This window comes from Parapontixanthobacter aurantiacus (assembly GCF_009827635.1).
Lineage (GTDB): Bacteria > Pseudomonadota > Alphaproteobacteria > Sphingomonadales > Sphingomonadaceae > Parapontixanthobacter > Parapontixanthobacter aurantiacus.
In genome coordinates this window covers 114,701-170,200 of record NZ_WTYW01000002.1, presented here as the reverse complement: position 1 = coordinate 170,200, position 55,500 = coordinate 114,701, and the positions used below count along the sequence as shown (strand labels likewise).

Here is a 55,500-nt window from a genome sequence, read left to right as displayed (position 1 = left end):
GGGCCAGCCGCATCCTTCTCGCCCGCCGCGCAGACGGCTCCGGATGGCGCTCTGCCCGGCTGCTCTGGCCGCTCTTCGATGCAAAGGACTGATCGACGATGGAAAGCGAATTTCGCGGGCATCTCATGAACTGGCTGCGGGGCGATGCCTTCCTTGCCGCGACCCTCAATGCGATCGAGGAAGAAAGCCCCGTGGCCGCCGCCGCGCCGTGGCTGGGCATTGCGGCGAGCGGGGCGATCGACTGGAGCACGAAGACGCTTGGCGGGCGCGAAGTGCGTATCGCACTCGAACTGGTCGATCGCACGGGTGAAGCAGGCTCCACCGGCTTCATCGCCGACGCCATAGAACGGCGCATCGCCCTCTTGCCCGACGACGAGACCTCCCTCGCGATCGTGGCGACGCATTTCCTGAGAAGTCGCGCCGAGCGCAGGCCACGCGGTTTGCGCGCGGTCCTGCTCGAATACCGCTTCAGGCTGCTCGCGAGAGCCGCGGTCTGATCGCAACCCATCCAGCAACGGAGACATCATCCATGTCAGCACAAAAAGGCTCTGCCTTCCTATTGAAGATCGGCGACGCCGCCGATCCCGCTTCCTACGAAACAATTGCCGGGCTGCGCACGACGCAGATGTCGATCAACGGCGATACGGTGGTCGTCACGCACAAGGGTTCGGGCGGATGGCGCGATCTGTTGTCCGGTGCGGGCACCCGCTCGGTATCGGTGAGCGCAAGCGGCATCTTCCTCGGCAGTACCGCGGAAACGGCGATGCGCGGCCATGCCCTCGCCGGAACGCTCGCCGCTTACGAATTGTCGTTCGAGGGTGGCGAGAAGATGCGCGGCCAGTTCCTCGTCCAGCGGCTCGACTATGCGGGCGACTACAATGGCGAGCGCAATTATTCGCTCAGCCTCGAAAGCTCCGGGCCGGTCGTTTCCGCATGACCGATGCGAGCGACAAACCGGCAACCGCTCTTCGCGGTGAGGCGAGCCTTTGCATCGCGGGCAGGGAGCGCCTTTTGCGCCCCAGCTTCGATGCACTGGTTCGCGCCGAGGAAGAACTGGGACCGCTCTTCGCACTGGTTGAGCGGGCTGGCGAAGGTCGGCTGCAACTGACGGAGATGACCGCGCTTTTCTGGCACTGCCTAACGGACCGGTCGGCGCTGGCGCGCGAGGATGTCGGGCGGGCCGTGGTGGGAATGGGCCTTGCAAGAGCGACGAAGCCGCTGCGGGTCGTGCTCGGACAGATCCTGCAAGGCTCGGGATGAGCGAGCGATTCAGCGTCGGGGCCGGGCGCGCGGCAATCGCGGCGATGCAGCATCTCGGCTGGTCGCCCGAGCAATTCTGGACGGCCACGCCCGCTGAATTGCGGTTGGCTTTGGGACCAGCAGACGACAGCGGAACTGCGCCAAGCCGCGCTGAAATCGAAAAGATGATCGAAAGGGACCGTGATGGACGATGAGATCGACAGCCTGCTGGTCGAGGTGCGCGCTGATACGCGCAAGTTCTCCGGCGATATTGCCGAGATGCGCGGGGCGTTCGACAGGACGGTAATCGACGGGTTTGCCTCTGCCGGAAACGTGCTCGAGAAAAGCCTGCTGGCGGAAGTTCGCAAGGGTTCGCTGTCCTTCGGCGACCTCAAGCAGGCGGCTTTCGCGGCAATCGACCAGATCGCGAACCAGGCCCTGAAGCTGGGCTTCGACGCACTGCTCGGTGGCGGCGGCAAGGGTTCGGATGGCGGCCTCGGCGCGCTCCTCGGCGGCGGGATCGGAGCGCTCTTCGGCCTGCCGGGACGCGCGCTCGGCGGCGACGTATCGCCCGGACGCCCCTTCCTCGTCGGAGAACGCGGACCCGAACTTTTTGTACCGACGAGCGCTGGCCGCGTCGAACCGGGCATTCCCACCAACGGCGAACGCCGCGACGTGCGGGTGGCGATCAATCTGTCGGCGCCCCGCGGAACCGACACGCCCACCGCCCTGCAACGCAGTTCGCGCCAGGTCGCGAGCGCGATCACGCGCGCGCTGCGCTAATTCTTTCCGGAGCACCATCATGGCATACTGGCTCGCGGACGAACGCAACGGGCAGCATTTCGACTGGCTGCAACGGTTCGACCCTCGCTTCTGGACCGTCAATTTCCCCCGACCGATGATGGCGAGCCTCGTAGACACCGCGGCAGACGCATTGCGAGTAGATTGCGAGTTTCATCATCGCGGCGAACTGGCCGGCGTCATCTGGGAAAGCGAGGATACGCTAGACCATCCGCTGCTCGCTTACGAGACAAAGCGCGACTATTCGCGCACAACCCTGCGGTTTCGCTGGCGATCGGACGGGATATTGCCCCTCGACGCGCTGAACGGACCAACGCTTACCATCGAGGGACGCGATGCCTCGGGCACCACGCGCAGCTGGTATGTAAGACTGTGGAACTACGCGGAAGGCTCGCCCAGCGATGCGCGGATAGTCCTCCCGTTCTCCGATCTGCAATCCGGCTTCTCCCTGCCGGGCGAGACGGTCCATCCGTCGGACATCGACCGGATGTTCATATCTCTCGCACCAGCTGGTTATGTCGAGGGCAGCACGGCGCGCCTCGATAGCCGCGTCGATGGCTGGGCGGAACTGAGTGAGATCGTTTGCGAGGGCCACAACGCGGTTCTCAAGATTGGCGACATCCTGCTCCCCGATCACGGCGAGCAACTCGCGACTGCCTATGACGATGCATTCAACCAGTCGCCCGCCCGCCTGGTGCGTGCTGCGCGTGGTCTCGGCTATCGTGGTCGCCTGCTGCATTATATCGGGATGAGCCACTTCTTTCGGCTCGTAGCTGACAGCGAAGGGCTGTCGGTCGACAGGGAGGGAACCCTGTGCGAGCCAGCCCGGCGCTGGCATCGCCGGTATTTCGAGGAATGCGCAGCACGCGGTTACGAAGCAATCGTATCGCTTTCCTACGAACTGTTCGCCGCGCGCTGTCCGGCCGCATGGCAGCAGCGCGCTTTCGACGGGACACCGGGGAGGACCGGGTGGGAGCCGCCGAGCGCCTTGCTGTCACCGGCCAATGATGAAGCGATGGAATGGCTGCGTGGATTGGCCCGGCAATTCGTCAGACTGATGGAGGATGCCGGCCTGCCGGTCCTGTTTCAGATCGGCGAGCCGTGGTGGTGGCTCATGCCGGATCGCCGTCCATGCCTATACGATGCCGCCGCACGCGATTATTTCGAAAACGCGCCGGAGATTGCCGACCTCGCACAACCGCTTAACGCCGAACAAACCGATCTGCTGGATCGCGCGGGCGAGTTGCTCGCGCGATCCACGCTCGATCTCGCAGCGGCGGTTCGCGAAGAAGCCGAAGGTGCAGCGGAAATTCTCCTGCTGGCGTTCACTCCGACAATTTTCGGCGCAAACATGCCCGAACTCGCGCGTGCGAATTTGCCCCTCGGCTGGGCTTTCCCCGCTTTCGACCGGTTGCAGCTGGAAGATTATGACTGGCTGACCAGCGGCGCAGGAGCGGAACGCAGGGCCGCCTATCGCGCCGTCGACGAGCGGCTCGCCTATCCCGTGGACCGCCAGGATTATCTATCGGGCTTCGTACTCGATCCCGCAGATGCCGAAGCATTCTGGCAGCGCATCGACGACGGTCTCGATGAGGCGGCGGAGCGCGGCATCGCGCAGCGCTTTGTATGGGCAATGCCGCAGGTCGCTCGCGACGGTTACACGCGGTTGCCGCGAACGAAGGAGGACAATGTGCAGGCTTTCGACGACATTCTCTATCCGCTGGCTCTCGGGCGTGACGTCTCGGTCAGTCCGCAGTTTTCGACCTCCGTCGCCGTGACCGCCTCCGGGCATGAACGGCGCAACGCGCTGTGGTCGGATGCGCGGCTTGCCTACGATGTCGGACCGGGTATCCGCTCGGAAGAGGAGCTGGGCATCCTCCTGCGCTTCTTCAGGGCACGCCATGGACCGGCCAGCGGGTTTCGTCTCCGCGACCCGTTCGACTTTTCTTCGAACGGTCTTATCGATCCGCTTACGGCTTTCGACCAGATCATCGGGACCGGTGACGGAACGGCATCAGTCTTTCGCCTGACGAAAGATTATGACGGGCAGGTTCGCAATATAACGCGGCCCGATGTCGCCAGCATTCGCGTGAGTATCGACGGCATCGAAACCTCCGAATGGACCTATGCGGAGGGCGGACGAATTCTGCTCGACAGTGCCCCTTCCGCCGGTGCAATCGTTCGTGCGGGCTTTCTGTTCGACGTTCCGGTCCGCTTTGCCGAAGATCGGCTCGATCTCAGCAGTGTCGCGTTCAAGGCGGGCGAAGCGCCCTCCGTTCCGCTCGTCGAGATACGGGAGGATGCATGAGCCGTGTCTTCTTCCGCCGGGAGCTCGAGAACGTCGCAACTTTCTGGCAGATCTATCGACGCGACGGCGTTGCCCTCGGGTTCACGACGCATGATCGCAACCTGCGCTTCGACGGTCTTTTGCATCGTTCGGCCCCTGGATTGCTTCCCTCTGCCATCCGGCGGACGGCTGATCTCGCCGATGACGGAGCCGATATTTCCGGTGCGATCTCGCATGATACGATTTCGGACGAGGACCTCGCCGACGGACGTTTCGATCAGGCGAAGGTCGTCATCGGCGCGGTCGACTGGGAGAATCTGGAACGAATTGTCCTTTATGTCGGCGCGATCGATTCCGTGACGCGAGAAACGGGCCGCTTCACCACGCGGCTGCGCTCGGCAAAGGCGATGCTGGATGTCGATCCGGTTCCGCGCAGCAGCCCGTCCTGCCGCGCCGTCTTCTGCGATACCGCCTGCACCCTGTCGGCAGCGCGATTCACGACCGAGCGACAGGTCGTTTCGACAAACCTCGATCGCTACAGCGTTGCAATCGAGGGGATCGTGGCGGCCGACTACCGGTTCGGCACGCTGCGTTGGATCGACGGACCGCTCGCTGGTCTCACCGCAATGATCAGGGCGACATCATCCGGAGAACTCGTGCTCGATCGATCAATCGATCCGCAAATCCGAACCGGGTGCCGCGTCGTCCTGCGCGAAGGATGCGATCACCGTCTGTCGACCTGTGCGGGAAGGTTCGGCAATGCAGCCAATTTCCAGGGCGAACCCTTTCTGCCCGGGAACGACCTGCTTGCCCAATATCCGACGAGTCGATGATGGTCTGCGCAGCTGCTTCCTTCGCGAAGGAAGCTGAAAAGCTGGTCGGCGCGCCTTTCCGCCTTCGCGGGCGCGACCCGGCGACCGGACTCGATTGCGTAGGGCTGGTTCTGACTGCTCTCGAAAGAGCAGGCTTGGGAGCTGTCGAACCGCCATTTTACGGTCTTCGCAATCGCAGTTGCGAAGCGCAGTTCGCGAGCCTTCCCGCCAGCGGCTTCATCCGGGCGAACGGTTGTCGAGGGGCGGTCGGAGACCTGCTGATCGTCGAACCGGGACCAGCGCAATGGCACGTCGTCATTCGCGTTGCATCCGAGGCATTCGTCCATGCGCATGCGGGCCGCCGCCAAGTCGTCCGACATCGGGGACGCTTGCCGTGGCTCGTCTCCCAATGCTGGCGACTGGCCTGAAATAACAATCATTTTCTGAAGGACACGAAACGATGGCTACTCTGGTCCTCGGTACTGTCGGGAGCCTGCTCGGCGGACCGCTTGGCGGCGCGCTTGGCGCTTTTGCCGGCAGCAAGATCGATGGTGAACTGTTCGGCGGCTCGTCGGGCGAAGGCCCGCGCTTGCGTGACCTTGCGCTAACAACGTCGGCCTACGGTCAGCCGATCGCCCGGCATTTCGGTAAGATACGCGTACCCGGAACGATCATCTGGGCGAGCGATCTTAAGGAAAACAGTGAAGAACAAGGAGGCGGGAAGGGCCAGCCCGCGGCGACGACTTACAGCTACAGCGCTTCATTCGCGGTCGCCCTGTCGAGCCGACCGGTCGCAGCTATCGGCAGGATATGGGCTGATGGCAACCTGCTGAGGGGTGCGGCCGGCGACCTGAAGGCACCGGGCGCCATGCGGTTTTATTCGGGCTGGGGTGACCAATCAGTCGATCCTCTGCTTGACGCCGCAATTGAAAATGGGTCACCTGCGTATCGTCACCGCGCCTACGTCGTCTTCGAGGATCTCGATCTCTCGCAGTTCGGCAACCGTATTCCGACCTTGTCATTCGAGATCGACGGCGAAGATGCGCGTCATGTTGTGAAAGGACTGCTCGATCCTGCAGAAAGCTTTGCAGCAGGCAATGCGACGTTCGCAAATCTCGGCGGCTATAGTCATGAAAGCGGCACGATCGCGCAGAACCTTTCTGCGATCGATACGGTCTTGCCTCTTATTCCTGAGATCGACGGGAAAGGCATGGCGCTGAGAACACTCGGTAACGGCGCCTTCGCTACATCGCTCGCCGAACCCGCAGCATGGGACGGTGGCGACTTCGGAACACAGGACGGCCAGTCGCGTGGTCGAAACGACGGACAAAAGACCGCATTCCACGGCCTTCGTTACTACGATACGGGGCGCGACTATCAACCGGGTTTGCAGCGGGTCGAAGGTCGGGCCGATACGACGATCGGTCGCATAATCGAATTTCCGGGCGCATTGAGTTCGAACGACGCGCGTTCGCTCGCTGAAGCGGCGGCCGAACGGGCATCGCGCCAGGCGGACACCCTGACATGGCGCTGCGCCGAGATTGACCCAGCCATCGTGCCGGGCGCAATCGTGCGGGCACCGGGGCAACCGGGGCTTTGGCTCGTGCGAAGCTGGGAATGGCGTGAAGGCGGCGTCGAACTGGAAATGACACGGTATTTTCCGGAAGAATCCGAGATATTCGAAGCCGATAGCGGAACGGTCTGGCAAGCTCCCGACCTTGCTGCGCAGCAGACTGTCCTGCGCGTCTTCGAACTGCCGCCCCAAGGACCATCCGAAACCGCTGGAGCGAACATTTACGCCGCCGTTGGCGCCCCGGCGGGAGCGTGGTCCGGCGCAGCCCTCTATGCCGTTCAGTCCGGTCAGCTCGTACATGTCGGAGCAAGCCAGCCCCGTCGAGCAGGCCTCGGCGAACTTGTCACGCCGCTTTCCGGATCGCCTGCCTTACTCTTCGAAGCAGAAGCAACCTGCGTAATCGAAATGATCGATCGGCGCATGGAGCTTCCTTCGACCGATGTCAGTGGTCTGGTATCCGGCGCGAACCGCATTCTCGTGGGAGGCGAAATCATTCAATACGCGACGGCAAAGCCGCTTGGCGAGGGCCGCTGGGAACTGAAGGGACTGTTGCGGGGGCGCGGAGGGACTGAGGTTGCCGCCGCCGCCGGGCACGCATCGTCGGCCGCTGTGACCACCATCGACGAACGGCTGACGAAACTCGAGCAGTCATTGGTTCCGGTCGTCTCGACCGAAACCTATGCCGCGATCGGCAGGGCAGACGAGCAACCGGTGTTCGCGGCAGTAGAGACTGCCGGATCAAGTCTGAAGCCGCCAAGCCCCGTCCATGCGCGCAAAGCGGTATCGGTCGAAGGCAACTGGCGGCTCGAATGGACCAGACGAGCGCGCGGAGCGTGGCGATGGACGGATGCAGCAGATGTTCCGCTGATCGAGGAAACCGAAATCTACCTCGTCGGCATCGGTGCGATCGGCTCGCCCGTTGCCTTGCTGACGACAAAGACTCCATTGCTGGAGCTCGCGGCGAAGACCGTTGCGCAGTATCAGTCCGAGTCTCCTGGCGCTTCAATCTGGGTTCGGCTAATCGGGTCGCATGGTCAGTCCGACCCGCTCTTGCTTGACCACCTTCCCCAGTGAGAACGAAAGACAAGCCATGACAGAACCGATTTCGCTCAACTCGTCCTCAGCCAGGTTCGAGCTTCCTTTTCTTTACCCCGCGCAAGCTCAGAAAGAGCTTTTCGTGAACGAAGCGTTTTCACGGATCGATGCGCTGCTTCACCCCGTTGTCGAGGGAAGCATCGCTTCTCCCCCGCCTTCGCCCGCTGATGGCGAAAGTTGGATCGTTGCGAGCGGGGCGGTTGCCGAATGGTCAGGCCGCGATGGTTCGATAGCTCATAGCGCGGCGGGCAGTTGGCTGTTCTTCCAGCCGCGCGACGGAATGATTGCCTTCGATCGATCGCTCGATCAATTCGTCCATTACCGAAGCGGCTGGATCGTTGCGGAAAAGCCGCAAGCGCCGGATGGAGGCACGACTGTGGATCTTGAGGCACGTGCGGCGATCGCCGAGCTTCTTGAGCAGCTTTCTTCGATTGGATTATTTTCTCGGGTCTGAACGGAACTGGCCCAAATAATCGACGTTGTGGGGTGCAGAGCTTGGTAGGAGAAGGAACACGCTATGCCGTTATCATTGCGGCATAAAAGCAACAGTTCCCGCTTTTGCCAGCTTGCCACCAAGGGTCCGAAAGGATAGATAGCGGCCTCTCGGTGGTAGATATTCATAATAAGGGGATTAATAGAATGCGGAATCTCGTCATAGGATTGGCGATGGCCTCTACGGCCCTTGCATCGCCAGCCCTCGCTCGCGACGGCCAATGGTACGTCGAAGTCGAAGGCGGCGTCATGCTCGTCGAAGATGTCGATTTCGACGCTGGCGGTGTTGATGCCTACAGCCTCGACCACGATTACGGCTACGATTTCGGTGGCCTCGTCGGCTACGACTTCGGCGCTTTCCGTCTGGAAGCCGAAGCAAGCTATCGCGCTGCTGATGTCGACACCATTACGTCGCCTCAGGTCGGCATTCCGACCGGTGTTGGCCGGACGGTAACGGGTAGCTATCCTGCTAACGGCACGACGGATGCATTGAGCTTCATGCTGAACGGCCTCCTCGACTTCGGTGACGACGACGGCATTCAGGGCTTCGTCGGCGGTGGTGTCGGCGTTGCGCGTGTCGGTTTCGACGGTACGATCGATCAGACGGCAACTGCCATCGACGATTCCGACACCGGCTTTGCATGGCAGGTTCTTGCCGGCGTTCGCGCTCCTCTGACCGACAGCATCGACGTCGGTCTGCGGTATCGGCTGTTCACTGCAGAAGACGTAGGCGTGGTAAACGGCCTCGGTGCAGACATCGAAGACTCGCTGCGTACACACTCCATTCTGGGTACGCTGACGTTCAACTTCGGTGGCGAGGCACCTCCGCCCCCGCCGCCCCCGCCGCCGCCTCCGCCGCCCCCGCCGCCGCCTCCGCCGCCGCCGGCACCTCCGGCCCCGCCGGCTCAGGTCTGCGAGCAGGGTCCGTACATCGTCTTCTTCAACTGGGACGAATCCGAAATAACCTCGGACGCAGCGACCATTCTCGACAGCGCGGTTTCGGCTTACGCTGATTGCGGTATGGCTTCGGTCATGCTTGCCGGTCACACCGATACGTCGGGTACGGCAGCTTACAACCAGGGTCTTGCTGAGCGTCGTAACGCGTCGGTTCGTGACTATCTCACGTCCCGCGGCGTCCCGACCGGTCGGATTACCAGCGAAGCATTTGGTGAAAACCAGCTTCGTGTACCGACGGCCGACGGTGTTCGCGAACTTCAGAACCGCCGGGTGGAAGTCACCTACGGTCCGGGTTCGGGCAACTAAGTCAGTTTACTTTCAAAGTAATCGGAAAGGGGTCGGAGCAATCCGGCCCCTTTTTCGTTGTTTTGCGCATGGACAGAAAAATCAGACAGAAAGAGAGAACCATGCGTATTGCAAAGCTCCTCCCTATTGCCGCCGGAACCTTCGCGCTCGCAGCCTGCGCCACGACCTACGGCGGAGAACGCGAAATGATCTCGAGCGCTCCGCTGATCTCGGCAGACGGAACGGCTGCCGGAACGGCCACGCTTTTATCTGAGGGTTCTTCGATCTACGTATCGATCGAGGCCACTGGGCTATCAGAAGGGCAGCACGGCTTTCATTTGCACCAGTCGGGCCAATGCACGCGCCCCGATTTCACGAGCGCCGGCGGGCATCTTAACCCGACGGATAAGTCGCATGGTATCTATTCGCCGGACGGACCCCATTTGGGGGATCTGCCCAACCTGAACGTAGGCGCTGACGGGCGAGCTAACGCAGAAGCGGTTCTCGTCGGTTCACGCGACGGCATACTAGCCGACATATTTGATGCAGACGGAACGGCGGTCATCGTACATGCCGGCGCGGACGATTATCGCACCGACCCAGCAGGCGATGCAGGATCCCGCGTACTTTGCGGGGTGTTCGGCCCGCTCAACTGAAGCTGTGCCTGGCCTCGCTGTTCAGGAAGCGCGCTCACCCGCCTCGGCTGCGCGCGCTTCCACAGTCCGCAAAGCTTCCGGAACGGACTTGATCGCGTAGAGCAACGCGATCAGCCCGATTGGAATAATCACGAAGGTTGCGAGGACGCCGGTCCCGAGGTCGTCCCCGGTCTGTGACGATACGTATCCCGCGAGATACGGACCGAGCGCCAATCCAATCAACGTCGTACCGAGGAAGAAGGTCGCAGTCGCCGTTGCGCGCATTCGGGGCAGGACGAGCGTTTGGGTAATCGCTCCAGCGCCGCCGAGCGCGGACGAACCGCAAAATTGCGCGACAAACGCGAAGATGTAGAAAACTGCCGAGCTTTCCGCAGTGAACGCAAGGATCATCGGAACGACCGGTGCAAGCAGCCCGAACAGGACGATCCAGACCCGCCCGCTTTCGAACCGTTCCTGCAAGTAGTCCGCAACACGGCCTCCCAGAATGACACCCAGGAAGCCTGCTACAGCTGCCGGTGCTCCGATCAAGAACCCGAGCTCGCTCTTGGGCACTTCGAAGACACGCTCGGCAAATGGTGCCGCCCAGTAGGATGTGGCATACGACATGAAGGCCACGGCCGAATAGCCGACCACCGTGGCCAGAAACGCAGGAGAACCCCAGATCAGTTTGAACGCCGGAAGATCGCGATGACGAAGCGAGGCAGCCCAGCAGAAAACTGCGTAATATCCCACCGCCAGAAACAGCCATTCATTAGAGATGGTGGAGATGACCCCTGATCCCGTTCCAAGAACGATGGTCAGGACATACGCCACGAACAACGAAACGGCGGCAACGGCCAGATTTATCAAAAGTGCAGCGCTGCCGCGTTTCGCCGCGCCGATGAGCGTGAATGGCGGTATGACCGTAAGCATTTCCGCAAAGAAACCCTTGAACGGTGCCGGGTCAGGCGGCGTCGGCTTGCCTTCAAGAGCGCCCCGTACCGGCTCGCGCAAACTGACGACCCAAATTGCCAAGAGTATGCCGGGGATACCGACGACGAGAAACGCTGCTTGCCAACCCACGAGATTGAGCGGCCCGCCGCCCGGATAGGCAGCGTTCCATTGCTCGACCACGAGCGCGCCGATCAGAAGCGATAGGCCGCCCCCGATGTACAGACCGGAGGAGTAAATCGCGAGTGCAGTAGCTCGGAGCCGGGCAGGAAAATAGTCCGATATGAGCGAGTAGGCTGACGGACTCGCAGTCGCTTCACCGACGCCGACGCCGATCCGCGCAATGGTCAAGGTCGCACCATTACGTGCGAAGCCCGACAGAGCCGTCATGGCCGACCACAGCGTCAACCCGATCGTCATAAGCCTTACTCGATGCCAGCTATCCGCCAATCGCCCTAGGGGGATACCGAAAAGTGCATAGAATACGGCAAAGGCGGTCCCGTAAAGAAAGCCGAGATCGGCATCTGTGAGACCGAGATCGGCCTTGATGTCGTTCGCCAAGATCGACAGGATCTGTCGATCGATGAAATTCAGCATGTAAACGAGGACCAGGACGCCAAGAGCGTACCAGCTGTAGGTCGGGACCGCGTCCTGACCCGTCGCTCTTTGGACCTTCTCGTTCTCTACCAAAGTACCCTCCCCGTCGCAGTCGTTCAGCCGACTTCGTATTCGGTCGTATCGACAAGGCCAGCATCGGAAAAGCCCTTTCGGCGCAAGCGGCAGGAATCGCATGTTCCGCACGCTTTTCCGCTTGCTGTCGGGTCGTAGCAGGACCAACTCCACGCAGGGTCGAGCGCCAATCGATCCGCCTCGCGCGCGATGTCCGCCTTGCTCTTATCTTGTAGTGGCGCATGGACATGGAAATGATTTCCCTCACTGCCCGCTTTTGTCGCGAGCCTGGCGGTCTCCACGAAGCTATCGATGAACTCAGGGCGGCAATCGGGATAGCCCGAATAATCCAGCGCATTCACCCCGATGAAGATATCGTTCGCTTCGCTTGCTTCGGCAAACGCCGTCGTAAGGGACAGAAAAACGAGATTTCGAGCAGGTACGTAAGTCGTCGGGATGGCCTCGCCCACGCCGTCCTTCGAAACGGGCATGTCGGATGTAAGGGAAGACCCGCCAAACTGCCGGAGATCAAGCTCCAGGACGACATGGCGCTCGACCGCAAGCCGTTCTGCCAAAGCCTTTGCGTAATCCAACTCTCGGGAATGCCGCTGCCCGTAATTGATCGTAAGCGCGAGAACTTCGAAACCCCGTTCCTTCGCGATCGCCGCCGTTACCATCGAATCGAGCCCGCCCGAAAGAAGGACGACCGCTCGCTTGCGCATCGAAGGGTTCTGTTCGCTGTCCATTACCAAAGGGCTGCTAAGCGCTCCCGCAGCGATGGGCAATACAGCGGTTGTCGATTAGCGGCAGCTACCGGTCCGGCGTGCTTCCGCCGAGAATTCGAACGGCTGGCCGTCGGCTATTCCCTGACTTTCGATCTGGACCAGTTCGCCCGTTTCGCGTCGAACATGCGTCCGTCCATATCCGTTTCCACGGCAGGTGTACTGGATCGTCACCTCGTTCGTGCCGTTCTCCACCACATGGCGCGAGCATTGAGCCCCGCGATGGCGAAGCTGGATGAGTTCGTATCCGCTCCGAACGCAAATCTGGCGTTTGGTTCCGCTACCGCGTTCCCGCACTTCCCACTGACCGGTTGTGAGCCGATCCAGCACAGCGAGGCTACTGGCCGATTGTGCGACAGCAGGAAAGGCCGCAACAGCGCCGCCACCCATGGCCACCACACCGGCAAGAACGCAGAGCTTTCCTGAATTCTTCATAAGTTTGTCCTTACACGACCATGCGCATGAAAGCGTAAAATAATTCGATGAACGACGTCTTAGCTCGTCAGGCGATAGCAAACTGTTTCGAACAGAATGCGCAATCGACGAGTATGTTGCCATTTTCGTCCCGCATTTCCTGTCGATCCGTTTCGGAAAACTTCGATAGAATGCGCTCGTAATGTTCTATCGAGCACCTGCAGCCTTGAAGGACTTGAGCGCCGGGCAGGACGCGAACCTCTTCCTCTTCATGGAACAGGCGCCACACAATCGCCTCCAGCGACAGCGAGCCGTCGAGCAATTCTTCATGCCTCGTCGAACCGGCCATCACCGCGATATGCTCCCATTGCGGATGGTCGTGTCGGACATGAAGCCGTTCCCGCCCGACTTCGCCGTCGGGCAGATGCTGCACCAGCAACCCTGCGGCGCGGTACCCCGTGCCGCCGCCTGAAATCGCGACGCGCATCAGCGTCGGGACTTGCTCCGACTGCGCGAAGTAAGCCTGACAAGCATCGGTCAGGCTGTCGCCTTCGAGGGGCACAATCCCTTGATAGCGATTGCTGCCGTCGGTTCCGATGCCCTGTTGCCGGACTTCCTCGGCGACATCGAAAGTCAGCGCCAGAAACCCTTCCCCGAACAATGCGCCGAGTGCCGGACTGGAGCCTAGTTTGGCCACCGCTTCCCTATCGAAATCGACATATCCGCGGATCGCGCCGTCCTTGTAATCGCACACGAGCAGGCTGATTGGGCCGCTCTTGGTTTGCGCCTGCATCGTCAGTTGCGAACCTTCGCCTTTCAGCAAGGCCCCCATGAGCGAGACGAGCACCAATGCCTCGGCGAGAAGATGCGCGACAGATGGCGGATAATCATGTGCGCTCAGGATTTCGTTCACTACGCGGTCCAGGCGAACGAGACGCCCGCGGGCATCACGAGACGGCACCGAAAAGCCGAGGAGCTTGTCGGAGAAGGTTTCCGGTTCTTTCTTCATCGCTCGCGATATGGGAACGAGCGACGGCATTGTAAGATGGCGGCACGTCCGCCCTGTCGCCTAGGTTGCGTCAATTAGCCCGAAGCACCAGAGCAGAATCGACTTCTGCGCGTGGATGCGATTTTCCGCCTGTTGGAACACCCGTGATCGGGGACCTTCGAACACGCTGTCGCTAACTTCATCTCCGACATGAGCCGGCAGGCAATGAAGGAAGATCGCATCGTCCTTCGCCTCGCCCATGATCCGGTCATCCACCCGAAAGGGCTCCATGGCCTTGCGCTTTTCATCCGCGTCCGACTGGCCCATCGAGATCCAGGTGTCGGTCACAATGACGTCTGCTCCGCGCGATGCTTCCGCAACATCCTGCGTTATCGTTATCTGGGCGCCACTTGTCCGCGCCGCGGAAACGAACCCTTCTTCCGGCTCGTAACCCTCGGGCACAGCGACGCGAACGTTGAACTTCATCAACCCCGCTGCCTCGATGATGGAATGAAGGACGTTGTTGCCGTCTCCGAACCAGGCAACTTCGAGACCGGGTAAGGCCTTCCCCTCTTCGATGATCGTGAGCAGATCGGCTACGATCTGGCACGGATGCGACCGATCCGTCAGGCCGTTCACGACCGGAATCGACGAGTGTTCCGCAAGTCCGACAGCCTTGTCATGGGCGTCGGTCCGGATCATGATCGCATCTACCATGCGAGACAGGACACGCGCGGTATCGGCGATGCTCTCCCCCCGCCCGAGCTGCATCGTGCCGCCATCCATGACCATGGCCGAGCCGCCGAGCTGGCGCATGGCAATGTCGAAGCTGACGCGGGTACGGGTCGAACTCTTCTCAAAGATTGCCCCGAGAACATGCCCGGCAAGCGGCACATCATCATCGGAGGCCCCCCTCGGTCGCCCGGTACGCGCCGCTTTTCGATCCAGCGCGTCGGCGAGCATTGCCGCAATTGCGTTGCCCCCTGCGTCCGACAGGTCGAGAAAATGGCGCGCCTTCACCGCTCAGTTCTCCGGAATGTCGTAGCTTGCAGCACCGGCTGAAAGCTTGTCGAAGAATTCGTCGATTTCGGCATCGCCAATGACGAGCGGCGGCAGAATGCGAATTGTCTGATCCCCTGCGGCCACGGTCAGCAATTGGTGGTTGTCACGCAGATGCACGAAGAACGGACGGCTTTCGACCTTCATCCGCAGGCCGAGCATCAATCCGGACCCTCGCACGAAGTCGAACAGGTCGGGGTAATTGCCGATGAACTGTTCGAGCCGCGATCTGATCCGCTCGCCCTTCTCCCGGACGGATGCGAGAAACTCGTCATTCGCGACCGTTTCCATCACCGCCATTCCCGCCGCCATTGCGAGCGGATTGCCGCCATAGGTCGAGCCATGGGTGCCGAACGTCATACCCCGCGCGGCCTTTTCGGTTGCGAGGCATGCTCCGAGCGGGAATCCGCCGCCGATACCCTTGGCCGAGGCCATGATGTCCGGTTCGATCCCGTATAGTTCGTGCGCATAGAGCTTGCCCGTTCGGGCTACCCCGCACTGAACTTCGTCGAGGATCAGCATCAACCCATGCTGGTCGGCAAGCGCGCGAAGCCCGCTCATGAACTCCTGGCTTGCAGGGCGGATACCTCCTTCGCCCTGGATCGGCTCGACGAGGAACCCTGCGGTCGTCGGTCCGATCAGCTTTTCCGCCGCCTCCAGATCGTCGAATTCACAATACTGGAAGCCTTCGAGCAGGGGCAGAAAACCCTGGTGCATCTTCGCCTGATTAGACGCACTGATTGTCGCCATCGTGCGCCCGTGAAAGGCATTCGTGAACGTTATGATGTCGTGACGGTTCTTGTCGCCGTCTTCGTGGTTCTGGTGATAGGCGCGCGCTGTCTTGATAGCGGTCTCGACGGCTTCCGCACCGGAATTGGAGAAGAAGACCGTGTCGGCGAACGTGTTGTCGACCAGCTTTTGCGCCAGCGCTTCGCCCTGCGGACTACCGTAAAGGTTCGAGACGTGCATCAGCGTTTCCGCCTGCCGCTGGATCGCGCCGATGAGAGCGGGGTGCGAGTGACCGAGCAGGTTCACCGCGATGCCGCTGGCGAAATCCAGATAGCGCGTGCCGTTCTCGTCGATCAGATGGCAGTTGTCGCCTCGTACCGGGCGCACGTCGCACCGCGGATAGACGGGCATGAGCGGCGTGATCGACATAATGCTTCCTCGAAATTGTAGTGCGCCTACGCTGACGGACCAATCGCGAAAGGCTGCATGGCAGGTTGCTGAAACGACAAATGGCGACCCGTCAAGGCCGCCATTTGCGTGTCTTATTGAATTTCGGTCTTCAAGGCAATGGAAGGCTCGAGGGCCTGCCGTTGCCTAACGGTTCAGCTTTGCGCTGGCACCAGATTGACGGCCGAATGCTTGCCGCGACGATCGGCTTCGATGTCGAACTCGTAACGTTCGCCTTCGTTCAGACCGGAAAGGCCGGAACGTTCCACCGCGCTGATATGCACGAAAGCATCGGGCTGCCCGTCGTCGCGGACGAGGAAGCCGAAACCCTTCATCGAATTGAAGAACTTCACGGTACCCGTCGCGCGTTCGCCGGTCAGCTCGCGTTGCGGCGCACCACCGCCGCCACCAGCGCCGCCGCCACGGGCCGGAGCCTCGATGACGTCGCCGACGATCTGAAGATCCTGCGCGGACGTCTTGCCGCCACGATCGACGAGATTGAACTCGAGTTCCTGGCCTTCAGCAAGCCCTTCGAGGCCAGCACGCTCGACAGCGGAGATATGGACGAAGACGTCCTCGCCACCACCATCTTGCTGGATGAAGCCAAAACCCTTCTGGGCGTTGAAGAACTTGACGGTTCCCTTGCCGGTTCCGACGACCTGTGCAGGCATGCGATTACCGCCGCCACCGCCGCCGCCGCCGCGGAAACCACCGCCACCACCGCCGCCGCGGAAGCCACCGCCGCCGCCGCGATCACCGCCGCCGAAACGATCGCCACCGCCGAAACGATCGCCACCGCCGAAGCGATCGCCGCCCCGGTCGTTTCCGTAATCGCGCGGCGGGGAAAAGCCTTGGCCTCCACCGAAGGGATCGAAACCCTCTTCACCGATATTGTCGCGCTTGTCCCGACCCCGACGACGTCCTTTGTCGTAACCCATAATAAAATTCGTACCTTGTCGCGCCGCTCGTAACAACGTCATGCGAACAGGCCAGCGGCCAACCTGTCAGCATACGGCGACCTCGGAAAATTCCACATGTCGCCGACTTACGCATATCTATAACCCAGAACGAAGCCTAGCGCGAATATTTTAACAAATATTCCTTTCCATGGTCGTGGGACGGACAAGAGCGGACAGAACAGACGACGTCGCGTATATTGCGATACGAGCGGAGAATGCGCATACGGGTCGCGGAAAACCTAGCTACGCCGCTTTCGGCGAAATGGCTGACATTAAAGCGCAAAGAGGAACGCGACGAATGACTTCTTTCAGGAGACTGACGGACGACGTACTCGTCAGTCCGCAGATCGAACCGGACGATCTGGCCGAAGCACGCGATCGCGGCGTCACCCTCATCGTCAATAATCGTCCGGACGGCGAATCGCCGGATCAGGTGCCGGGCGACGAGATTGCAGCAAAAGCGAGCGAGCTCGGCCTCAACTACGTTGCCATTCCGATCGGACATGCAGGCTTCTCGGCGAACGATATCGACGCCATGCGAGTCGCGCTCGATCAGGCGGACGGAACCGTCCTCGCCTATTGTCGATCCGGTACGCGTTCGACTCTCCTTTGGGCTCTGGCAGAGGCGGCGAACGGGCGCGATGTCGAGGAAATAGCCGCCGCTGCCCGTCAGGCTGGCTACGACGTCGGACCGATCCGCAGCACCCTCGAAGCCTTGCACGAACGCGCGAGCCGCTGACGAGCACCCGACCATGCAGCAAGCGATACAGGTCGGACTTTCGCTTGCTGCGATCCTCGCACTGTTCGCTTTCGCCCGTTATCTGCGTTTGGGCGGCGAGGATCGATTAGAAAGCGAAGAGGAGGCGCGCCGGCTTGCTGAGGAAGCCATCGGTGGTTTCCAGGCAAAGAATGTCGTGCTCGACCGTGGCGGAATGGCAGCCTTGCTCGAAGACGACGATGGCCGGATCATGCTCCTGCGAAAGCACGGGACGCACCACGCCGCCCGGGTGCTCGACAAAGCGGCAAATGCCCGTTGCGAAGGCGGTCACCTGACCGTCTCAGTTTCAGATAGGCGGTTCGGAGCGACCACCCTCGACATCGGCGCGGCGGCGGACGCTTGGGCGCAGCGGATCGAGCAGCTATAAGGCAGGCGTCATGCCCGACTTCTCGCCCGTCCAATACGCCATTCCGGTGTTCGTCCTGCTGATCGTAGCAGAAATGATGTGGGCCTATCGGCGCAACCGCCACGCCTACGAACCCCGCGATACCTTTACAAGCCTTGCGCTGGGTCTCGGCAGCACGGTGGCCGGCCTCGTCTTCGGCGGCGCGATTCTCGCCCTGTTTCTTGCGGCATGGGAGTACCGGTTGTTCGATATTCCCTTCGCTCTTCCGCAATATTGGTGGATCTGGGTAGCGTGTTTCGTCCTCGACGACCTCGCTTATTATTGGTTTCACCGGACGGCCCACAGGGTGCGCTGGTTCTGGGCGTCCCACGTCAACCATCATTCGAGCCAGCACTACAACCTGTCGACCGCGCTTCGTCAGACCTGGACGGGCTTCTTCGCAATCAGTTTCGCGTTCCGCCTCCCCCTCGTCCTACTCGGTTTTCACCCTCTGATGATTCTCTTCGTCGGCGGGCTCAACCTCATCTACCAGTTCTGGATCCACACCGAAGCGGTGCGCCGGATGCCGCGCTGGTTCGAGGCGGTCATGAATACGCCGAGCCATCACCGCGTCCATCACGCGACCAATCCGCGCTATCTCGACCGCAACTATGCCGGCGTTTTCATCGTTTGGGACAAGCTGTTCGGCACGTTCGAAGCGGAGCGCGACGACGAACGCATCCGCTATGGCATCGTCACGCAACTCGGCACCTTCAATCTCCTCTGGTCCGTCTTCCACGAATGGATCGGCATCGCGCGCGACGTGCGGCGCGCGCCGTGGCGGCATAAACTCTCCTATATGTTCCGGGAGCCCGGCTGGAGCCATGACGGAAGCCGGTCGACGAGTGCGACGATCCGCGCCGCATGGGAAGAGCGTCGCAAGGAAACAGAAAAGCCGGAAACCGTTTCATCGGACAACTTAATTGCGGGAAGGACCGAACGCGCATAGGGTGACCGAAAAAGGCATCCGGGAGAGACAGATGAGCGAGCAGTTCGACTATATCGTGATTGGCGGCGGAAGCGGTGGCAGCGCCGTCGCCGGGCGACTTGCCGAGGACGGAAAGCGAACGGTCTGCGTCCTCGAGGCCGGCGGGCGCAACGACAATCTCTTCGTCAAGACGCCGGGCCTTATGCCCTTCATCACCGGCGCATCGAACTATCGCTACGAGACAGTCCCGCAAAAGGGGCTGAACGGCAGGACCGGCTATCAACCGCGCGGCCGGGGCCTCGGCGGCTCCTCCGCAATCAATGCAATGATCTACATTCGCGGCAACCGGTGGGATTACGACAATTGGGCGGCGATGGGCTGTACCGGCTGGTCCTATCACGACGTGCTTCCCTATTTCAAAAAATCCGAAGGCAATGAGCGCGGTGCCAGCGAATATCACGGCGCGAACGGGCCCCTGTTCGTGTCCGATCAGCATCATGTGAACGAGGCCTCGCGCGCCTTCGTCGAAAGCGCCTCGCAGCTTCAGCTTCCCGTGCGCGATGATTTCAATGCCGAGGAGCAGGCCGGCTTCGGCTTTTATCAGGTGACGCAGCACAATGGCGAGCGCTGGTCCGCCGCGCGTGCCTATGTCGAGCCGATGCGCGGGGCGGACAATTTCCACATCAAGACCAAGACGCTGGTCGAACGCATCATCCTTGAAAACGGGCGCGCGACGGGCGTCGCCGTGCGCGAAGGCCGCAAGCGCAAGACCATCGTCGCACGGCACGGCGTCATCCTGGCCGCGGGTGCCTTCAACTCTCCGCAAATCCTGATGCTGTCGGGGATCGGCCCCGCCGAGCATCTGCGCGCACACGGCATCGAGGTCCGGCTCGATCGCAAGGAAGTCGGTCAGAACCTGCACGATCACATCGACTACGTGTCGAGTTGGGAAACGCAGTCCAACGTGCCCTTCGGCGACAGCAGGGAAGGTACGCTGCGCTCGCTCAAGGCCGTGATCGAACACCGGCGCAAGCGCACCGGCATGATGACGACGCCCTATGCGGAGGCTGGCGGTTTCTGGAAAGTGATGGACGACGCGCCCGCACCGGATGTCCAATGGCACTGGGTTCCTGCCATGCTGGAAGATCACGGACGGGAAAAGGTGAAGGGACACGGCTTCTCGCTTCATGCCTGCGTCCTGCGCCCGGAAAGCCGCGGCACCGTGACGCTCAACAGTGGCGAGGCGATCGATGCACCGCGCATCGATCCCAATTTCCTCGATGACGAGCGCGACATGGCGGTGTTGCGGGCAGGTGTGCGTCTGTCGCACCGGATCGTCCAAGCGCCGGCTCTGTCCGCTTACGGCCCGACCGATCGCTATCCTGTCGACCTCGATGACGATGCGGCGCTCGACGATCTCATTCGCTCGCGCGCCGACACGGTCTATCACCCGGTCGGATCGTGCCGCATGGGCGCGGACGAGGACAGCGTGGTCGATCCGCAATTGAAGGTGCGCGGTGTCGAAGGCCTGTGGATCGCCGATGCGAGCATCATGCCGCAGGTCGTGAGCGGCAATACGAATGCGCCGAGCATCATGATCGGCGAACGCTGCGCCGATTTCATCAAGGCGCGCTGACCCCGCTTCCTGCCTTACATAGCGAAGACAAAAAAGGGGCCGGAGCTGGTTAGGCTCCGACCCGTCTCAAGTCATGTTCGCAGGAGGAACATCGGTTGGCGGGGCCGATCGCGGTGTTTGGGAGAGGATGCTATCCACCCCGCCAATTCGGGTAATCAGGTTGTCCGGGTGAACTCCGGATAGGCTTCGATGCCGGTTTCGCTGATGTCGAGGCCGGCAAGCTCTTCCTCTGCGGAAGGACGCAGGCCCATTACCGCTTTCAGGATGAACCAGACGATACCACTAAGGATGCTGACGACGACGCCGGTCGCGATGACACCCGTGATCTGGGCGCCGAACGGTACTTCGCCATTGGTCAGCGGAACGGCAAGCGTACCCCAGATACCGGCGAACAGGTGCACCGGAATGGCGCCAACCACGTCATCGATCTTCAGCTTGTCGAGTAGCGGAACTGCGAAGACTACGATCGCACCGCCAATTCCCCCGATGATGATCGCCATACCGACATTCGGGGTTAGCGGTTCTGCCGTGATCGAGACGAGGCCGGCAAGCGCGCCGTTCAGCGCCATCGTCGTGTCGGCTTTTTTGTAGCGCAGCTGCGTCAGGATGATGGCAACGACCACGCCGGCGCAGGCTGCCATATTAGTGTTGACGAAGATCTTCGAGACGTCGCTGACGTCGCCAACCGTTCCCATGGCGAGCTGCGATGCGCCGTTGAAGCCGAACCAGCCGAGCCACAGGATGAACGTACCCAGCGTCGCGAGCGGGATGCTCGATCCCGGGAAAACAGTCATCTTGCCGTCTTTACCGTAGCGACCCAAGCGCGGTCCGATGATGAGCGCGCCCATCAATGCCGCCCAGCCGCCGGTAGAGTGAACCAGAGTCGAACCTGCAAAGTCAGAAAAGCCCATGGCGTCGAGCCAGCCTGCGCCCCACTCCCAGCTGACGATAATCGGATAGATCAGGCCGGTGAGTATTGCGGTAAAGATGAAGAACGGAACGATCTTCGTGCGCTCTGCGATGGTGCCCGACACGATCGAAGCGGTCGTGGCGCAGAACACCATCTGGAAGAACCAGTCGGATGCGACCGAATAGCCCGTATCGAGATCGGCTCCGCCGACCTCCTGCATCGGATACATGATCCCGGCCGACCCGAAATACCCGTTGAAATCACCTGGATACGCGATCTGATAACCAACGAACCAGAACATCAGGCCGGCAATTGAATAGAGCCCGACATTCTTGAGGCTCTGCACGCTGACATTCTTGGATCGGACGAGACCCGCCTCAAGCATCGCGAAGCCGGCGGCCATCCACATCACGAGGAAACCGCCGATGAGGAACAGCAGCGTGTTGAGAATGTAGCCCGTGCCGCCCCCGACGGCATCGGCCGCCGCTTCTGCAGCGTTGGGATTGACCGCCGCCACTTCGGTCGCGACTTCGGCAAGCTCGGTGGCTTCCTGAGCCAGCCCGGCGGAGGAGAAGCAGAATGCAAGGCCCGCGGTCAGGGCTGCGGTGCAAAGCGTGCGTGTGGTCATGAATTTGCCCTCGGTCATAGTGCCGTCTCCCCGGTTTCGCCGGTGCGGATGCGCGTTGCGGAAGCGAGGTCGAGGACGAAGATTTTTCCGTCGCCGATCGTGTCGGTGCTCGCGATTTCCTGAATCGATTCGATGATCTTCGGAGCGAGATCGTCGGTGGCGGCGATTTCCAGCTTCACCTTAGGCAGCATGTTGGTGCTGTATTCCGCCCCGCGATAGATTTCCGTCTGCCCCTTCTGGCGACCGAACCCCTTCACTTCCGAGACCGTCATGCCGGCCACGCCCAGCGGACCGAGCGCTTCACGCACTTCGTCCAGCTTGAACGGTTTGATGATGGCGATGATATATTTCAAAGACCTGCCCCTTCTCTTCCTTGACCGCCTTGCCGTCGCAAGACCCCGTCCCGAGCAGGAGCAACAAGCGTGCCAGTTCGCAGGAGCAGCAGAAAGCGCGCCATTGCGTTAAACAAATAGCAAGAACTTTGGACGAGTTGCCTAATTTTTAGACGACTGCCTTCAACTTAGGCACGAGTACTGACCGACAACTCTGCTTTGAGTGGCAAATGGTCGGACGCCATTGCGGCGAGCGAACTGTGGTGCACCTTCGAAGCATCGACGGTCCACTCGCTGCTCGCCACGATCCGGTCGAGCCGCGCGATGGCGCGATTGCTCGGAAAGGTCGGCCCCGGGGCGATCATCTGCCAGTCGCGACCCCACGCCTCGCGAAACACCCTCATCGCGCCGCTGCGCAAGCCCCACTGGTTGAAGTCGCCGGTCAGCAGCGCGGGCATTTCGTGTCCGCCGCAGTCATGCTCGATATGGCCGAGCAACGCCTTGATCTGAGCGCGCCGCCGCAACCCGGACAGGCACAGATGCGCTCCGGCGATTGCGAAGCGTTGCCCTTCGCGCTCTAGCACCGCGACCACCGCGCCGCGTGGCTCCAGCGTCGGCAGATCGAGCGGCCGCGAGGACACGACCGTTACGTCCTTGCGCGCAAGGATCGTATTGCCATGCCACCCGATACTTTGCGGTCGTTTCGCGACCGGGACGACGCGCCACTGCGTATCGTCGAGCAAGGCCCGCGGCAGGATGCCCGTGCGGCTGCCGAACCGCTCGTCTGCTTCCTGCAAGGCAATGACGTCGGCATTGACTTCGCGCAGGACCGCGATGATCCGGTCAGGGTCGCAACGACCATCGCGCCCGACCCCCTTGTGGATGTTGTAGGTCGCGACGCTCAACTGCATCGGTTCGCCGCCCGATCGAGGTGCGAATTAGCCGGCGATATAACGATCGGTCGGACGCGCAGGCAGGCCGTCGATGCTGCTTGTTCGCTTGGCCATCTTGGCGGCCCATTGGTCAGGATCGGCTTGAGCATGATACTTGATTAAAGTCGCGCGTTCGCGATCGAGTTCCATGACCGGCACGCCCCAGCCGCAACTGGTCTGCACGCTTTCGACCCTTATATCGAAAATCTGCCGCGTGCCGGGTAGCAGCTTAAAGTGCGCTGCCAGTTCGTGCCAGTCGCTGTCCTGCGGCAAGACGGGGCGTCCCCTGCCATAGATTCTGAGGATCAGGGCCGGCTGCTGGAAATTGCAGAACATGACGGTAATGCGCCCGTCGGCGAGCAGGTGGGCATTGGTCTCGTTACCCGAGCCGCCGAGATCGAGATAGGCGACCCTTTCGGGCGAAAGCACCTTGAACGTGTTCTCCAGCCCCTTCGGCGAAAGATTGATCCGTGCATCGGGTGCTGCCGTCGCGACGAAAAAGATCGGCTGCTTCTCGATCATCGCGACATGATCTTCGCCGAGCGTATCCGAAAAATCCGCCATATCGCCCTCCTTCCAATATTGGACGGCCGGCGTTTACAGGAAATCGTGCAAGGTCGCCATGAAACGATCGAATTGATCGTGATGAAGCCAGTGACCCGCATTCTCGAACTCGATGACCCGTGCGGTCCTGAAATGGTCCAGCCGCCCGTCTCCCTCGGGATTGCTCGCCCAGCTCTCCGCGCCATAGAGCAACAGGGTGGGGCAGCTTATCGCGTTCCAAGTCTGCTGGATGAACTCGTCGGCGACGTCCTCGACATGCCAGACATTGAGGTGCGGGTCGAACTTCCAGCTATAGGTGCCGTCCTCGTTCTTGTTGACCCCGTGGATGGTCAGGTGGCGCGCCTGCCGTTCGGTCAGATAGCTGTTCTCTTCGATCATGCGGGCATAGGCATCCTCGATCGAGGCGTATTTGCGCGGCGTGCGCCCGGAGGCCGCGCGCTTCTTCTCGATCCACTCCGCCATCCGTTCGGGATAGGGCGTGGCGCGCATCTCCTCGTGCCGCTTCGGCGACGGTCCCAGTCCTTCGATCGCCACCAGCTTTTCCACCATGTCCGGGAAAGTCCCGGCATAGCGCAAGGCGACGTTTCCACCCATCGAATGGGCGACGATGGTGACCGGCCCGACGTCGAGCTGATGGACGAATTGCGCGAGATCGTAGACCATGTCGCCGCTCGAGTAATTGCCGTCGCTGACCCATTCGCTGTCGCCGTGACCGCGGTGATCCATCGCCACGACATGCCAGTCGTCGCGCAATTGCTCGGCTACCCAGTCCCAGCTGCGCGCGTGATCGCGCCCGCCGTGAACGAGCACGAGGGGCGGCTTCGCCTTGCCGTTCTCGTCATACTTGCCCCAGTCGACATAGTGCAGGCGCAGGCGCTGCGATATGAAACTCTGCGATGTGGGTCCGGGAAACTGGCTGCTCATGGGCGCCTGATGCCTCCTCGTGCGACAGGGTGCAAGATCAGCGTTCCTTCGTCGCGCTAAACTGGATTTCCGGGTTCTTTTCCTGCTGGTAGTTCACATCCCAGCCGCTCTTCGCCATGAAGACGAGGTTGCCGTCGCGGTCCCGCGCGAGATTGGCCCGGTTGAAGTTCTCGAACTCGTCGAGCTTCGCCGCCGGTCCAGCCAGCCAGCGCGCCGTCGCGAACGGCGCGGGTTCGAGCCGGGCCTCCACCTTGTATTCGGCAGAGAGCCGGGAAATCAGCACTTCGAGCTGAAGTTGTCCGACCACGCCGACGATCCACTGCCCGCCGATCTCGGGGTAGAAGACCTGGATGACCCCCTCTTCGGACAGGTCGTCGAGCGCCTTCCTCAGCTGCTTCGTCTTGGTCGGATCGACGAGCTGGACGCGGCGCAGGATTTCCGGCGCGAAGTCTGGCAGGCCGGTAAAGCGCACCTCGTTCTTTTCGCTCAGCGTATCGCCGACGCGCAGGGTGCCGTGGTTGGGGATGCCGATGATATCGCCCGGCTCTGCCGTGTCCGCGATCTCGCGGTCCTGCGCGAAGAAGAGGATGGGGGAGTGGACGGCGATCGGCTTGCCCAGCCCCGACGGGGTCAGCTTCATGCCGCGTTTGAACGTGCCCGACACCTGCCGCATGAAGGCGATGCGGTCGCGGTGATTGGGGTCCATGTTCGCCTGAACCTTGAAGATGAAGCCGGTCACCTCGTCGCGTTCCGGCGCGATGCTATCCTCTCCGGCAGGCTGCGGGCGGGGCGGGGGCGCGTGGCGGGCGATGGCGTCGATCAGTTCGGTCACTCCGAAATTCTTCAACGCGCTGCCGAAATAGACCGGCGTCAGATCGCCATTGCGATAAGCCTCCAGGTCGAATTCGGGATAGCCGATCTGCGCGAGTTCCGCTTCCTCGGCAAAGGCTTCGGGCAACTCCGCATCCGCGTCCCGCTTGCCGAGAAACTCCTTCGAGGGGCCTTCGGGCCGGGCGATCGCGCCGGTCGCGAAATCGAGCACCCCTTCGAACTGGCCGCCCATGCCGACAGGATACATTTGCGGGCTGACGTCGAGTGCCAGCATGTCCGCAATCTCGTCGAGCAGTTCGAAGACGGGGCGCCCCTCCCGGTCCACCTTGTTGACGAAGGTGATAATCGGAACCGAGCGCAGCCGGCATACCTCGAACAGTTTGCGCGTCTGCGGCTCGATACCCTTGGCCGCATCGATCACCATGATCGCCGAATCGACCGCCGTCAGTGTGCGATAGGTGTCCTCGGAAAAATCCTCGTGCCCCGGCGTGTCGAGCAGGTTGAAGGTGATCGTCTCGCCGTCATACGTCTTCTCGAAGGTCATCACCGAGGACGTGACCGAAATGCCGCGCTGCTGCTCGATCTTCATCCAGTCGCTGCGCGTCCGCCGCGCCGCCCCGCGCGCCTTGACCTCGCCCGCGAGATGGATCGCCCCGCCTTGCAGCAGAAGCTTTTCCGTTAGCGTGGTCTTGCCCGCGTCGGGGTGGGAGATGATCGCGAAGGTACGACGCGAATTGGCGGAACTGGATGTCATGAAGGGACCGAATTACTGCTCGCCGCGCGCGATGGCGAAACCGGCGAAGTCCTGGTTGACCGGCATCAGTTCGAGCCGGTTGATGTTGAGGTGCGGCGGCAGCTCGGCCACCCACAGGATGGCGTTCGCAATGTCCTCGCCCGTCATCGGATTGACGCCAGCATAAAGCTTGTCCGAGGCTTCCTTGCTGCCGGTGCGGACCACCGTGAACTCGGTTTCGACCATGCCCGGCTCGATGCTGGTGACGCGCACGCCCGTCCCGTGGAGGTCGGCGCGCAGGGCCAGCGTGAAGTGATTGGCGAAGGCCTTGGACCCGGCATAGACGTTGCCGCCCGGATAGACGTAGTTGCCCGCGACCGAACCGATCGCGATGATCGCTCCCTTGCGCTCGATGAGGCCGGGCAGCAGCTTGCGCGTCATCTTCACCATGGCGGTGATGTTGGTGTCGATCATCGTTTGCCAGTCGGCGAGATCGGCCTTCTGCGCGGGCGAAAGCCCTTGGGCGAGCCCCGCATTGTTCACCAGCAGGTCGACATTCGCAAAGTCGCCGGGCAGCGAAGCGATCGCCTCGTCCATCGCCGCCTCGTCGCGCACGTCGAACACCGCCGGATGGACCTTGTCCGCGCCCAGTTCCGAAACCAGCGCATCGAGCCGTTCCTTGCGCCTGCCGGTCGCGACACAGCGCCAGCCGCTCTTAACGAGGGCCCTTACCGTGGCTTCGCCAATCCCCGCCGTCGCGCCTGTTACAAATGCCGTCTTCATCCGCGCAGCTCCGCTCCCTGTTTGGCCGCAGCCGCGACCACCTTGTCCGAAATCGCCTTCAGTTGCTCGTCCGTGTAGCTTTTCTCGCCCGGCTGCAGCACGACTTCCAGCGCCACGGACTTCCTGCCTTCGGGCACGCCTTGCCCGGCGAATACGTCGAAGATCCGCGCATCGACGATATTGGACTTGTCGGCCCCGCGTACGGCGCGCAAGAGGTCCGCCGCCGCCATCGTGTCATCGACGAGAAACGCGAAATCGCGCGTTACCGCCTGCAAGGCGGGCGGCGCATAGTCCGGCTTGGCGAAGGATTTCGAAGCTTTTGCGCCCGGTATCGCGTCGAGGAATATCTCTGCCGCGACGACCGGACCGTCGATGTCGAACGCCTTCAACGTCGCAGGGTGCAGCGCGCCGAAGCGAGCCAGAACGTTTTTCGGGCCGAGCCGCAGCGTCGCGGCCTGTCCGGGTTGGAACTGGCCGCCTGCCCCGTCCATGACCATCAGCTTGTCGACGGGTGCGCCTGCTTCTGCCAGTAGCGTCTCTGCCAGACCCTTGGCATCATAGGCATCGAAGCCCTGCGCCTTGCCGCTGTTCCAGCCGCGCGCCTGCCGGTGGCCTGCCAGCACGAGGCCGAGCGTCGGACGCTCGTCGCTCGAACCGTCTTCGGCCTTTGCATAACGCCGCCCGATCTCGAACAGGCGGGAGGTCGCCGCGCCGCGATCCGCATTGCGCTTGGCCGCTGCAATGAGGCCGGGCAGGAGCGAGGGGCGCATGACCTTCATGTCCTCGCTGATCGGATTGTCGAGCGTCCACAGGCTCTCGCCGTCATTCGCGAAATGCTCGGCCGCATCTTCTGCGATGAAGCTCCAGGTAATCGCCTCGTCGAGACCGCTTGCAGCGGCTGCCCGGCGCAGCCTGCGCTCGCGCAGCTGTTCGCTCGTCGCAGTCGGTCGGGCTACGCCCTCCGCGCGCGGCAGCGCGACGCTCTCGACCTTGTCGAGCCCGTGGATACGAACGACTTCCTCGACCAGATCGGCCGGTCCCTCGACATCGTGGCGGCGCAGCGGAACCGTGACGGTCCAGTCCTGCGCCACGGAGAAATCGAGCGCTTCGAGAATGCGGCGCTGCTCGTCTTCCGGCACGTCAATGCCGCCGAGATTGCGGGTCAATGCCGGATCGAATCGAAGGATCTTCGGCTCGCTCGGCGGAGAGCCTGCGCGAACGACGTCGCTCGGCGTGCCGCCGCAGGTCTTCATGATCAGGCTGGTCAGGATCGCCAGCCCGTCATCGAGAAATGCCGGGTCGACCCCGCGCTCGAACCGGGTGCGCGCGTCAGAAGCGAGGCCAAGCTTGCGGCCCGTTACGCCGATGCGTTCCGGATCGAAATAGGCAATTTCGAGGAACACGTCGGTCGTGTCGTCGGCTGCGCCGGATTCCTCGCTGCCCATGATGCCCGCGATGTCGTGCACGCCATTGTCGTCGGCGATGACGGTCATCGTCTCGTCGAGCGTGTAGGTCTTCTCGTTCAGCGCCTCGACCTTCTCGCCATCGCGTGCGCGCCGCGCGACCACCGGCCCCGACAGTTTCGCAAGGTCATAGACATGGGCGGGACGACCGAAAGCGAGCATCAGGTAATTGGTGCAATCGACCAGCGCCGAAATCGGACGCTGCCCTGCGGCAATCATGCGACGCTGCATCCAGTCGGGGCTGGAGCCGTTCTTCACGCCCCTGATGACGCGGCCATAGAATGCGGGGCAGCCCTCCGCGTCTTCTATGCGGACATCGACCGGACAGGGGCCTTCGCCGTCGATCTCTCGGATCTCGAACGGCTTCAACGTCCCGAGACCGTAAGCGGCGAGGTCGCGGGCGATCGGATACACTCCCATGCAATCCGGGCGGTTGGGCGTGATCGCCACATCGAACACGGGACTGGTTCCGCGGTAGTCCGCGAACGCCCCTCCCACCGGTGCATCCTCGGGCAATTCGATGATGCCGTCATGCTCTTCCCCCAGTTCGAGCTCGCGCACGCTGCACATCATGCCATTGGACTCGACGCCGCGGATGGCGCTTTTCTTCAGCTCCATGCCGTTCGCCGGAACGACGGCCCCCGGCAAGCCGAGCACTCCCTTCATTCCCGCGCGGGCGTTGGGCGCGCCGCAGACCACCGTCAGCGGATCGCCTTCTCCCGTATCGACGCTCAGTACCTGCAACTTGTCGGCGTCGGGGTGCTTATCGGCCGTCAGCACCTTCGCCACGCGAAAGCCGGCGAGGCGGTCGGCCGGGTTCTCGATCCCCTCGACCTCGTGACCGATGGCGTTCAATGCAGCCGCGACTTCCTCGACCGAGGCATCGGTTTCAAGGAAGTATTTCAGCCATTCCAGCGTGAATTTCATGCTCGCGCTCCCACGCCTGCGGAAAGGGTCGGCTGGTCGAAGGGCGAGAAGCCATAATGCGCCAGCCAGCGATTGTCGCCGTCGAAGAAAGCGCGCAGATCGTCCATTCCGTATTTCAGCATGGCGAGCCGGTCGACCCCGACGCCGAAAGCAAAACCCTGATATTCGGCGGGATCGACGCCCGCGAATTCGAGGACGCGCGGATTGACCATGCCGCTGCCCAGAAGCTCCATCCAGCCGTGACCCGGTTCGTCGCCGCTGCCGCCGAGGACACGCTTGCCCTGGCTCACCGCGAAGCCGACATCGACTTCGACGGACGGCTCGGTGAAGGGAAAGTAGGACGGGCGCAACCGCAGGACGATGTCGTCCGTTTCGAAAAACGCCTTGAGGAAAGTTTCGAGCGTCCATTTCAGATGACCGAGATGGATGCCCTTGTCGATGACCAGCCCCTCGATCTGATGGAACATCGGCGTATGCGTCGCATCGCTGTCCGAGCGATAGACCCGACCCGGAGCGATGATCCGGATGGGCGCTCCTTCGTCCATCATGCTGCGGATCTGGACAGGCGAAGTATGGGTGCGAAGAAGCATCCGCGCACCCTCTTCGCTCGCCTGCGCGCTATCGGTTGTCGCCGACGACGAACCACCCCTTGGTGCAGTTGACCCCCCTTTAGGTGTCACTGTGGACAGCCGGCCGGGGAAGTAGAAAGTGTCGTGCATCGCGCGCGCTGGGTGGGTCTCCGCCATGTTGAGAGCGGTGAAATTGTGCCAATCGTCTTCGATTTCCGGCCCGGACTTCACCGCGAAGCCGAGATCGGCGAAGATTTCCGCCAGTTCGTCCATAACCTGGCTTACGGGGTGGACAGAGCCACGCGGCGCAGAGGGCGCCGGCAGGGTGAGGTCCAAGCGCTCAGAAGCCAGCTTTTCCGCCAGCTGCGCCGCTTCCAGCGCAGCCTTACGGTCGGCGATCGCATCCGTCACACGCGTCCTGATCCCCTGGATCCGCGGTCCCTCGACCTGCCTCTCTTCGGGCGTCATCTTGCCGAGCGTCTTCATCAGCTGGCTGATCCAGCCCTGCTTGCCCAGCGCCTCGATCCGCACGGTTTCGAGGGCATCGATGCTGTCGGTCGAGGCAATGGCCTGAACCGTTTCGTTCACGCGGGTTTCGAGATCGTTCGTCATGACGGGGCCCTGCTAAACAAATATCGCACAAAGAAAAAGCGCCACCGGCTAGGATGGCGCTTCTCTTTGATCCGAAAGGAAAATCGCTCAGGCGGGAAGCGCTTGTTTTGCCTGTTCGATGATCGACTTAAAGGCTGCGCCCTCGTTCATGGCGAGATCGGCCATGACCTTCCGGTCGAGTTCGATGCCGGCCAGCTTCGCGCCGTGCATGAACTGCGAATAGGTCAGCCCTTCGGCGCGAACCGCTGCGTTGATCCGCTGGATCCACAGGGCGCGGAAGTTGCGCTTTTTGACCTTGCGGTCGCGATAGGCGTACTGCCCGGCCTTCTCGACGCCCTGACGGGCAACGCGAATGGTGTTCTTGCGGCGACCGCGATAGCCCTTGGCCTGGTCCAGCAACCGCTTGTGCTTCTGGCGCGTGGTGACGCCTCTCTTGATGCGTGGCATAGCTCAAATACTCCTTGGAAAACTGTGTGCGAGGCGCAGGCTCAATCGAGCCCGTAGGGCGCCCATTTCTTCACCGTTTTCGTGTCCGCTTCGGACAACACGGTGGTTCCACGGTTCTGACGGATGTACTTGGCATTGTGATGCGTGAGGCGGTGGCGCTTGCCCGCAACCCCGTGCTTTACCTTGCCGGTCGCGGTGATCTTGAAGCGTTTCTTCACACCGCTCTTGGTCTTCAGTTTGGGCATTTTCATCTCCTACTCGGAAAAGTTCAAGCGAGAGACACGTTCGACCGGCCCTGGCAGCCCTTACTGGCCAGACCGGCGATGATTCACGTGTCGGTGAAGGGCGCGCCAATACGCTCCCTCTACCTGAAACGCAAGGGCGAAGTGCCCTTTGACGCGATGCGTCAGAAGCGAGCGCCGAGCGCTGCACCGATATAGCCGCGCTGGAAATCGAAACCGTAGATGTCGTAGCTTTCGCTTACGCCCAGTTCGGCGCGACCGTAGAGAACATCGCCGAAGCCATGCTCGTAACCGAAGGCGAAATTATATCCGCCGCCGCTTTCCTCTTCATCGAAGACGAACGTCTCGTTCGTTTCGGGATCGGTGTAGGGACCTTGGAGCGTTACCGTCTGGTTGCCATAGCCGATCTTGCCGTAAACGAGGCCCTCCGCACCGGTTTCGAAACCGACATGCAGACCGAAGGCGTAATAGTCGCCGGATGCGACGCACAAATTGTCCTCGCATTCCTCGACATTCGAGAAATCGTAGGTCGCATACGGTCCGACCACGATGTTGTCGCTGACACGCATGTCGTAGCCGATTTCTGCGCCATAACCGAGGGCGCTACCGAGTTCGTAGTTGATCCCGATGTCTTCTTCCGGGTCGTTGAGACGCTCCCAGAACAGGCGACCTTCGGCGCGAAGACCGGACTTGTCGGCGTTCTCGACGATTTCGAAATCGCGCGGGCCGGTGTCCTGCGCCAGTGCGGGCGAAGCCCAGAGTACCGCAACGGCTGCGGCACCAATCAGTTTCTTCATTATTCCCCCCAAAAGGATAAACGCTCTAAGCGAGCGCCGCTCCTCTACCCCACGTCGAATAATGGATGCTTAACGCGGTCCTAAATGAAGAAACAAAGCGCGATTACTTGGGAAGAACGTCTCCAAGACCAGAGCCGATGACATCTCCGATACCCATGGCGGAAAGAATATCCTCGAGCCGGGCCTGATCGCCCATCGCGATGATCTCTCCGGTGCTATCCTGATGCAGGGGCTCTCCAGCCCAGTCGCACATGGTTCCGCCTGCACCCTCGACGATCGGTACGAGGGCTGCGAAATCGTACAGTTTCAGGCCCGCCTCGCAGACGAGATCGACATGACCGCTCGCAAGCAATCCGTAATTGTAGCAGTCTCCGCCATAGACGAGCTTCGCCCCGTCCACCTTCTGCGCGAGTTGCATGTAGTGATCGGCCTGGTGTTCGGAGAAAAGATGCGGGCTCGTCGTCGCAAGCGTCGCCTGCGACAAATCACGACAGGGGCGAGTCCGCGCCGGCTTCCCGTTGAACGTGGTGCCTTGCCCGACTACGCCCAGCCAGCGTTCGCGTGATATCGGCTGGTCGATCACGCCGATGACGGGGAACCCGTCCTGCAATAGCGAGATCAGTGTTCCAAAGATGGGACGCCCCGCGGCGAAGCTGATAGTGCCGTCAATGGGATCGAGCACCCACTGCCGGTTTGACCCCTCGTTTCTCGTTCCGTATTCCTCGCCGATGATACCGTCGCCGGATCGCCGCTCCTCGAGGATTGCGCGCATGGCGCCTTCCGCGGCGCGGTCCGCTTCCGTGACGAGCGACGTATCACCCTTGCGATCTTCAGCCCATTCACCGCGGAAAAGCGGACGTATGGCTTCGCCCGCCGCGTCGGCCAGTTGTCCGGCAAAAGCGATATCTTCGGTAATTCCCATAAGCTGAGCGCCTTTCACGAAGCGAATAGGAAGCGTCAATCCCTATGCACTTGTAATATTGCATTAAATTCGGGCCGCGTTATGAGCAGCAACAGTCTTCTCGTCTGAAAAGCATGACGGATAGTGCAAAAATGCGCGCCGGCATCATGGCGAGCCACATGATCTGGGTCGCAATCATGCATTTCCGGAAGGTTACGCATTGCCCGATCGCGCCTCGAATACAAGAAGCATCGTCACGACCGACGATGCCGAAACATCTCGACCGCAATTCTTGAACAGAACGCCGTCGGACAATCTCAAACCGTGGCTAAGTCGCCTCGTGTTCTTCGTCGCGGGCGAGCTTGCGGACAAGCAGCATAGCGGGTTGCTGTTCAACGACGCAGCAAATCTGCGGACCGCAGTGGCGTATAGCTGGCGCATCGAAACGAAGTCGGGCGTGGTGAATATTCGCGACGAGACGGTCATTTGCGGTCAGCACTCCTGCGCCATGCCGACCGGGTTCGATGGCAGTGCAATCACGCTCGGCGCGATGTTGAAGCCCGGCGCAATTCGCAAGCTTGGAAACAAGCCGGACGAAACGTTCCTCGACCGAGTTGCACCGGCCAGCGAAATGGGTCTCGACGGTCGGGAGATTACTGACCTCTACACGCCCGGAATAGCGCCCGAGCAATGGATCGAACGGCTGGAAGATTGGCTCCGTCACCATATTTCCTCGCGCGGTATCGAACGGCCCGACGCCCTGTCCCAGCGCTTCGAGGAAGCCGCTTTCATCGACCCTAACGAATCCATAGCCGATTTCGCGGAACGTCACGGAGTCTCGATGCGCACGTTGCAGCGGGTAGTAAAACGGGATTTTGGTCTCACCCCAAAACAGGTCATGAGACGCGCTCGCGCGATGGATTTTGCCGCCCGGTTATGCGGTGTCGGCGACGGGGAAGGCGAGGAAAGCGTCCAGCTCCGCTATTTCGACCAGTCTCATCTCATCCGGGAATTTGCCTCGTTCTTCCGCATGACGCCGCGGCGCTTCGTGCAGGAAAGGCATGACCTTCTTTCGGCGAGCCTGCAAATCCGTCAGGACCGACGGCTTGAGTTGCTCGAGGAAATAGCGCCCGGCAAGATCGAAACCTGGATGCGCAATCCTATCAGGAGCAGGCGCGCCGCCTCGTCGGCAGCCTAATCGAACAAGCTCGATACGCTTGATTCGTCGGCAATGCGGCGGACGGCCTCGCCGATCAGCGGGGCGATCGTCAGGATGCGGATCTGGTTCGAATCGATTGCCGCATCGGTGGGCCGGATCGTGTCCGTTATGACCAGTTCCTTCAGCGCCGACTTGTCGACGCGCGCAACAGCTCCGCCAGACAGGACGCCGTGGGTGATATAAGCGGCGACGCTGGCCGCTCCATCGTCGAGCAGTGCCTGAGCCGCATTACAGAGCGTGCCGCCAGAATCGACGATGTCGTCGATCAGGATGCAGTGACGCCCCGATACGTCTCCGATGATGTTCATGACCTCCGATTCGCCCGGCCGGTCACGCCTCTTGTCGACGATCGCGAGAGGCGCGTTATCAAGGCGCTTCGCCAGTGCGCGGGCGCGCACCACGCCGCCGACGTCGGGCGAGACGACCATGAGGTCCTGGTCGCCGTAGCGCGCCTGAATATCCGCCGCCATGACCGGCGCGGCATAGAGGTTGTCGGTCGGTATGTCGAAGAAACCCTGGATCTGTCCGGCATGAAGGTCGACCGACAGCACGCGATCGGCGCCGGCTTGCGTGACGAGATTGGCGACGAGCTTGGCCGAGATCGGCGTGCGCGGTCCGGGCTTCCGATCCTGCCGGGCATATCCGAAGTAAGGCACGACGGCCGTAATCCTGCGCGCAGACGCGCGCCGGAGCGCATCGATGCAGATGAGCAGTTCCATCAGGTTGTCGTTCGCAGGATAGCTTGTCGACTGGACGACGAACACGTCTTCGCCGCGCACGTTCTCGTGGATCTCGACGAAGATTTCCTCGTCGGCGAAACGGCGAACGCTCGCATCGCAAAGCGGCATTTCCAGATAGCCTGCAATGGCTCGTGCCAGTGGCAGGTTGGAATTGGCAGCCATGATCTTCATGCAGTCAGTCCTTCGGAAGAATAGCAGTAGCGAATCGCGGCGGCAGGACTAATGCGCGCGCCATCGATTGCAACGGCAGCGTCCCAGCGTGCCGTGCAAAAAAGCGCGATTTTCGGAACGATCCCCGGCGATCAGCCGAGCGTCGAATCGCGATGTTCGCCCTTGATCCAGCGAACGGTTCCCGACGAGGCCCGCATCACCACGCTTTCGGTCGTCATCCGGCCTCCGCGCAGATGCTTCACCCCTTGCAGCAGCGAGCCGTCCGTCACGCCGGTCGCCGCGAAGATGCAGTCCCCTTTCGCCAAATCGTCGCGCTTGTAGATGCGGTCGAAATCGTCGATGCCCCATTTGCGAGCACGCGCCTTTTCGTCCTCGTTGCGGAAGACAAGGCGACCGTTGAACTGTCCTCCGACACAGCGAAGCGCGGCCGCGGCGAGAACGCCCTCGGGTGCGCCGCCCTGGCCCATATACATGTCGATCGTCGTGTCCTCGTCGGTCACTGCGATGACGCCGGCGACATCGCCATCGCCGATCAACACGACGCCGCAACCGATACCGCGCAGCTCGGCAATCAGATCGGCATGACGCGGGCGATCGAGCACGCATACGATGATTTCGGACGGCTTCACGCCCTTCGCCTTCGCCACCGCCTCGACATTTTCGGTTGGCGTCTTGGACAGGCTGATGACATCCTCGGGATAGCCCGGTCCCACGGCGAGCTTGTCCATGTAAACGTCCGGGGCATTGAGCAGGCAGCCTTTCTCCGCCGCGGCCAGCACCGCGAGTGCATTCGGGCCTGCCTTTGCCGTAATGGTCGTGCCTTCGAGCGGGTCCAGCGCAATGTCGATCTGCGGCCCCTTGCCGGGCGCGCCGCCGACCTTTTCCCCGATATAGAGCATGGGTGCCTCGTCGCGTTCGCCTTCGCCGATGACCACCGTTCCGTCGATTTCGAGCGTGTCGAACGCCTTGCGCATCGCCTCGACGGCAGCCGCATCGGCGGCTTTCTCGTCGCCCCGGCCGACCAGGGTAGAAGCGGCGACAGCGGCGGCTTCGGTGACGCGGACCATTTCGAGAACCAGCACCCGATCGAGTGCGCTGACATTGGAATTGCTCGTATCGTTCATAATGAATTCAGTCCTGAAATAGCGATGGTGCCGTCGGGCGAGGCGTTAAACGGGGGAACTGGTCTTGTCGAGCAAACTGCCGATGCGAATTGTTCGGACCGTCCCATTGTCGCTCGCCATGACGATTTCCGTGCCGGCGAGCGCTCAGGATGCTTCTGCCGATCCCGGTGAAACATTGCCGCCAGCATCCGCCACTGCGGAGGAAGCTCTTGCCGCGGCGGAAGAGGCTTACGGACCCCCGCCCCCAACCGAGGCTTGCGAGGAGGTCGAGGACGCTGCGGCAATTTCCGGGACGATCATCGTCTGTCGTCGCCTTGTCGATCAGGGCAAGTTTCGAACCTTATCGCCCAGCGACGCCCGCAAGCGATATGCCGAGAAAACGAAATTCGAGGGCGACCCTCAGGCTCCGAATGTCGATGGGCCGGGTATCTTCCAAGGTAAGGCGACGGTCGGAGGGATGTGCATCCCCGGATTGCAGAAGTGCCCGCCGCCACCTGCGATGATTATCGATTTCGACGCGCTGCCCGAAGCACCGCCGGGCTCCGATGCGGACCGCATGGCGCGCGGACTGCCGCCGCTCGGAGAGGATAATCCCGTCGGTGATGCTCCGGTCGCTACGTCCGCCGAAAAAAGTGACTCTGACCGCGAGGCCGACGCCGAAAGGGATGCGGAATTGCTGCCGAGCGAGACGATCGTCAGTCCTGAAGAATCGGCATCACCAACGGCGGAGCGGTAAGGCTTTCCGAGCCCGATAGAAGCCGCAAAGCCTGTTCCACGCTGCGTTCGGGACCTTCATGCGTCACCATAGCGACGAGAACGTCGCGTCCCTCTCGCGAGCGACCTTCCTGGATGAGGCTTTCGATCGAAACGTCGGCGTCACGCATCGCCGCCGTAATTTCCGCCATGACACCCGGCCTGTCCGTTACGGTAAACCTCAGATAGGTGCGGCCTAGTCGATCGCCTGTATCGGCAGGGGGCATTTCGACGAGCTCTTCGACCGGGACCGAGAACGGAGCGCTGCGTTCGCCTCTCGCCAGATCGATGATGTCTGCGACGACTGCGCTCGCCGTCGGACCGTCGCCCGCTCCCGCACCCTGAAACAGGAGGCGGCCCGAGAAGTTGCCCTCGGTGACAACGGCATTCGTCGCCCCCGATACCGCTGCGAGCGGGTGGGACTTCGCCACGAGGCACGGCCGTACTTCCTGAAACAGCTTGCAGGTATCGTCCTGCATCTCCGTGTCGGCCATGCCGATGAGCCGGACGACATAGCCTAGCGCCGCAGCCTGCCGGATGTCGGCGGCACGAACATCCGAAATTCCCTGCGTTTTTACGGCATCGAAATCGATCCGGCAGCCGAATGCAATGGCCGCGAGTATGGCGAGCTTGTGCGCCGCATCGACGCCCTCGATGTCGAAGGTCGGGTCCGCTTCCGCATAACCCAGTTCCTGAGCATCGGAGAGCATCTGCGCGAAGTCCGCACCCGTCTCCTCCATTGCCGAAAGGATATAATTGCTGGTCCCGTTGAGGATGCCGTAAATACGCTCGATTGCGTTGGCGGCAGCGCCTTCGCGAAGTCCCTTGACCACCGGAATACCGCCCGCGACTGCAGCCTCGAACTTAAGAGAAGTGCCATTCGCCGCTGCCGTTTTGGCGAGCGAGAGACCGTGATGCGCGATCATTGCCTTGTTGGCGGTGACGAGCGCCTTGCCTGCTTCGAGAGTCTTGCGCGCTAGGGCGAGGGCGGGGCCGTCCGATCCGCCGACAAGTTCGACGACGGCATCGACCTGAGGGAGAGCTGCCATCTCGCCCATGTCGTCGTACCAGTCATAGGCGGACAGTTCGACGCCGCGATCCCTGCCGCGATCGCGGGCCGATACGGCGACGATCTTAAGCGGTCGTCCGGCACGAGCCTCTATCATCTGGCGATTGGCTTCGAACAGGCGGATTACGCCTGTGCCCACCGTACCCAGTCCAGCCAACGCTATCCGCAGCGGTTCTTTCATCCTGCCGCCCCCTTTCCACCGCAGCGCCTAGCCGAAAGCTTGGCTTGACGGCACGTAAAATGCCTTTGGCGGGCGTAAGCTACGATTGACGGCCGATAAGCGCAGCCAGCCAGATGCTAGCGCGTACGTGGGCAGGGTCCGAGCTGCTCCATGACAAAGCGATAGTCCTGTGTGGCGCGGGCGCGGGTCCGACCATCGCTCGACAGGATGGCGTCAGCCGGTAGCGTCGCTGGCAGGAAACAAGCGAGGCGATACCATTCCAGCGTATTGCGCGCGATCGGAGCGGCGGATTGATCGACGATCTCCGTCCAGGAAACGCCCCACTCCGGCGGCTGTCCCGGACGGCGCAATACAGTGATGGAGGCTGGCTGGTCACCTTCTGTCTCGAGGAACAATTGCGTTTCCGATTCGCCGACCAGATTGCCTTCGACGGAAAGGGCATCCTGGATACCGGTCACGACCGGCGGCTTGTCGGCAGCGACTGTCTCGGCAAGAACCGGTCGGAGACGATCCTCGAAACCTTGGCTCCAACGGAATTGAGCGCGCGGATCGACCAGTTGTATTTCCGAGAGGCGGCCCGGCACCGTGCGCGCGAACAGGATGACGTCCTGTTTCTTCAGCTTCGGCGGCTTGCCGTTTTCCTGCAGCGGCACGTCGACGAGATATTTGAGGTTCTCCCCGATCGGCACGTTGCCCGAGATGAGGCTGTTCGTGCGCGCTTCGACATAGAGGCGGGCATGGCCGGGAGCGACATTGCCAGCGCGTTCCGGCTTCAGCGCTACCTGGTTGCGGACGGTCGCCCGGATGACCATCGGCGCGGCCTCTGCAAGATCGACCAGATCTGCATAAGTCGGACCATTGTCGCGCAGTGGCGCAGCCTCTTGCGCAAAAGCGCCGCCCGACGCCAGCGCGCAGGCAGCAAGAGTGCAAAGGAAAGCTTTCGATCGTTTCAGCGCCACGTGTGCTGGCCTTTCTTCAAAAACAGGAACAGGGCTTGCAATACCCAATCTTCGGTTTGTCGCACCGTTCCAGCCCGAATGCACTGAATTGGGGCTGAATTGACAAAGGGTTTGCGCGGTTCAAACAAGCTGGCTAGAAACCCGTCCGACCGAGGGCGTGAGACAGCGTAACCTCGGCAAATGCCATGGAAAAGGGCAGGCTTGGGAACCATTGCGGGTATGGTCCGTCAAATCCGTGAAAATCCATCAAGTCATGTCTCATACATGGTTCAAAAGAAGTTAACGTAGGCAAATCCACGAGGATTTGATACGTTCGACCGACCGCTGGCCCAACCGGCGGTTTGAGATCAAATGGAGTGATGCGACCGAATGGCCTATGCAGACCAACAGATGAGCAGCAATCGCATTATTGCGCTCATACTCGTTGCACTCATTCACATTGTCATAGGTTACACGCTCGTCACCGGCCTCGCTTTCGAAGCGGCGAAGAAGGTGGTTGAGCGCGTTACGACCGTCGATGTGGACGAGCCCCCGCCGCCCGAGCCCGAAGAGGAGCCCCCGCCCCCCGAACCGCAGCCGCAGGATACGGCTCCGCCTCCGCCGGTCGCTCCGCCGCCGCCGATCAACGTATCGACGACGCCGCCTCCGATCCGGACGCAGACGAACATTCCGCCGCGGGCACCGGTCTCTCCGATCGCCTTGCCGCCGGCACCGGCTGGGCCGCCCCCTGCGCCGCCGCCACCCCCACCCCCGCCGTCTCAGGCGCGCGGAGTCCGCCCTGACAACCAGGCTCGCTGGACGCGACAGATCATCGAAAATTATCCGTCTCGCGCCATTCGCGAGGAAGCGGAAGGAACGGTCGGACTGCGCGTATCCGTGGGCCCGAATGGCCGAGTAGCGAGCTGCAGCGTGACGAGTTCGAGCGGTTCGAGCATTCTCGACGATGCCGCCTGCCGCGACATCACTCGTTACGCCAGGTTCGAGCCGGCTCTGAATGATGCGGGCAATCCGATCACCGGAAGCTGGGCGACGAGAATCGTTTATCAGTTGAATTAACGGACATATATCCGGTTGGGTGCGCCCCCGGACAGCAACGAATATCTGAAGAGGACAACTGCCAATGTTACTACACCTTATTGCATCAGCCGATGCGCCCGAGAATGCCTTCGGCTTCGTACAGGCGATGGAAGAAGGCGGCCCGATCGCCTGGTCCATTCTCGCCGTTCTCGTCATCATGTCGGTGGGATCGTTCTACATCCTGATCACGAAATATTTCGAGCAGCGTAAGGTTTTCAACCAGTACAAAGCCGTGCGCACCAGCTTCTGGAGAGCGAATTCCATCAAGGAAGGCGCCACCAAGCTCGAGAAGGACAGCGCTTGGCGCCAACTCGTCGACGATGCCGTCGCAGCCGAAGACCAGCACGGCAAGATGACCGACAGCATGGAAGCGCATGACTGGCTGCACGGATCGCTCGCTCGCTCCGAAGCCTCGATCAACTCGAAGCTGGCAGGCGGCCTTCCGTTCCTCGCATCGGTTGGCGCAACGGCCCCGTTCGTTGGCCTCCTCGGTACGGTTATCGGTATTTACCGGGCACTCATCAAGATCGGCATCGCCGGGTCGGCATCGATCGACAAGGTTGCCGGTCCGGTCGGCGAAGCGCTCATCATGACCGCTATCGGCCTGCTCGTCGCGGTTCCGGCCGTGCTGGCGTATAACTGGCTGCAGGCTCGCAACAAGCGCATCGCCGAACTGATGAGCGGTTTCTCGACCGACATCCTTGCGAACATCAACTCCAAGGGCGCGGTTCGTCCGAACACGATGGCTCCGGCATCGACGCAGCAGTCCGGGAAGGCTGCGCGTACGGCACCGGCCACCGGCTCCACGACCGCCAAGCCGGTAAGCGCTACCGCGACGACTTCGACGGCGACGAAGCCGACGACGCCGCCAAAGCGGTAATAACAGCGATTGGCAGGCTCCCGTCCGGTCGGTGACGACCGGACGGGAGGTCCGACTTTCGCTCAGACATTCAAGACTAGGAACACGAAATGGCAATATCCTCAGGAGGCGGCGGCGCAGAAACGCCGATGTCGGACATCAATACGACACCGCTGGTGGACGTGATGCTCGTGCTGCTGATCATCTTCCTGATCGCGGTCCCCGTCGCGATCCAGCAGATCGACGAACTCGAACTGCCGGTCCTCGAAACGGTGGAGTCGAAGGACAAGGTCGAAAACCTTCTTCTGACAGTCAGCACCACGGATGAAGCCGGACGCAGCGCTGGCGAACCCGGATATACCGGAGCTTCGCGGACCGGCGAATGCCGCGTCTATTTCAACAATATTTCGCCGGTGACTTCGGAAGAGCTTTACGATCGTGCGTTCAACCGCCTCGAAACGATTGTCGAGCGTGCCGGCGGTGTCGACGCAATTCGCGCAGAACCCGAACTCATCCCACAAGTTCACATTCGTGCCGACGTCGATGCGCCTTGGCAGTGCGTGGCCGGTACGATCTTCAACGTGCAAACCGCAGGTTATCCGACAGTCGGCTTCATTTCGAACCCGGTCGATCCGAACGGTTAAGCGCCGTCTAGAGTTCAAGCAGGAGTACCCAAAATGGCAATGTCAGGCGGCAAGGACGATGGTTCGCCGATGATGGAAATGAACACGACGCCGCTCATCGACGTCATGCTCGTTCTCCTCATCATGTTCATCATCACCATCCCGGTAGCCACCAACTCAGTCGATATCGATCTGCCGGTTCCCAATCCCAACCCTCCTGAACAGGAGATCGATCCGATTCAGAACAAGGTCGTCCTTACGCCGGACGATCAGATTCTCTGGAACGGAGAGACGGTCAATGAAGGCGAGCTGCTGCGAAATCTCCAGCTTACTCTCAACATCGAACCGCAGCCCGAACTTCAGTTCGAACCGGAGGCGCTGGCTAGTTACGACAAGTCCATCCGGGTGCTGAACATCATCAAGGGTTCCGGGGTGACCGCATTCGGCTTCGTCGGGAACGAGAAGTATCGTTCGTTCGGTACGGGCGGTCCGGCTAACCCGATCGGCGGATAGTCAAACCATCGTTTGAACAATCAAAAGGGGGCGGAGCGATCCACCCCCTTTTTCATGCCCAACGCTTTGGCATTATTGCAATTAGCAGGAAGACAGCGTCATGCATTCTGGCATGGGCCTCCTGATGCGGCTTAGTTTGCGAAAACCACAGAACTAGTCCGCCTCTTCCTCCCGCTCGTCCAGTCGCATGGCAGCCGAAGCCATGCTCTCCGCTTCGATCAGAAGGTCGTCGTCAACCGAGCCTTCCGGTGTCCGTTCCCGCCCGATCATGACGAGCACCGGGACTGCCAGCGGGCTAACCCGCTCGAGTTGCACGTGAACGAGTTCGCGTTCGGCCCGCTCCAGCACGTTTGCCAAACGGCCGACATCCGTCATGCTCGTGCGTGCATCAGCCCATGCGGCTTCCAGCAACACATGATCGGGCTCGTACTTGCGCAACACATCGTAGATCAGATCTGTCGAGAAAGTGACCTGTTTCCCGGTCTTGCGCCGACCCGGCTGCTGGCGCTCGACCAGTCCGCCGATGACGGCGACCTCGCGGAAAGCTCGCCGGAGAAGGTGCGAGCTCTGAACCCATTCGATGAACTCGTCCTGCAGAATTTCCGGTGAGAGCAGGGGCGCTGGATCGGTGACCGGTCGCAGACCCCAGACGCCAAGAGCGTAGTCGTTGGCGACGAAGCCGCCAGGTCTGAGATCCATATCTTCCATTCGCCGGGTAATCAGCATCCCAAGCGACTGGTTCGCGTTCCACCCCTCGAAAGTGTAGTAAACCGAGTAGTGCCGCTCGTGATGCGGGAAGCTTTCGACGAGCAGTTGCCCCGGTCCCGGCATCTGGCTGCGATAGTCCTGCACTTCGAGCCATTCTCTCACATCGTCCGGGAAACGAGCCCATCCCGCCCGATCCACCAGCATTTCGCGAACGCGGTCCGCAAGGTGAGCCGTAATGGGCATACGCGCACCCCCATAAGAAGGGATCATGGCCGCCTTGCTCGAAGCGCGCACAACCACGTCCATGTCCTTGAGCTGTTCGACCTCGAGGCTCATTCCGGCGAAGCTGAACGTGTCGCCCGGCGCCAGAGACGCCGCAAACCGCTCCTCTATCTTGCCGAGCGAGCGCCCGTTCCGGAAGCGCACCTGCAACATCTCGCTATCGATGATGATACCGGCATTGAGCCGATGTCTCACTGCCTGTTCGGGATGCGACAGGCGCCAGCGTGCGACACCGTCCTTGCCGACCTCCCGCACGATGCGGCGGAACCGGTCATAGGCCTTAAGCGCATATCCCCCGTTCGACACATAGGCGAGGACGCGTTTCCACGCAGTTTCGTCCACCCACGCATAGGCCAGACTGGAACGAACTTCCTGCAACAGTTCTTCCTCGGCAAACGCAGCGGCGCAGGCGCAGGCCATTACGTGTTGCGCCAGAACGTCGAGTCCGCCGGGACGAAAGCTCTCGCCGTCGCGTTGCCCCTCGTTCACTGCGTCCTGTGCGGCCATCGCTTCGAGAAATTCGAAACGGTTGCCCGGCACGATCAGCGCATGGCTGGGCTGGTCGAGCCGGTGGTTCGCACGGCCAATTCGCTGGAGCAGGCGCGAAGAGCCCTTGGGTGCTCCCATTTGAATGACGAGATCGATATCGCCCCAGTCCACCCCCAAATCGAGGCTCGCAGTGGCGACGAGCGCGCGCAGTTCTCCGCGCGCCATTGCCCCCTCGACCTTTCGGCGGGCCTCCTTCGACAGCGAACCGTGATGAACCCCGATCGGAAGGTTGTCCTCATTGGCGTTCCACAAGTGCTGAAAAATGTATTCGGCAAGGAACCGCGTATTGGTGAAGACCAGGGTCGTGCGGTTCGCCTTTATCTGCTCGTAAATTTGCGGAATGGCCCAGGTCGCGGCGTGACCGCCCCACGGAACGCGCTCTTCGATGGGAAGCAGGATCTCGACCGAAGGGTCGGCCCCTTTCTCGCCATCGATCAACGCGACGTCATCGATGTCGCCCCACGGGGCAAGCCACTCGCGAAAACCCTGCGGATTGGCGACGGTCGCCGACAGGGCCGAGCGCCGCAGGTCAGGCGCAATCGCTTGCAGACGCGACAGGGCCAGCGCGAGCAGGTCCCCGCGCTTTCCGGTGGCAAAAGCATGCACCTCGTCGATGACGATGCGCTTCAGTCCTCCGAACACGCTGAAACTGTCGGGATAGGCCAGCATGAGCGACAGGGATTCCGGCGTTGTCATAAGAACATGTGGCGGCCGGTCGCGCTGCCGCCTCTTGCGATCGGACGGGGTGTCGCCGCTGCGCGTCTCGATCCGCATGGGCAGCCCCATCTCTTCCACGGGCACGACCAGGTTGCGATGGACATCGTGAGCCAGCGCCTTGAGCGGCGATACATACAACGTATGAAGCCCCTCGGGCGGCGGTTCGTCCGCGAGCCGCGAAGGAGTGAACGCTGCTAGGGTCGGAAGAAAGCCCGCAAGTGTTTTGCCTGCACCGGTATCGGCAACAAGCAGAGCATGCCTGCCCGCATCATCGGCGGCCAGCATCTCACTCTGATGGCGCCTCACGCGCCAGCCTCGTCCGGCGAACCAGCTCTCTATCTCGGGTGGGACGCCGCGTTTCTCCATCTCAACCTGTCAAATAGGATCGGGACCGAAAAATGAAACAGTCCGGCCGAACGAAGAACAGCGTCGTTTAAATTGCATCAGCCTGCGAAGCTTGATGATCTAAACCGCTTAAACTTATAATTTATTTATGTTCGGACGGACCCGAAGGCGGACTTTGCGTCAAGTCGCGTCACAAGTGCGCCTACCTGTGCAACCATCACCGCTGACTGCTCGTTAATTAACTACTCAAGTAATTGAGGGGCGCCTTTCCGGATACGTCGCTGCCTGCCGGGGATGCGTATGTCCCCTTCTGGCGGCGGTGGAGAAAGATTATGGCAAACCGAAACCGACAATCGCAATACGATAGAAACGACCGTTATGATCGCGAATATCGTGGCGGCGGTCGTCAGGAAGAGCAGTTCCGCGACAGTAATTACTCGCAATACGGCGACGATAATTACGGTAGCGGCTCCTACGGCTCGCAAATGAACGACCGCGACGACGATTATGGTCGTTCGAATTATGGTCGCTCGGATTACGGTCGCAGCAGCAACCGCGGATATGGCGACAATATGAGTGGCGGCTATCAACGTTCGCAAAACCGTTATGGCAACGAGCGCGACTACAACCCGTTCGACGACTACGACAGCGATAATCAGCGCTATGGCTCGTCGAGAGGTTCGCGCTTTGACAATCGCTCGCATTCCTATTTCCGGGGCGACGATTATGGCGGTCCGAACATGGGCAGCACCCGCAGCGACTACGGCTATTATGGCGGCGCAGGAATGGGCAGTTACGGTCGAGATTACGATAACGATCGATATTCGAACCGTTCGCGCAACGATGATCGGGGCTTCTTCGAGAAAGCCGGCGATGAAGTTGCAAGCTGGTTCGGAGATGAAGACGCGGAACGTCGCCGTCGCCGCGACCATCGTGGACGCGGACCGAGCAACTATACCCGGTCGGATGAACGTATCTTGGAAGACGCGTGTGACCGTCTGACCGATGAGCGTTCGCTCGATGCCCGGAACATCGAGGTGACAGTCGCAAATCAGGAAGTGACGCTTGATGGAACGGTCGAAAGCCGTTGGGACAAGCGGCGCGCCGAAGATTGCGTACATGACCTGTCAGGCGTGAACCATGTGCAGAACAATCTGCGCATCGAAGAGAACGACTCCGACGACCAGTCGTGGAACGACAGCAATACGCGTAGCAATACGCGGACGACGGACACTACGAATACGTCCAGCGATCTTTCCTGATCGCCAAGTCGTTACAATACGAAAAGGGCTCCTTCACCGGAGCCCTTTTTTGTTCAGTCGTCTTCGTTCGCTTCCTGCGCAGCGGCGGCGGCTTCCATCCTCTCGCGCAGCTCGGCCTCCGACAGGTTGAGGAGGGAGGCAAGGCGCTGCCTTTCGGACCCGCTGAGATCCTCATAGGATCGTTCAGGCGGCAAGTTTGCCATCGCCGATTCCATTTGCGCGGTCATTTCGGGCAAGCTTTCCATCATCATCGGGACGGATTGCATCATCGCCGACATAACTTGCGGGTCAGCGAATATGGCCATCGATTCGCTCGCATATTTCCCGCCCGTCGGCGTCGCGAAGAACTGCTGTATTTGCGCCAGTTCCCCTTCGTCGAACCGGACAGCGTACGCGCGTGACAGACCGTCACGCATGGGCTCTTCGAGCTTCGTGAAAAAACCGCTCATCCACGTCGTCATGCGGTTCCTCAGCACGTCCGCCCGCTCCGAAGCGGCAGGGTCGAGCAGAGCTACGACCTGCGTGCTTTCCTCGTCGCTCAACTGCGGAAACTCGTCGCCACCCAGTCCGACCTTTCGCTCGATCAAGGCTTGCGCGCCGAGCGGTCCATTCATCATCGCGAGCAGTGGGGACATGATGCTGTCCATCATGTCGCTCATCATTTTACCGTAGAATCCTGCAGGCAAGACGTCTGCCGCAACCGCACTTGCCGCGGGCAGCCGCTGTTCCTGCTGCGGAGTAAGCGGCTCGGCAGCGAACAGGTCGCCCATCACGCTCAGCAGCTTCGTTTGATCACCCGCCGACAACTCACCCTCATCTTCCGGTTCGGCCTTGGAGAACGTTACGGAAGTCGGCAGACCTTCATCCTGCGCGTGAAGTGGCACCGAAAGCCATAGATTGGCCAGAACCAGCGGAACGAGTGCGTATTTCATATGATCTTTCCCCCCTCTCGATCGAGTGGAAGAAAGGCTATCGGCTCGCCGGGGACTTCGCAAGAACAAGCCTTCCGCAGGAGCAAAAGGGCCGCTTAATGGCCGGCTTGCGGTCCCCGCTCCAATCCCGAAGCTGCCAGTTGCTCGTCGATCTGCGCCATCAATCGATCGAGGCCTTCCTGCGTATCGCTTTCGGCGCGGGCGACCAGCACATCCTGGGTGTTCGACGCACGTAGCAGCCACCAACCATCGGCATTCGTCACGCGTACCCCGTCGGTGTCGTTGACGTCGTCGTCGCTATCGGCAAGCCGCGCCTTCACCTCTTCGATCGCCGCGAACTTGCGGCTTTCATCAACCTGGAACCGCATTTCGGGCGTATTGAGCATGGCGGGCATCTCGCCGCGCAATTGCGTCACGGACTTACCCAAACGCGCACTTGCCGCCAACAGCCGGAGCCCAGCATAAAGGGCATCGTCGTAGCCGTAATACGTATCGGCGAAAAAGACGTGTCCGCTCATTTCTCCCGCAAGCGGAGAACCCGTCTCCTTCATCTTCGACTTGATGAGGGAATGGCCGGTATTCCACATAAGCGGCTTTCCCCCATGCTTTGCGACATGATCGAACAAGGCGCGAGAGGCCTTCACATCGGCAATGATCGTAACACCCTGCTGCCGCGAGAGCAGATCCTCTGCATAGATCATCAGCAGCTGATCGCCCCAGATCACGCGCCCTTCGCCATCGATAGCGCCGATGCGGTCTCCGTCCCCGTCAAAGGCGATGCCGAAATCGAGGTTCTTGTCGTCGACGATGGCCTTAAGGTCGGCAAGGTTCTCCTCAACCGTAGGGTCCGGGTGATGGTTCGGAAAATTTCCGTCCACTTCCGGAAAAAGGACGTGGTGCTCGCCCGGTAGCCGCGCCGTCAATTTTTCGAGCACTGCGCCCGCTGCGCCGTTCCCCGCATCCCATGCGACCTTTACGCGGGCGAGGTAATCTCGATCGATGCCGTCGAGGGCGGTCAGCAGCTTGTCGAGATAGTCGTCGGTTACGTCGCGGTTCGACACGCTACCGTTGCCGTCGGTCCACTTACCTTCGGCCGCGCGGCGTCCCAGCTCGGCGATGTCCTTCCCGAAGAAGGGTCGCCCCTGGAACACCATCTTGAAGCCGTTGTAGTTCGCCGGATTGTGACTTCCGGTAATCATGATGCCGCCGTCGATATTCTCGTCCGACGCTTCGGCAAAATAGAGCATCGGCGTCGGCCCCATGCCGATCCGCACCACGTCGCAGCCGCTTGCCGTCAGCCCTTCGACCAAGGCGTGATCGAGCATGGGGGAGGAAACGCGCCCGTCGAACCCGACCGCGACGGTATTCCCGCCTTCCTCGCGCAACATCGACCCGAATGTCCGACCGATCGCACGAGCATCCTCCGCTCCAAGCGTATCACCGATGATCCCGCGAATGTCGTATTCGCGAAGAACGGTCGGATCGAATTGATGGCTCATGAAAACTTCCCCGAATTGCTGATAAGATTGTGAAGTCTGAAACGCCCGTCCTGCGCTCTGGTGCCATGCTTCGCGGTATTGAAATATCAACGCGCGTTCAGACTTCGCGATCCTTGGGCGGCCTTCCGATAAGCAGATCGCGGGCCGCATTGGCACGGGCGGTTTCGACGGCATCCCCGCCCTTGTCGGGATGAATTCGAGCGATGAGGGCCCTGTGCGCCGCCGCGATCTCCACCTTCGACGCTTTCGGCCCTACCCCCAGAATGCGCCGGGCTTCGGTTTCCGTTTCCACCCGGATGTGCGGCACCTTTCGCGAAGTACTCGCCATCGCCCAGGGCCAGCTTCCGAATGCAAAGCGCCAGACGATGATCGCGATCGCGAGGAAGATGGCGACCTTGAGCATGTCAGGCCGCTTCGCTGCGCGCCGGTGCGAGGTCGGTATTGGCAGGCGCAGCCGCGTCGACGCCCGGAAGGTTGAGGTTCGCGACGAGACCGCGCAACTCTTGCCGTGCGACGAGATGGCTCGTTCCCAGTTCGCCGAGCTGCCCCTTGTCGAGCAGAGTCAGGCCGGACGGAAAAAGCTCGCGGTAGATAACGCGCTCGGACAGGCCCTTGGCAACGCGAAAGCCGACGCGTTTGGACAGTTCGGTTAGCGCTTTCTCGATGCGCGCCATGTTGCGCGCTTCGGTGTGACCGGTACGATTGCGGACTACTACCCAGTCCATTTCACGGCGCTGCTGTTCGATGGTGGCGCGGCTGCGCTTCAGTCTCGCCTCCCAGATCAGCTCGGCATAGAAACTGAGTTTCTTCACCTTGAAACTCTCACCTTCGACCTGACCGATAAGGTCGAAATCGACGAAACTGTCGTTCATCGGCGTGACGAGCGTGTCTGCTTCCGTGGCGACGTGGCGCGCGAGAGGATCGTCGCGGCCCGGCGTATCGAAGATGATGAAATCCATTCCCGCGCCCGCTTCGCCGATGCGCTCTTCCAGTTCCTCCGGCGTAAGGTTCTCGACCACTTCGGATTTCGCCGTCGGAAGGGCGATCCCGCGCTTCGCCGCTGTTTCCGCCCGGTTCTCGAAATAGCGGTCCATCGTTCGCTGCCGATGATCGAGATCGAACGCAGCGACTTTCAGGCCGCGCGCGGCAAGTGCGACCGCGACGTGAACGGCGGTCGTCGATTTCCCGGTGCCCCCTTTTTCGTTGGCGAAAGTGATGCGATAGGGACGATTGTCTGACACTCGAAATTCCTGGACTTGCATGATCGCCCGAAAGCCGGGCGTGGTTTCCACGGGGTTCCTTGCCAGTCTTACCCAAGGGGAGAAGTGCGTGCAAACCGTCACCGAGCTTGTCATGTTGAGAAAAGCGGTCGCGACATTGCGCGCCGACGGCTCGACCGTAGCTTTGGTTCCGACCATGGGCGCTCTTCACGAAGGACACCTAACTTTGATGCGTGAAGCGGCGAGACAAGCCGATCGCGTCGTCGCATCGATCTTCGTCAATCCAAAGCAATTCGGCGAGAACGAGGACCTCGATGCCTATCCGCGGCAACTCGCAAGAGATAGCGCCTTGCTCGAAGAGGAAGGCGTCGCGTTGCTATGGGCGCCACTGGTCGACGAAGTCTATCCGGAAGGGTTCGCAACGAACGTCTCGGTTGGGAAGTTCAGCGAGCATCTGTGCGGGGCGGATCGACCGGGCCATTTCGACGGCGTTGCGACGGTCGTCTGCAAATTGTTCAATCAGGTTGCCCCCGACATGGCCTTTTTCGGAGAAAAGGATTGGCAGCAACTGGCCGTCATACGCCGCATGGCGCGCGACCTCGACCTGATGCTTCCGCGCGCCGGGGCAATTTACGGCGTGCCGATCGTGCGCGAGCCGGACGGATTGGCCATGAGTTCGCGCAACGCCTATCTTTCGGCAGAGCAAAGGGCAGATGCAGCAGCCCTTCCCGCGACCTTGCGCAAGGCCGCAGAACTCGTGGCGGAAGGCCACCCGTGGAGTGCCATTGCTTCGGCCGCCAGAGAGGATCTGCTCGAAAGCGGGTTCGAAAGGGTCGACTATCTCGACCTGCGCGATAGCGACAGCCTGAAAGCGCTCGACAGCGACAACGGCAACGCACGGCTCTTCGTCGCCGCTCGCATCGGGGGAACACGCCTGATCGACAATTTGCCGATCCGCGCCGCAAACTGACCCACGATTGCTTGCGGCGGAGCGAAGGATTGGCCAAGAGCCTTCGCAGAACATCAAGGAATAGCTCATGAAAACTCGCGCCGCCGTCGCTTTCGAAGCCAAACAGCCGCTGGAGATCGTCGAAGTCGATCTGGAAGGACCCAAGGCAGGCGAGGTTCTCGTAGAGATCATGGCGACCGGCATCTGCCACACCGATGCCTATACGCTCGACGGTCTGGACAGCGAAGGCATCTTCCCGAGCATTCTAGGCCACGAGGGATGCGGTATCGTGCGCGAAGTCGGCGCTGGCGTGACGAGCGTCGGGCCAGGCGATCACGTAATCCCGCTTTACACGCCGGAATGTCGCCAGTGCAAAATGTGCCTCAGCGGCAAGACCAACTTGTGCTCGGCCATTCGGGAAACGCAGGGTAAGGGTCTGATGCCCGACGGCACCAGTCGCTTTTCGTACAAGGGCGAGACAATCTACCATTACATGGGCTGCTCGACCTTCTCGAACTTCACCGTCCTGCCGGAAATCGCGGTCGCGAAGATCCGCGACGACGCGCCATTCGACACCACCTGCTATGTCGGTTGCGGTGTGACCACCGGCGTTGGCGCCGTTACGAATACGGCGAAGGTGCGGCCCGGCGACAATGTCGTCGTATTCGGCCTCGGCGGAATCGGACTGAACGTCATCCAGGGTGCGAAGCTGGCGGGGGCGGACCGCATCGTCGGCGTCGACATCAACCCCTCCAAGAAGGAATGGGGCGAAAGGTTCGGCATGACCGACTTCGTCAATCCGAAGGAAACGAAGGACGTCGTCGCTCATCTCGTCGAACTGCTCGATGGCGGAGCCGATTACAGCTTCGATTGCACGGGCAATACAGAGGTCATGCGCCAGGCTCTCGAATGCTGCCACAAGGGCTGGGGAACGAGTATCATCATCGGGGTCGCAGAAGCCGGCAAGACCATAGAGACGCGGCCGTTTCAGCTCGTTACTGGGCGCAACTGGAGGGGAACCGCTTTCGGCGGAGCGAAGGGCCGGACCGACGTGCCGAAGATCGTGGACTGGTATATGAACGGGAAGATCGCGATCGATCCGATGATCACGCACCGCCTGTCGCTCGAAGAGATCAACAAGGGCTTCGACCTGATGCATGCCGGCGAAAGCATCCGGGCGGTGGTCGTCTACTGATGGGTCGCAAAATCATCCTCGCCGACAAGTTCGCGACGTTCGACGAATGCTGGGCACCCCGGATCGTCGCGCGCTACGAAGGTCACGAAGTCCGCATTGCAAAGCTCGAAGGTGCGTTTGACTGGCATAGCCACGATCACGACGAATTGTTTCTTGTGACTAAGGGCAGGCTCGAGATCGAGTTCGCCGATCGCACCGAGACACTCGAAGCGGGCGAAATGCTCGTCGTGCCAGCCGGCATTGAGCATCGCCCCGTGGCCCGGCAGGGACTGGTCGAGGCAGTGCTGCTCGATCCCGCCGAGAGCCCCAATACCGGAAATAAAGAGACGGCGACCATCGCCGTCGAAGTCTGAACAGTAACAAGGAGAGGAAGCAGATGTTCAATCACATCATGATCGGAACGAACGACATTGACAAGGCGAAGGCCTTTTACGAGGCCGTTCTCAAGGTGATCGGTGGCGGCAAGGCGATCGACAATACGACGGCAGACGGCACGAAGCGTGTATTCTTCATGCATGGCGGTAACACGCTTGCATTGAGCCAGCCGATCGATGGTCAGGCAGCGACTTGCGCCAACGGCATGACGATCGGCTTCAAATGCGATTCCCCCGAACAGGTCAAGGAATTGCATGACGTGGCGGTTGCCAATGGCGGAACGAGTATCGAAGACCCGCCCGGCCTCCGCGAAACGACCATGGGGCCGATCCATCTCAGCTATTTCCGCGATCTGGACGGTCACAAAATCTGCGGCATTCACAGGCCCGGATAAGTCCGAAACATCATGGAACTGATCAGTTCGAACAAGTCGCATGGCGGCACGCAGGGCGTTTATTCTCACCTGTCGGAGGCAACGGGGACGGAGATGACGTTTTCCGTCTTCGTGCCCCCGCATGAGGACGGGCAGGTCCTGCCGGTGCTCTGGTATCTTTCCGGTCTGACCTGCACCCATGCCAACGTGACCGAGAAGGGCGAATATCGCGCCGCCTGCGCAGAGCACGGAATTGTCTTCGTCGCGCCCGATACTTCGCCTCGCGGAGCGGACGTGCCGGACGCGGATGACGAGTACGATTTCGGGAAAGGTGCAGGCTTCTATCTCGATGCGACCAAAGAACCGTGGTCGACGCATTACCGGATGCGGAGCTATGTCGAGGATGAACTGCCGGCGCTCATCGCTCGATCCTTTCCAGTCGACATGGAACGGCAAGCGATTACCGGTCATTCGATGGGCGGTCACGGCGCCCTCACCATCGGCCTGCGAAATCCCGAAAGGTTTCGCTCGATCAGCGCATTCTCTCCGATCGTCGCACCCATCCAGTCCCCGTGGGGCGAGAAGGCTTTCTCACGCTATCTCGGAGACGATCAAAGCACGTGGGCGCAATACGATGCCGTATCATTGATCGAAGGGGGCGCGCGCCCTGCCGCGCTGCTGGTTGATCAGGGAACCGCCGACGATTTCCTGTCCGAACAGCTCAAGACCGGGCTTCTGGCGTTGGCCTGCCGCAAAGCGGGGATCGACGCCGCTATCCGGATGCAGGAAGGTTACGATCATTCCTACTTCTTCATCTCGACCTTCATGGCCGAACATGTCGCCTGGCACGCGCGGCATTTGAAAGGCTGACGAGCCTTGCGAAAAAAGGCCAGCCGGGTCGCTCTTCCCGGCTGGCCTCCTATTAGCTCAAAAGGGGTATCGATCAGAAGGCGTAACGGACGCGGACTTCCTGCGGTCCCTTGCGACCGCGGCGCATCATTGCGCCCACGATGCCGAAGCCAAGTAGCAGCATCAGCCACGTTCCCGGCTCGGGCACGGCAGCTTCGACGGCGATATTGTCGATCTCGAAAGCCTCTTGCGTCGAGGATAGCCGCATTCCGGCCACGTTGGGCGCGTCGGACCCGGTAAAGCCGAAGAAGACGACCGGGTTGCTGCCCGGCAGCACCTGGTTGCCGAAATCGGAGCTGATTATGTCGCTGCCGGTGAAGGAGGCGAGAACGCCGCCCATCGAATCGAGAAACGACAAGGTGTTGTAGGTATCGACCGATCCCCAGATGAAGGAAATTTGCCCGATAGGTCCCGCAAAGCCCGACAGGTCCACTTCGCCCGGCGAGTTCGTGCTTGGCCCGACGGAATAGTAATTGCCCGTACTGCCGAGAGGTTGCGCGCCATTGGCACTCGAACCGGTCTTGACGACGCCGTCGGTGGTCGGCGGCGTATTGACGTCGAAGTCGTAGATCGGAACCGGCCCTTCATAGACCGCACTTCCCGGTTCGACATCGACAAGTGAAATGGCCGCATGCGCCGTCCCGCTCATCGCGGTCAGTGCGACTGCTGCCAATATGCAGTGCTTCGTCATGTTCATGGTGTTTACTCCCTCAAAGAACGAGCCCGGATGACGAACATCCGAACTTCGGCCTGACAAGAGCGACCCCAGAAGCGGCTTTTATCCCTGTTGAGCCAGTCGATGCGACGGTATCGCTATCGGCGACTCGCTTTGCTGCTTCCGCGATGAAGTAGATACCCTTAAGGCGATCTTTACCAGCGGCTTTCGCGAAAAACCGCCAATTTGAGCCAGATCGTTCCACATTGAAACGATTGTCGACCTCACTGCGAACGCATGTTCCGAACGTGTGAAACAAATTTGCGCTGCATCGCAACATGGCGTTTTTACCATTCGATGGGTTCGATCCCATGCTCTTCCAAAAAGGCATTCGCCCTGCTGAACGGACGGGAGCCGAAAAACCCCCGTCGCGCCGAAAGAGGACTGGGATGCGGCGTTTCTATGACCAACAGTTGCGGATTGTCTCGCAGTGCTTCGATCCGCTCGGCCTTTCCCTGCGCGTGATTGCCCCACAGGATGAATACGCATGGTCGGTCGCGTTCGGCCACCGCCCTGACACAGGCGTCGGTAATCGCTTCCCAGCCACGTCGCGCATGGCTGCCCGCGGCCCCCGCCTCGACCGTCAGGGTGTTGTTCAGCAGCAAGACGCCTTGCCGCGCCCAGCGAGTGAGATCGCCGCTGTCACGCCGCTCGATACCGCAATCCGCCTCCAGTTCTTTGTAGAT

At 61.2% G+C, this 55,500-nt stretch carries 60 protein-coding genes (2 of these 60 only partly in view); 29 read left to right on the top strand and 31 right to left on the bottom strand.

Features of this window, described 5'->3' with window-relative positions:
* The 13 genes from GRI38_RS09030 to GRI38_RS08970 all read left to right on the top strand — a co-directional run.
* Positions 1–92 carry the 3' portion of a hypothetical protein gene (locus GRI38_RS09030; protein ID WP_160682803.1) on the top strand. 79 nt of this gene lie to the left of the window's left edge, so only the last 92 of its 171 coding nucleotides appear in the window; its start codon lies beyond the left edge, outside the window; its stop codon occupies positions 90–92.
* Positions 93–98: 6 nt separating this feature from the next.
* A complete protein-coding gene (gp17, locus tag GRI38_RS09025; RefSeq protein ID WP_160682801.1) occupies positions 99–497 on the top strand; it encodes a tail completion protein gp17 in 399 nt (132 codons plus the stop codon).
* A gap of 32 nt (positions 498–529) precedes the next feature.
* Positions 530–937, top strand: coding sequence for a phage major tail protein, TP901-1 family (locus GRI38_RS09020; RefSeq protein WP_160682799.1), 408 nt, complete (start codon positions 530–532; stop codon positions 935–937).
* The gene (locus tag GRI38_RS09015; protein ID WP_160682797.1) at positions 934–1,260 is read left to right on the top strand and encodes a gene transfer agent family protein; all 327 of its coding nucleotides are present in this window, start codon (positions 934–936) and stop codon (positions 1,258–1,260) included. The genes GRI38_RS09020 and GRI38_RS09015 overlap by 4 nt, the downstream gene beginning before the upstream one ends.
* On the top strand, positions 1,257–1,454 hold the full coding sequence (locus GRI38_RS09010; protein ID WP_160682795.1) for a phage tail assembly chaperone: 198 nt from the start codon (positions 1,257–1,259) through the stop codon (positions 1,452–1,454). The genes GRI38_RS09015 and GRI38_RS09010 overlap by 4 nt, the downstream gene beginning before the upstream one ends.
* Complete coding sequence (locus GRI38_RS09005; protein ID WP_160682793.1) at positions 1,444–2,022, top strand: tail tape measure protein; 579 nt, start codon at positions 1,444–1,446, stop codon at positions 2,020–2,022. Before GRI38_RS09010 ends, GRI38_RS09005 begins: the two co-directional genes overlap by 11 nt.
* 19 nt (positions 2,023–2,041) lie before the next feature.
* Positions 2,042–4,348, top strand: coding sequence for a DUF2460 domain-containing protein (locus GRI38_RS09000; RefSeq protein ID WP_160682791.1), 2,307 nt, complete (start codon positions 2,042–2,044; stop codon positions 4,346–4,348).
* Positions 4,345–5,160, top strand: a complete 816-nt coding sequence (locus tag GRI38_RS08995; protein WP_160682789.1) for a DUF2163 domain-containing protein — start codon at positions 4,345–4,347, stop codon at positions 5,158–5,160. The genes GRI38_RS09000 and GRI38_RS08995 overlap by 4 nt, the downstream gene beginning before the upstream one ends.
* Positions 5,157–5,567, top strand: coding sequence for a C40 family peptidase (locus tag GRI38_RS08990; RefSeq protein ID WP_160682787.1), 411 nt, complete (start codon positions 5,157–5,159; stop codon positions 5,565–5,567). Before GRI38_RS08995 ends, GRI38_RS08990 begins: the two co-directional genes overlap by 4 nt.
* A 32-nt stretch (positions 5,568–5,599) precedes the next feature.
* Positions 5,600–7,786 (top strand): GTA baseplate fiber-binding domain-containing protein, encoded by a 2,187-nt coding sequence (locus GRI38_RS08985; RefSeq protein ID WP_160682785.1) that lies wholly within the window; start codon positions 5,600–5,602, stop codon positions 7,784–7,786.
* A gap of 16 nt (positions 7,787–7,802) precedes the next feature.
* Positions 7,803–8,261: a DUF2793 domain-containing protein gene (locus GRI38_RS08980; RefSeq protein WP_160682783.1), complete on the top strand. Its 459-nt coding sequence runs from the start codon at positions 7,803–7,805 to the stop codon at positions 8,259–8,261.
* A 185-nt stretch (positions 8,262–8,446) separates the two neighbouring features.
* Positions 8,447–9,562: an OmpA family protein gene (locus GRI38_RS08975; RefSeq protein ID WP_160682781.1), complete on the top strand. Its 1,116-nt coding sequence runs from the start codon at positions 8,447–8,449 to the stop codon at positions 9,560–9,562.
* 101 nt (positions 9,563–9,663) lie between these two features.
* Positions 9,664–10,197: a superoxide dismutase family protein gene (locus tag GRI38_RS08970; RefSeq protein WP_160682779.1), complete on the top strand. Its 534-nt coding sequence runs from the start codon at positions 9,664–9,666 to the stop codon at positions 10,195–10,197.
* 21 nt (positions 10,198–10,218) lie between these two features.
* Here the strand turns inward: GRI38_RS08970 and GRI38_RS08965 are convergent, their stop codons facing one another.
* The 7 genes from GRI38_RS08965 to GRI38_RS14225 form a co-directional block, all read right to left on the bottom strand.
* The gene (locus tag GRI38_RS08965; protein WP_237487470.1) at positions 10,219–11,817 is read right to left on the bottom strand and encodes a spinster family MFS transporter; all 1,599 of its coding nucleotides are present in this window, start codon (positions 11,815–11,817) and stop codon (positions 10,219–10,221) included.
* A gap of 23 nt (positions 11,818–11,840) precedes the next feature.
* A complete protein-coding gene (queC, locus tag GRI38_RS08960; protein WP_160682775.1) occupies positions 11,841–12,542 on the bottom strand; it encodes a 7-cyano-7-deazaguanine synthase QueC in 702 nt (233 codons plus the stop codon).
* A gap of 54 nt (positions 12,543–12,596) precedes the next feature.
* Positions 12,597–13,013 (bottom strand): DUF3617 domain-containing protein, encoded by a 417-nt coding sequence (locus tag GRI38_RS08955; protein WP_237487469.1) that lies wholly within the window; start codon positions 13,011–13,013, stop codon positions 12,597–12,599.
* Positions 13,014–13,080: 67 nt separating this feature from the next.
* Positions 13,081–14,001: an Hsp33 family molecular chaperone HslO gene (hslO, locus tag GRI38_RS08950; RefSeq protein WP_160682773.1), complete on the bottom strand. Its 921-nt coding sequence runs from the start codon at positions 13,999–14,001 to the stop codon at positions 13,081–13,083.
* Between the two features lie 60 nt (positions 14,002–14,061).
* Complete coding sequence (gene argF / locus GRI38_RS08945; RefSeq protein ID WP_160682771.1) at positions 14,062–15,000, bottom strand: ornithine carbamoyltransferase; 939 nt, start codon at positions 14,998–15,000, stop codon at positions 14,062–14,064.
* A 3-nt stretch (positions 15,001–15,003) separates the two neighbouring features.
* Positions 15,004–16,197, bottom strand: a complete 1,194-nt coding sequence (locus tag GRI38_RS08940; RefSeq protein ID WP_160682769.1) for an aspartate aminotransferase family protein — start codon at positions 16,195–16,197, stop codon at positions 15,004–15,006.
* Between the two features lie 173 nt (positions 16,198–16,370).
* Positions 16,371–17,153, bottom strand: a complete 783-nt coding sequence (locus GRI38_RS14225) for a cold-shock protein (RefSeq protein WP_160682767.1) — start codon at positions 17,151–17,153, stop codon at positions 16,371–16,373.
* Positions 17,154–17,472: 319 nt separating this feature from the next.
* On the opposite strand from GRI38_RS14225, the gene GRI38_RS08930 reads away from it, so the two are divergent.
* From GRI38_RS08930 to GRI38_RS08915, 4 genes are read left to right on the top strand one after another with little or no spacing between them, the layout of a single operon-like run.
* Positions 17,473–17,913: a protein tyrosine phosphatase family protein gene (locus tag GRI38_RS08930; RefSeq protein WP_160682765.1), complete on the top strand. Its 441-nt coding sequence runs from the start codon at positions 17,473–17,475 to the stop codon at positions 17,911–17,913.
* Between the two features lie 13 nt (positions 17,914–17,926).
* Entirely contained in the window at positions 17,927–18,319 is a 393-nt protein-coding gene (locus GRI38_RS08925; protein WP_160682763.1) for a hypothetical protein, read from the top strand.
* 10 nt (positions 18,320–18,329) lie between these two features.
* The gene (locus GRI38_RS08920) at positions 18,330–19,286 is read left to right on the top strand and encodes a sterol desaturase family protein (protein WP_160682761.1); all 957 of its coding nucleotides are present in this window, start codon (positions 18,330–18,332) and stop codon (positions 19,284–19,286) included.
* Positions 19,287–19,317: 31 nt separating this feature from the next.
* Positions 19,318–20,901 (top strand): GMC family oxidoreductase, encoded by a 1,584-nt coding sequence (locus GRI38_RS08915; protein WP_160683321.1) that lies wholly within the window; start codon positions 19,318–19,320, stop codon positions 20,899–20,901.
* Between the two features lie 155 nt (positions 20,902–21,056).
* Here GRI38_RS08915 and GRI38_RS08910 read toward each other — a convergent pair whose 3' ends face one another.
* The 13 genes from GRI38_RS08910 to GRI38_RS08850 form a co-directional block, all read right to left on the bottom strand.
* Positions 21,057–22,457, bottom strand: a complete 1,401-nt coding sequence (locus tag GRI38_RS08910) for an ammonium transporter family protein (protein ID WP_237487468.1) — start codon at positions 22,455–22,457, stop codon at positions 21,057–21,059.
* The gene (locus GRI38_RS08905; protein WP_160682759.1) at positions 22,454–22,792 is read right to left on the bottom strand and encodes a P-II family nitrogen regulator; all 339 of its coding nucleotides are present in this window, start codon (positions 22,790–22,792) and stop codon (positions 22,454–22,456) included. Before GRI38_RS08905 ends, GRI38_RS08910 begins: the two co-directional genes overlap by 4 nt.
* Positions 22,793–22,959: 167 nt before the next feature.
* Positions 22,960–23,682 carry an endonuclease/exonuclease/phosphatase family protein gene (locus GRI38_RS08900; protein ID WP_160682757.1) on the bottom strand — a complete coding sequence of 241 codons (723 nt, stop codon included), beginning with the start codon at positions 23,680–23,682 and terminating at the stop codon, positions 22,960–22,962.
* A 27-nt stretch (positions 23,683–23,709) separates the two neighbouring features.
* On the bottom strand, positions 23,710–24,267 hold the full coding sequence (locus tag GRI38_RS08895) for a pyridoxamine 5'-phosphate oxidase family protein (RefSeq protein ID WP_160682755.1): 558 nt from the start codon (positions 24,265–24,267) through the stop codon (positions 23,710–23,712).
* Between the two features lie 33 nt (positions 24,268–24,300).
* Positions 24,301–25,191: an alpha/beta hydrolase gene (locus tag GRI38_RS08890; protein WP_160682753.1), complete on the bottom strand. Its 891-nt coding sequence runs from the start codon at positions 25,189–25,191 to the stop codon at positions 24,301–24,303.
* Positions 25,192–25,228: 37 nt separating this feature from the next.
* Positions 25,229–26,776: a peptide chain release factor 3 gene (locus GRI38_RS08885; protein ID WP_160682751.1), complete on the bottom strand. Its 1,548-nt coding sequence runs from the start codon at positions 26,774–26,776 to the stop codon at positions 25,229–25,231.
* A 12-nt stretch (positions 26,777–26,788) separates the two neighbouring features.
* Complete coding sequence (locus tag GRI38_RS08880) at positions 26,789–27,538, bottom strand: SDR family NAD(P)-dependent oxidoreductase (RefSeq protein WP_160682749.1); 750 nt, start codon at positions 27,536–27,538, stop codon at positions 26,789–26,791.
* The gene (gene pheT / locus GRI38_RS08875) at positions 27,535–29,928 is read right to left on the bottom strand and encodes a phenylalanine--tRNA ligase subunit beta (RefSeq protein WP_160682747.1); all 2,394 of its coding nucleotides are present in this window, start codon (positions 29,926–29,928) and stop codon (positions 27,535–27,537) included. The genes GRI38_RS08880 and pheT overlap by 4 nt, the downstream gene beginning before the upstream one ends.
* Complete coding sequence (gene pheS, locus GRI38_RS08870) at positions 29,925–31,109, bottom strand: phenylalanine--tRNA ligase subunit alpha (RefSeq protein WP_160682745.1); 1,185 nt, start codon at positions 31,107–31,109, stop codon at positions 29,925–29,927. Before pheS ends, pheT begins: the two co-directional genes overlap by 4 nt.
* A gap of 87 nt (positions 31,110–31,196) precedes the next feature.
* A complete protein-coding gene (gene rplT / locus GRI38_RS08865) occupies positions 31,197–31,556 on the bottom strand; it encodes a 50S ribosomal protein L20 (protein ID WP_160682743.1) in 360 nt (119 codons plus the stop codon).
* Between the two features lie 41 nt (positions 31,557–31,597).
* Positions 31,598–31,801 (bottom strand): 50S ribosomal protein L35, encoded by a 204-nt coding sequence (gene rpmI, locus GRI38_RS08860; RefSeq protein ID WP_160682741.1) that lies wholly within the window; start codon positions 31,799–31,801, stop codon positions 31,598–31,600.
* 161 nt (positions 31,802–31,962) lie between these two features.
* Positions 31,963–32,595 carry a porin family protein gene (locus GRI38_RS08855; protein WP_160682738.1) on the bottom strand — a complete coding sequence of 211 codons (633 nt, stop codon included), beginning with the start codon at positions 32,593–32,595 and terminating at the stop codon, positions 31,963–31,965.
* 103 nt (positions 32,596–32,698) lie between these two features.
* Positions 32,699–33,517 carry an inositol monophosphatase family protein gene (locus GRI38_RS08850; protein WP_160682736.1) on the bottom strand — a complete coding sequence of 273 codons (819 nt, stop codon included), beginning with the start codon at positions 33,515–33,517 and terminating at the stop codon, positions 32,699–32,701.
* A 271-nt stretch (positions 33,518–33,788) separates the two neighbouring features.
* On the opposite strand from GRI38_RS08850, the gene GRI38_RS08845 reads away from it, so the two are divergent.
* Positions 33,789–34,694 (top strand): helix-turn-helix domain-containing protein, encoded by a 906-nt coding sequence (locus GRI38_RS08845; protein ID WP_160682734.1) that lies wholly within the window; start codon positions 33,789–33,791, stop codon positions 34,692–34,694.
* Here GRI38_RS08845 and GRI38_RS08840 read toward each other — a convergent pair.
* Complete coding sequence (locus GRI38_RS08840; RefSeq protein ID WP_160682732.1) at positions 34,691–35,626, bottom strand: ribose-phosphate pyrophosphokinase; 936 nt, start codon at positions 35,624–35,626, stop codon at positions 34,691–34,693. The two genes, GRI38_RS08845 and GRI38_RS08840, sit on opposite strands and share 4 nt — an antisense overlap.
* Positions 35,627–35,757: 131 nt before the next feature.
* The gene (gene glpX, locus GRI38_RS08835; RefSeq protein ID WP_160682730.1) at positions 35,758–36,750 is read right to left on the bottom strand and encodes a class II fructose-bisphosphatase; all 993 of its coding nucleotides are present in this window, start codon (positions 36,748–36,750) and stop codon (positions 35,758–35,760) included.
* 82 nt (positions 36,751–36,832) lie between these two features.
* Between glpX and GRI38_RS08830 the strand changes: the two genes are divergently transcribed.
* Entirely contained in the window at positions 36,833–37,486 is a 654-nt protein-coding gene (locus GRI38_RS08830; RefSeq protein ID WP_160682728.1) for a hypothetical protein, read from the top strand.
* Here the strand turns inward: GRI38_RS08830 and GRI38_RS08825 are convergent.
* Both GRI38_RS08825 and GRI38_RS08820 read right to left on the bottom strand, forming a co-directional pair.
* On the bottom strand, positions 37,446–38,753 hold the full coding sequence (locus GRI38_RS08825) for a homoserine dehydrogenase (protein WP_160682726.1): 1,308 nt from the start codon (positions 38,751–38,753) through the stop codon (positions 37,446–37,448). The two genes, GRI38_RS08830 and GRI38_RS08825, sit on opposite strands and share 41 nt — an antisense overlap.
* 116 nt (positions 38,754–38,869) lie before the next feature.
* Positions 38,870–39,712 carry a hypothetical protein gene (locus tag GRI38_RS08820; RefSeq protein ID WP_337191270.1) on the bottom strand — a complete coding sequence of 281 codons (843 nt, stop codon included), beginning with the start codon at positions 39,710–39,712 and terminating at the stop codon, positions 38,870–38,872.
* A gap of 369 nt (positions 39,713–40,081) precedes the next feature.
* Between GRI38_RS08820 and GRI38_RS08815 the strand changes: the two genes are divergently transcribed.
* The 4 genes from GRI38_RS08815 to GRI38_RS08800 all read left to right on the top strand — a co-directional run bounded on the left by GRI38_RS08815 (position 40,082) and on the right by GRI38_RS08800 (position 42,784).
* Positions 40,082–40,768, top strand: coding sequence for a TonB family protein (locus GRI38_RS08815; protein ID WP_160682724.1), 687 nt, complete (start codon positions 40,082–40,084; stop codon positions 40,766–40,768).
* 64 nt (positions 40,769–40,832) lie between these two features.
* A complete protein-coding gene (locus GRI38_RS08810) occupies positions 40,833–41,669 on the top strand; it encodes a MotA/TolQ/ExbB proton channel family protein (RefSeq protein WP_160682722.1) in 837 nt (278 codons plus the stop codon).
* An 89-nt stretch (positions 41,670–41,758) separates the two neighbouring features.
* A complete protein-coding gene (locus tag GRI38_RS08805; RefSeq protein ID WP_202389932.1) occupies positions 41,759–42,292 on the top strand; it encodes an ExbD/TolR family protein in 534 nt (177 codons plus the stop codon).
* 33 nt (positions 42,293–42,325) lie between these two features.
* Positions 42,326–42,784, top strand: a complete 459-nt coding sequence (locus tag GRI38_RS08800; RefSeq protein WP_160682720.1) for an ExbD/TolR family protein — start codon at positions 42,326–42,328, stop codon at positions 42,782–42,784.
* Positions 42,785–42,937: 153 nt separating this feature from the next.
* On the opposite strand, the gene GRI38_RS08795 is transcribed toward GRI38_RS08800, so the two are convergent.
* On the bottom strand, positions 42,938–45,406 hold the full coding sequence (locus GRI38_RS08795; protein ID WP_160682718.1) for a ligase-associated DNA damage response DEXH box helicase: 2,469 nt from the start codon (positions 45,404–45,406) through the stop codon (positions 42,938–42,940).
* A 311-nt stretch (positions 45,407–45,717) separates the two neighbouring features.
* Between GRI38_RS08795 and GRI38_RS08790 the strand changes: the two genes are divergently transcribed.
* On the top strand, positions 45,718–46,647 hold the full coding sequence (locus GRI38_RS08790) for a BON domain-containing protein (protein ID WP_237487467.1): 930 nt from the start codon (positions 45,718–45,720) through the stop codon (positions 46,645–46,647).
* Positions 46,648–46,700: 53 nt separating this feature from the next.
* Here the strand turns inward: GRI38_RS08790 and GRI38_RS08785 are convergent, their stop codons facing one another.
* From GRI38_RS08785 to GRI38_RS08770, 4 genes are all read right to left on the bottom strand, one after another.
* A complete protein-coding gene (locus tag GRI38_RS08785) occupies positions 46,701–47,579 on the bottom strand; it encodes a DUF2059 domain-containing protein (RefSeq protein ID WP_160682716.1) in 879 nt (292 codons plus the stop codon).
* A 95-nt stretch (positions 47,580–47,674) separates the two neighbouring features.
* Positions 47,675–49,078, bottom strand: a complete 1,404-nt coding sequence (gene pgmG / locus GRI38_RS08780) for a phosphoglucomutase/phosphomannomutase PgmG (RefSeq protein ID WP_160682714.1) — start codon at positions 49,076–49,078, stop codon at positions 47,675–47,677.
* Positions 49,079–49,175: 97 nt separating this feature from the next.
* The gene (locus tag GRI38_RS08775; protein ID WP_160682712.1) at positions 49,176–49,481 is read right to left on the bottom strand and encodes a J domain-containing protein; all 306 of its coding nucleotides are present in this window, start codon (positions 49,479–49,481) and stop codon (positions 49,176–49,178) included.
* Position 49,482: 1 nt separating this feature from the next.
* Positions 49,483–50,319 (bottom strand): division plane positioning ATPase MipZ, encoded by an 837-nt coding sequence (locus tag GRI38_RS08770; protein ID WP_337191269.1) that lies wholly within the window; start codon positions 50,317–50,319, stop codon positions 49,483–49,485.
* A gap of 88 nt (positions 50,320–50,407) precedes the next feature.
* Here GRI38_RS08770 and panC point away from each other — a divergent pair, with 88 nt between their 5' ends.
* The 5 genes from panC to fghA all read left to right on the top strand — a co-directional run bounded on the left by panC (position 50,408) and on the right by fghA (position 54,060).
* Complete coding sequence (gene panC / locus GRI38_RS08765) at positions 50,408–51,268, top strand: pantoate--beta-alanine ligase (protein WP_160682710.1); 861 nt, start codon at positions 50,408–50,410, stop codon at positions 51,266–51,268.
* A gap of 67 nt (positions 51,269–51,335) precedes the next feature.
* Complete coding sequence (locus tag GRI38_RS08760) at positions 51,336–52,442, top strand: S-(hydroxymethyl)glutathione dehydrogenase/class III alcohol dehydrogenase (RefSeq protein WP_160682708.1); 1,107 nt, start codon at positions 51,336–51,338, stop codon at positions 52,440–52,442.
* The gene (locus GRI38_RS08755) at positions 52,442–52,795 is read left to right on the top strand and encodes a cupin domain-containing protein (RefSeq protein ID WP_160682705.1); all 354 of its coding nucleotides are present in this window, start codon (positions 52,442–52,444) and stop codon (positions 52,793–52,795) included. The genes GRI38_RS08760 and GRI38_RS08755 overlap by 1 nt, the downstream gene beginning before the upstream one ends.
* 23 nt (positions 52,796–52,818) lie before the next feature.
* A complete protein-coding gene (locus tag GRI38_RS08750) occupies positions 52,819–53,211 on the top strand; it encodes a VOC family protein (RefSeq protein ID WP_160682703.1) in 393 nt (130 codons plus the stop codon).
* 12 nt (positions 53,212–53,223) lie between these two features.
* Complete coding sequence (gene fghA / locus GRI38_RS08745; RefSeq protein WP_160682701.1) at positions 53,224–54,060, top strand: S-formylglutathione hydrolase; 837 nt, start codon at positions 53,224–53,226, stop codon at positions 54,058–54,060.
* A gap of 73 nt (positions 54,061–54,133) precedes the next feature.
* On the opposite strand, the gene GRI38_RS08740 is transcribed toward fghA, so the two are convergent.
* Both GRI38_RS08740 and ung read right to left on the bottom strand, forming a co-directional pair.
* The gene (locus GRI38_RS08740) at positions 54,134–54,796 is read right to left on the bottom strand and encodes an Npun_F0296 family exosortase-dependent surface protein (RefSeq protein WP_160682699.1); all 663 of its coding nucleotides are present in this window, start codon (positions 54,794–54,796) and stop codon (positions 54,134–54,136) included.
* 305 nt (positions 54,797–55,101) lie between these two features.
* Positions 55,102–55,500 carry the 3' portion of a uracil-DNA glycosylase gene (gene ung / locus GRI38_RS08735; RefSeq protein ID WP_202389945.1) on the bottom strand. It continues 279 nt past the right edge of the window, so the window shows 399 of its 678 coding nt (coding positions 280–678); the start codon falls outside the window, past its right edge; its stop codon occupies positions 55,102–55,104.

Excerpts from the sequence above, each read along its gene's own strand:
- GRI38_RS08790 (WP_237487467.1), top strand. The coding sequence starts at position 45,718 with ATGGCAAACCGAAACCGACAATCGCAATACGATAGAAACGACCGTTAT.
- pgmG (WP_160682714.1), bottom strand. The coding sequence starts at position 49,078 with ATGAGCCATCAATTCGATCCGACCGTTCTTCGCGAATACGACATTCGC.
- hslO (WP_160682773.1), bottom strand. The coding sequence starts at position 14,001 with ATGAAGAAAGAACCGGAAACCTTCTCCGACAAGCTCCTCGGCTTTTCG.
- GRI38_RS08895 (WP_160682755.1), bottom strand. The coding sequence starts at position 24,267 with ATGGCGGATTTTTCGGATACGCTCGGCGAAGATCATGTCGCGATGATC.
- GRI38_RS08815 (WP_160682724.1), top strand. The coding sequence starts at position 40,082 with ATGGCCTATGCAGACCAACAGATGAGCAGCAATCGCATTATTGCGCTC.
- GRI38_RS08755 (WP_160682705.1), top strand. The coding sequence starts at position 52,442 with ATGGGTCGCAAAATCATCCTCGCCGACAAGTTCGCGACGTTCGACGAA.
- gp17 (WP_160682801.1), top strand. The coding sequence starts at position 99 with ATGGAAAGCGAATTTCGCGGGCATCTCATGAACTGGCTGCGGGGCGAT.
- GRI38_RS08885 (WP_160682751.1), bottom strand. The coding sequence starts at position 26,776 with ATGACATCCAGTTCCGCCAATTCGCGTCGTACCTTCGCGATCATCTCC.
- GRI38_RS09015 (WP_160682797.1), top strand. The coding sequence starts at position 934 with ATGACCGATGCGAGCGACAAACCGGCAACCGCTCTTCGCGGTGAGGCG.
- GRI38_RS08990 (WP_160682787.1), top strand. The coding sequence starts at position 5,157 with ATGATGGTCTGCGCAGCTGCTTCCTTCGCGAAGGAAGCTGAAAAGCTG.
- queC (WP_160682775.1), bottom strand. The coding sequence starts at position 12,542 with ATGGACAGCGAACAGAACCCTTCGATGCGCAAGCGAGCGGTCGTCCTT.
- GRI38_RS08930 (WP_160682765.1), top strand. The coding sequence starts at position 17,473 with ATGACTTCTTTCAGGAGACTGACGGACGACGTACTCGTCAGTCCGCAG.
- GRI38_RS08995 (WP_160682789.1), top strand. The coding sequence starts at position 4,345 with ATGAGCCGTGTCTTCTTCCGCCGGGAGCTCGAGAACGTCGCAACTTTC.
- GRI38_RS08805 (WP_202389932.1), top strand. The coding sequence starts at position 41,759 with ATGGCAATATCCTCAGGAGGCGGCGGCGCAGAAACGCCGATGTCGGAC.
- pheS (WP_160682745.1), bottom strand. The coding sequence starts at position 31,109 with ATGACGAACGATCTCGAAACCCGCGTGAACGAAACGGTTCAGGCCATT.
- GRI38_RS08855 (WP_160682738.1), bottom strand. The coding sequence starts at position 32,595 with ATGAAGAAACTGATTGGTGCCGCAGCCGTTGCGGTACTCTGGGCTTCG.
- GRI38_RS08785 (WP_160682716.1), bottom strand. The coding sequence starts at position 47,579 with ATGAAATACGCACTCGTTCCGCTGGTTCTGGCCAATCTATGGCTTTCG.
- GRI38_RS08840 (WP_160682732.1), bottom strand. The coding sequence starts at position 35,626 with ATGAAGATCATGGCTGCCAATTCCAACCTGCCACTGGCACGAGCCATT.
- GRI38_RS08830 (WP_160682728.1), top strand. The coding sequence starts at position 36,833 with ATGCGAATTGTTCGGACCGTCCCATTGTCGCTCGCCATGACGATTTCC.
- GRI38_RS09010 (WP_160682795.1), top strand. The coding sequence starts at position 1,257 with ATGAGCGAGCGATTCAGCGTCGGGGCCGGGCGCGCGGCAATCGCGGCG.
- GRI38_RS08810 (WP_160682722.1), top strand. The coding sequence starts at position 40,833 with ATGTTACTACACCTTATTGCATCAGCCGATGCGCCCGAGAATGCCTTC.
- rpmI (WP_160682741.1), bottom strand. The coding sequence starts at position 31,801 with ATGCCCAAACTGAAGACCAAGAGCGGTGTGAAGAAACGCTTCAAGATC.
- GRI38_RS08775 (WP_160682712.1), bottom strand. The coding sequence starts at position 49,481 with ATGCTCAAGGTCGCCATCTTCCTCGCGATCGCGATCATCGTCTGGCGC.
- GRI38_RS08940 (WP_160682769.1), bottom strand. The coding sequence starts at position 16,197 with ATGTCGATCACGCCGCTCATGCCCGTCTATCCGCGGTGCGACGTGCGC.
- pheT (WP_160682747.1), bottom strand. The coding sequence starts at position 29,928 with ATGAAATTCACGCTGGAATGGCTGAAATACTTCCTTGAAACCGATGCC.
- GRI38_RS08980 (WP_160682783.1), top strand. The coding sequence starts at position 7,803 with ATGACAGAACCGATTTCGCTCAACTCGTCCTCAGCCAGGTTCGAGCTT.
- GRI38_RS08850 (WP_160682736.1), bottom strand. The coding sequence starts at position 33,517 with ATGGGAATTACCGAAGATATCGCTTTTGCCGGACAACTGGCCGACGCG.
- glpX (WP_160682730.1), bottom strand. The coding sequence starts at position 36,750 with ATGAACGATACGAGCAATTCCAATGTCAGCGCACTCGATCGGGTGCTG.
- GRI38_RS08970 (WP_160682779.1), top strand. The coding sequence starts at position 9,664 with ATGCGTATTGCAAAGCTCCTCCCTATTGCCGCCGGAACCTTCGCGCTC.
- GRI38_RS08955 (WP_237487469.1), bottom strand. The coding sequence starts at position 13,013 with ATGAAGAATTCAGGAAAGCTCTGCGTTCTTGCCGGTGTGGTGGCCATG.
- rplT (WP_160682743.1), bottom strand. The coding sequence starts at position 31,556 with ATGCCACGCATCAAGAGAGGCGTCACCACGCGCCAGAAGCACAAGCGG.
- GRI38_RS08985 (WP_160682785.1), top strand. The coding sequence starts at position 5,600 with ATGGCTACTCTGGTCCTCGGTACTGTCGGGAGCCTGCTCGGCGGACCG.
- GRI38_RS08760 (WP_160682708.1), top strand. The coding sequence starts at position 51,336 with ATGAAAACTCGCGCCGCCGTCGCTTTCGAAGCCAAACAGCCGCTGGAG.
- GRI38_RS14225 (WP_160682767.1), bottom strand. The coding sequence starts at position 17,153 with ATGGGTTACGACAAAGGACGTCGTCGGGGTCGGGACAAGCGCGACAAT.
- GRI38_RS08740 (WP_160682699.1), bottom strand. The coding sequence starts at position 54,796 with ATGAACATGACGAAGCACTGCATATTGGCAGCAGTCGCACTGACCGCG.
- GRI38_RS09000 (WP_160682791.1), top strand. The coding sequence starts at position 2,042 with ATGGCATACTGGCTCGCGGACGAACGCAACGGGCAGCATTTCGACTGG.
- GRI38_RS08795 (WP_160682718.1), bottom strand. The coding sequence starts at position 45,406 with ATGGAGAAACGCGGCGTCCCACCCGAGATAGAGAGCTGGTTCGCCGGA.
- GRI38_RS08825 (WP_160682726.1), bottom strand. The coding sequence starts at position 38,753 with ATGAAAGAACCGCTGCGGATAGCGTTGGCTGGACTGGGTACGGTGGGC.
- fghA (WP_160682701.1), top strand. The coding sequence starts at position 53,224 with ATGGAACTGATCAGTTCGAACAAGTCGCATGGCGGCACGCAGGGCGTT.
- GRI38_RS08880 (WP_160682749.1), bottom strand. The coding sequence starts at position 27,538 with ATGAAGACGGCATTTGTAACAGGCGCGACGGCGGGGATTGGCGAAGCC.
- GRI38_RS08975 (WP_160682781.1), top strand. The coding sequence starts at position 8,447 with ATGCGGAATCTCGTCATAGGATTGGCGATGGCCTCTACGGCCCTTGCA.
- GRI38_RS08920 (WP_160682761.1), top strand. The coding sequence starts at position 18,330 with ATGCCCGACTTCTCGCCCGTCCAATACGCCATTCCGGTGTTCGTCCTG.
- GRI38_RS08925 (WP_160682763.1), top strand. The coding sequence starts at position 17,927 with ATGCAGCAAGCGATACAGGTCGGACTTTCGCTTGCTGCGATCCTCGCA.
- GRI38_RS08915 (WP_160683321.1), top strand. The coding sequence starts at position 19,318 with ATGAGCGAGCAGTTCGACTATATCGTGATTGGCGGCGGAAGCGGTGGC.
- GRI38_RS08750 (WP_160682703.1), top strand. The coding sequence starts at position 52,819 with ATGTTCAATCACATCATGATCGGAACGAACGACATTGACAAGGCGAAG.
- GRI38_RS08910 (WP_237487468.1), bottom strand. The coding sequence starts at position 22,457 with ATGACCGAGGGCAAATTCATGACCACACGCACGCTTTGCACCGCAGCC.
- GRI38_RS09005 (WP_160682793.1), top strand. The coding sequence starts at position 1,444 with ATGGACGATGAGATCGACAGCCTGCTGGTCGAGGTGCGCGCTGATACG.
- GRI38_RS08890 (WP_160682753.1), bottom strand. The coding sequence starts at position 25,191 with ATGAGCAGCCAGTTTCCCGGACCCACATCGCAGAGTTTCATATCGCAG.
- GRI38_RS08900 (WP_160682757.1), bottom strand. The coding sequence starts at position 23,682 with ATGCAGTTGAGCGTCGCGACCTACAACATCCACAAGGGGGTCGGGCGC.
- GRI38_RS08800 (WP_160682720.1), top strand. The coding sequence starts at position 42,326 with ATGGCAATGTCAGGCGGCAAGGACGATGGTTCGCCGATGATGGAAATG.
- GRI38_RS09020 (WP_160682799.1), top strand. The coding sequence starts at position 530 with ATGTCAGCACAAAAAGGCTCTGCCTTCCTATTGAAGATCGGCGACGCC.